At 72.8% G+C, this 57,671-nt stretch carries 47 protein-coding genes, 1 tRNA gene and 1 pseudogene (1 of these 49 running past the window's edge); 27 read left to right on the plus strand and 22 right to left on the minus strand.

The annotated features are described in order from the left end of the window. Positions 1-42 precede the first annotated feature (42 nt). Entirely contained in the window at positions 43-1,587 is a 1,545-nt protein-coding gene (locus Sru01_RS23860; protein ID WP_203989990.1) for a serine hydrolase domain-containing protein, read from the minus strand. A gap of 87 nt (positions 1,588-1,674) precedes the next feature. On the opposite strand from Sru01_RS23860, the gene Sru01_RS23865 reads away from it, so the two are divergent. Beyond that, positions 1,675-2,796, plus strand: coding sequence for a sensor histidine kinase (locus Sru01_RS23865; RefSeq protein ID WP_203989991.1), 1,122 nt, complete (start codon positions 1,675-1,677; stop codon positions 2,794-2,796). Next, complete coding sequence (locus Sru01_RS23870) at positions 2,793-3,503, plus strand: response regulator (RefSeq protein WP_203989992.1); 711 nt, start codon at positions 2,793-2,795, stop codon at positions 3,501-3,503. Before Sru01_RS23865 ends, Sru01_RS23870 begins: the two co-directional genes overlap by 4 nt. 471 nt (positions 3,504-3,974) lie before the next feature. On the opposite strand, the gene Sru01_RS23875 is transcribed toward Sru01_RS23870, so the two are convergent. Beyond that, positions 3,975-5,021, minus strand: coding sequence for a LacI family DNA-binding transcriptional regulator (locus Sru01_RS23875; protein WP_239137684.1), 1,047 nt, complete (start codon positions 5,019-5,021; stop codon positions 3,975-3,977). Positions 5,022-5,640: 619 nt separating this feature from the next. Between Sru01_RS23875 and Sru01_RS23880 the strand changes: the two genes are divergently transcribed. The 4 genes from Sru01_RS23880 to Sru01_RS23895 all read left to right on the plus strand — a co-directional run bounded on the left by Sru01_RS23880 (position 5,641) and on the right by Sru01_RS23895 (position 11,144). Further along, on the plus strand, positions 5,641-7,680 hold the full coding sequence (locus Sru01_RS23880) for a cellulose binding domain-containing protein (RefSeq protein WP_203989993.1): 2,040 nt from the start codon (positions 5,641-5,643) through the stop codon (positions 7,678-7,680). Between the two features lie 795 nt (positions 7,681-8,475). Next, on the plus strand, positions 8,476-9,681 hold the full coding sequence (locus Sru01_RS23885; protein WP_203990040.1) for an IS256 family transposase: 1,206 nt from the start codon (positions 8,476-8,478) through the stop codon (positions 9,679-9,681). A 105-nt stretch (positions 9,682-9,786) separates the two neighbouring features. Then, positions 9,787-10,020 (plus strand): hypothetical protein, encoded by a 234-nt coding sequence (locus Sru01_RS23890; RefSeq protein ID WP_203989994.1) that lies wholly within the window; start codon positions 9,787-9,789, stop codon positions 10,018-10,020. Continuing rightward, a complete protein-coding gene (locus tag Sru01_RS23895) occupies positions 10,020-11,144 on the plus strand; it encodes a tyrosine-type recombinase/integrase (protein WP_203989995.1) in 1,125 nt (374 codons plus the stop codon). Before Sru01_RS23890 ends, Sru01_RS23895 begins: the two co-directional genes overlap by 1 nt. An 88-nt stretch (positions 11,145-11,232) precedes the next feature. Here Sru01_RS23895 and Sru01_RS23900 read toward each other — a convergent pair. The 6 genes from Sru01_RS23900 to Sru01_RS23925 all read right to left on the minus strand — a co-directional run bounded on the left by Sru01_RS23900 (position 11,233) and on the right by Sru01_RS23925 (position 14,373). Continuing rightward, positions 11,233-11,307: transfer RNA gene (locus Sru01_RS23900), tRNA-Val, on the minus strand. Between the two features lie 15 nt (positions 11,308-11,322). Beyond that, positions 11,323-12,357 carry an ROK family protein gene (locus Sru01_RS23905; protein ID WP_239137685.1) on the minus strand — a complete coding sequence of 345 codons (1,035 nt, stop codon included), beginning with the start codon at positions 12,355-12,357 and terminating at the stop codon, positions 11,323-11,325. A 105-nt stretch (positions 12,358-12,462) separates the two neighbouring features. Beyond that, positions 12,463-12,729: a hypothetical protein gene (locus Sru01_RS23910; protein ID WP_239137686.1), complete on the minus strand. Its 267-nt coding sequence runs from the start codon at positions 12,727-12,729 to the stop codon at positions 12,463-12,465. A gap of 123 nt (positions 12,730-12,852) precedes the next feature. Then, entirely contained in the window at positions 12,853-13,314 is a 462-nt protein-coding gene (locus Sru01_RS23915) for a peroxiredoxin (RefSeq protein ID WP_203989997.1), read from the minus strand. An 88-nt stretch (positions 13,315-13,402) separates the two neighbouring features. Further along, entirely contained in the window at positions 13,403-13,831 is a 429-nt protein-coding gene (locus tag Sru01_RS23920) for a DUF3052 domain-containing protein (RefSeq protein ID WP_203989999.1), read from the minus strand. Between the two features lie 134 nt (positions 13,832-13,965). Next, positions 13,966-14,373, minus strand: coding sequence for a YjbQ family protein (locus tag Sru01_RS23925; RefSeq protein WP_203990000.1), 408 nt, complete (start codon positions 14,371-14,373; stop codon positions 13,966-13,968). A 530-nt stretch (positions 14,374-14,903) separates the two neighbouring features. Between Sru01_RS23925 and aceE the strand changes: the two genes are divergently transcribed. Continuing rightward, the gene (aceE, locus tag Sru01_RS23930) at positions 14,904-17,660 is read left to right on the plus strand and encodes a pyruvate dehydrogenase (acetyl-transferring), homodimeric type (RefSeq protein WP_373869541.1); all 2,757 of its coding nucleotides are present in this window, start codon (positions 14,904-14,906) and stop codon (positions 17,658-17,660) included. A 54-nt stretch (positions 17,661-17,714) separates the two neighbouring features. Here the strand turns inward: aceE and Sru01_RS23935 are convergent, their stop codons facing one another. Then, positions 17,715-18,440 carry a helix-turn-helix transcriptional regulator gene (locus tag Sru01_RS23935; RefSeq protein ID WP_203990002.1) on the minus strand — a complete coding sequence of 242 codons (726 nt, stop codon included), beginning with the start codon at positions 18,438-18,440 and terminating at the stop codon, positions 17,715-17,717. 430 nt (positions 18,441-18,870) lie between these two features. On the opposite strand from Sru01_RS23935, the gene Sru01_RS23940 reads away from it, so the two are divergent. The 9 genes from Sru01_RS23940 (at position 18,871) to Sru01_RS23980 (ending at position 27,146) form a co-directional block, all read left to right on the plus strand. Next, positions 18,871-19,209 (plus strand): hypothetical protein, encoded by a 339-nt coding sequence (locus tag Sru01_RS23940; RefSeq protein WP_239137687.1) that lies wholly within the window; start codon positions 18,871-18,873, stop codon positions 19,207-19,209. Position 19,210: 1 nt separating this feature from the next. Further along, positions 19,211-20,365 carry a glutathionylspermidine synthase family protein gene (locus Sru01_RS23945; protein WP_203990004.1) on the plus strand — a complete coding sequence of 385 codons (1,155 nt, stop codon included), beginning with the start codon at positions 19,211-19,213 and terminating at the stop codon, positions 20,363-20,365. Positions 20,366-20,403: 38 nt separating this feature from the next. After that, entirely contained in the window at positions 20,404-20,853 is a 450-nt protein-coding gene (locus tag Sru01_RS23950; RefSeq protein ID WP_203990006.1) for a DUF350 domain-containing protein, read from the plus strand. A gap of 104 nt (positions 20,854-20,957) precedes the next feature. Beyond that, the gene (locus Sru01_RS23955; RefSeq protein ID WP_203990046.1) at positions 20,958-22,067 is read left to right on the plus strand and encodes a PucR family transcriptional regulator; all 1,110 of its coding nucleotides are present in this window, start codon (positions 20,958-20,960) and stop codon (positions 22,065-22,067) included. Positions 22,068-22,192: 125 nt separating this feature from the next. Beyond that, positions 22,193-23,125 carry an ACP S-malonyltransferase gene (locus Sru01_RS23960; RefSeq protein ID WP_203990008.1) on the plus strand — a complete coding sequence of 311 codons (933 nt, stop codon included), beginning with the start codon at positions 22,193-22,195 and terminating at the stop codon, positions 23,123-23,125. Next, a complete protein-coding gene (locus Sru01_RS23965) occupies positions 23,122-24,078 on the plus strand; it encodes a beta-ketoacyl-ACP synthase III (RefSeq protein ID WP_203990010.1) in 957 nt (318 codons plus the stop codon). The genes Sru01_RS23960 and Sru01_RS23965 overlap by 4 nt, the downstream gene beginning before the upstream one ends. Before the next feature lie 71 nt (positions 24,079-24,149). Further along, entirely contained in the window at positions 24,150-24,389 is a 240-nt protein-coding gene (locus Sru01_RS23970) for an acyl carrier protein (protein ID WP_203990012.1), read from the plus strand. 86 nt (positions 24,390-24,475) lie between these two features. Continuing rightward, positions 24,476-25,708, plus strand: coding sequence for a beta-ketoacyl-ACP synthase II (gene fabF, locus Sru01_RS23975; protein WP_203990013.1), 1,233 nt, complete (start codon positions 24,476-24,478; stop codon positions 25,706-25,708). Positions 25,709-25,727: 19 nt separating this feature from the next. Further along, positions 25,728-27,146: an acyl-CoA carboxylase subunit beta gene (locus Sru01_RS23980; protein ID WP_275412208.1), complete on the plus strand. Its 1,419-nt coding sequence runs from the start codon at positions 25,728-25,730 to the stop codon at positions 27,144-27,146. 234 nt (positions 27,147-27,380) lie between these two features. Here Sru01_RS23980 and Sru01_RS23985 read toward each other — a convergent pair whose 3' ends face one another. Then, positions 27,381-27,875, minus strand: coding sequence for a DUF3145 domain-containing protein (locus tag Sru01_RS23985; RefSeq protein ID WP_203990014.1), 495 nt, complete (start codon positions 27,873-27,875; stop codon positions 27,381-27,383). A 364-nt stretch (positions 27,876-28,239) separates the two neighbouring features. Between Sru01_RS23985 and Sru01_RS23990 the strand changes: the two genes are divergently transcribed. The 3 genes from Sru01_RS23990 to Sru01_RS24000 are packed head-to-tail and all read left to right on the plus strand — an operon-like array spanning position 28,240 to position 31,984. After that, a complete protein-coding gene (locus Sru01_RS23990; protein WP_203990015.1) occupies positions 28,240-28,758 on the plus strand; it encodes an RNA polymerase sigma factor in 519 nt (172 codons plus the stop codon). Further along, a complete protein-coding gene (locus Sru01_RS23995; protein WP_203990016.1) occupies positions 28,755-29,294 on the plus strand; it encodes a hypothetical protein in 540 nt (179 codons plus the stop codon). Before Sru01_RS23990 ends, Sru01_RS23995 begins: the two co-directional genes overlap by 4 nt. Further along, positions 29,291-31,984 (plus strand): CHAT domain-containing protein, encoded by a 2,694-nt coding sequence (locus Sru01_RS24000; RefSeq protein ID WP_203990017.1) that lies wholly within the window; start codon positions 29,291-29,293, stop codon positions 31,982-31,984. Before Sru01_RS23995 ends, Sru01_RS24000 begins: the two co-directional genes overlap by 4 nt. 26 nt (positions 31,985-32,010) lie before the next feature. Here Sru01_RS24000 and Sru01_RS24005 read toward each other — a convergent pair whose 3' ends face one another. The 3 genes from Sru01_RS24005 to Sru01_RS24015 form a co-directional block, all read right to left on the minus strand. Then, positions 32,011-32,847 (minus strand): sulfurtransferase, encoded by an 837-nt coding sequence (locus tag Sru01_RS24005; RefSeq protein WP_203990018.1) that lies wholly within the window; start codon positions 32,845-32,847, stop codon positions 32,011-32,013. Positions 32,848-32,907: 60 nt separating this feature from the next. After that, positions 32,908-33,501: a DUF5998 family protein gene (locus tag Sru01_RS24010; protein ID WP_203990020.1), complete on the minus strand. Its 594-nt coding sequence runs from the start codon at positions 33,499-33,501 to the stop codon at positions 32,908-32,910. A 315-nt stretch (positions 33,502-33,816) separates the two neighbouring features. Then, on the minus strand, positions 33,817-36,669 hold the full coding sequence (locus tag Sru01_RS24015; RefSeq protein WP_203990021.1) for a bifunctional acetate--CoA ligase family protein/GNAT family N-acetyltransferase: 2,853 nt from the start codon (positions 36,667-36,669) through the stop codon (positions 33,817-33,819). Between the two features lie 153 nt (positions 36,670-36,822). Between Sru01_RS24015 and Sru01_RS24020 the strand changes: the two genes are divergently transcribed. Continuing rightward, on the plus strand, positions 36,823-37,716 hold the full coding sequence (locus Sru01_RS24020) for a carbohydrate kinase family protein (protein ID WP_203990022.1): 894 nt from the start codon (positions 36,823-36,825) through the stop codon (positions 37,714-37,716). Positions 37,717-37,920: 204 nt separating this feature from the next. Here Sru01_RS24020 and Sru01_RS24025 read toward each other — a convergent pair whose 3' ends face one another. After that, positions 37,921-40,062: a RecQ family ATP-dependent DNA helicase gene (locus Sru01_RS24025; RefSeq protein WP_203990023.1), complete on the minus strand. Its 2,142-nt coding sequence runs from the start codon at positions 40,060-40,062 to the stop codon at positions 37,921-37,923. 125 nt (positions 40,063-40,187) lie between these two features. On the opposite strand from Sru01_RS24025, the gene Sru01_RS24030 reads away from it, so the two are divergent. Beyond that, complete coding sequence (locus Sru01_RS24030) at positions 40,188-42,674, plus strand: DNA gyrase/topoisomerase IV subunit A (RefSeq protein WP_373869542.1); 2,487 nt, start codon at positions 40,188-40,190, stop codon at positions 42,672-42,674. 145 nt (positions 42,675-42,819) lie between these two features. On the opposite strand, the gene Sru01_RS24035 is transcribed toward Sru01_RS24030, so the two are convergent. Then, positions 42,820-43,197, minus strand: a complete 378-nt coding sequence (locus tag Sru01_RS24035; RefSeq protein WP_203990025.1) for a VOC family protein — start codon at positions 43,195-43,197, stop codon at positions 42,820-42,822. Between the two features lie 217 nt (positions 43,198-43,414). Here Sru01_RS24035 and Sru01_RS24040 point away from each other — a divergent pair, with 217 nt between their 5' ends. Beyond that, positions 43,415-43,984 carry a thioredoxin family protein gene (locus Sru01_RS24040; RefSeq protein ID WP_203990026.1) on the plus strand — a complete coding sequence of 190 codons (570 nt, stop codon included), beginning with the start codon at positions 43,415-43,417 and terminating at the stop codon, positions 43,982-43,984. Here Sru01_RS24040 and Sru01_RS24045 read toward each other — a convergent pair. Continuing rightward, complete coding sequence (locus tag Sru01_RS24045) at positions 43,981-44,319, minus strand: hypothetical protein (protein WP_203990027.1); 339 nt, start codon at positions 44,317-44,319, stop codon at positions 43,981-43,983. The two genes, Sru01_RS24040 and Sru01_RS24045, sit on opposite strands and share 4 nt — an antisense overlap. A gap of 139 nt (positions 44,320-44,458) precedes the next feature. Between Sru01_RS24045 and Sru01_RS24050 the strand changes: the two genes are divergently transcribed. Further along, positions 44,459-44,959 (plus strand): beta-class carbonic anhydrase, encoded by a 501-nt coding sequence (locus tag Sru01_RS24050; RefSeq protein ID WP_203990028.1) that lies wholly within the window; start codon positions 44,459-44,461, stop codon positions 44,957-44,959. 91 nt (positions 44,960-45,050) lie between these two features. Here the strand turns inward: Sru01_RS24050 and Sru01_RS24055 are convergent, their stop codons facing one another. Continuing rightward, positions 45,051-47,123: a DNA gyrase/topoisomerase IV subunit B gene (locus Sru01_RS24055; RefSeq protein ID WP_203990029.1), complete on the minus strand. Its 2,073-nt coding sequence runs from the start codon at positions 47,121-47,123 to the stop codon at positions 45,051-45,053. Between the two features lie 244 nt (positions 47,124-47,367). Between Sru01_RS24055 and Sru01_RS24060 the strand changes: the two genes are divergently transcribed. Further along, a complete protein-coding gene (locus Sru01_RS24060) occupies positions 47,368-47,595 on the plus strand; it encodes a DUF7455 domain-containing protein (protein WP_203990030.1) in 228 nt (75 codons plus the stop codon). Positions 47,596-47,724: 129 nt separating this feature from the next. On the opposite strand, the gene Sru01_RS24065 is transcribed toward Sru01_RS24060, so the two are convergent. Beyond that, positions 47,725-48,498: a GNAT family N-acetyltransferase gene (locus Sru01_RS24065; RefSeq protein WP_203990031.1), complete on the minus strand. Its 774-nt coding sequence runs from the start codon at positions 48,496-48,498 to the stop codon at positions 47,725-47,727. Positions 48,499-48,572: 74 nt separating this feature from the next. Here Sru01_RS24065 and yaaA point away from each other — a divergent pair, with 74 nt between their 5' ends. After that, positions 48,573-49,334, plus strand: coding sequence for a peroxide stress protein YaaA (yaaA, locus tag Sru01_RS24070; protein ID WP_203990032.1), 762 nt, complete (start codon positions 48,573-48,575; stop codon positions 49,332-49,334). Here yaaA and Sru01_RS24075 read toward each other — a convergent pair. From Sru01_RS24075 to Sru01_RS24085, 3 genes and pseudogenes are all read right to left on the minus strand, one after another. Then, positions 49,327-50,220 (minus strand): hypothetical protein, encoded by an 894-nt coding sequence (locus Sru01_RS24075; protein ID WP_239137688.1) that lies wholly within the window; start codon positions 50,218-50,220, stop codon positions 49,327-49,329. The genes yaaA and Sru01_RS24075 overlap by 8 nt on opposite strands. A gap of 311 nt (positions 50,221-50,531) precedes the next feature. Next, positions 50,532-52,265 (minus strand): RNA polymerase sigma factor, encoded by a 1,734-nt coding sequence (locus tag Sru01_RS24080; protein ID WP_239137689.1) that lies wholly within the window; start codon positions 52,263-52,265, stop codon positions 50,532-50,534. A 237-nt stretch (positions 52,266-52,502) separates the two neighbouring features. Beyond that, positions 52,503-54,603: pseudogene (locus tag Sru01_RS24085) on the minus strand (SpoIIE family protein phosphatase). Between the two features lie 504 nt (positions 54,604-55,107). On the opposite strand from Sru01_RS24085, the gene Sru01_RS24090 reads away from it, so the two are divergent. Both Sru01_RS24090 and Sru01_RS24095 read left to right on the plus strand, forming a co-directional pair. Beyond that, positions 55,108-55,434: a hypothetical protein gene (locus tag Sru01_RS24090; protein ID WP_239137690.1), complete on the plus strand. Its 327-nt coding sequence runs from the start codon at positions 55,108-55,110 to the stop codon at positions 55,432-55,434. Between the two features lie 191 nt (positions 55,435-55,625). Beyond that, positions 55,626-57,170, plus strand: a complete 1,545-nt coding sequence (locus Sru01_RS24095) for a hypothetical protein (protein ID WP_239137692.1) — start codon at positions 55,626-55,628, stop codon at positions 57,168-57,170. A gap of 15 nt (positions 57,171-57,185) precedes the next feature. On the opposite strand, the gene Sru01_RS24100 is transcribed toward Sru01_RS24095, so the two are convergent. Next, positions 57,186-57,671, minus strand: partial view of an ABC transporter family substrate-binding protein gene (locus Sru01_RS24100; protein WP_239137691.1) — the end only. 1,278 nt of this gene lie beyond the right edge of the window; only the last 486 of its 1,764 coding nucleotides appear in the window; its start codon lies off the right edge, out of view; the stop codon is at positions 57,186-57,188.

The raw sequence follows: 57,671 nt of genomic DNA on the forward strand, positions 1-57,671 counted from the left end.
CCCACCTCCCGGTGGTGCCGCCGCGGCGGCACCACCGGCCGATCAAGGACCGTCGGTGACGGCCGACGGCACGGTAGTGGCACGAGCCCCGCTCTCCGAGGCCGGAGACGGGGCTCCGTCGGCCGGCGGGTACGCCCGAGCGGGATCCACGCCAGGTCCGGGCCTACCGCGCCGGGCCCGCAGGAGAAACGTCACCCGGCACGCCACGACCGCGACACCGGCGCCGGACGTCACCGCGAGCAGCAGCGTGAACGCCGGATACAGGTAGGCCGTCTGCAGCCAGGAGATGTCCCGGCCGCGGTAGAGCAGGCTCACCAGGCGGTGAAGTTCGACGAGCAGGGCCGGCGGCAGCAGGTAGGGCAGGAGCCGGGCGACGCTCTGCCAGGCGGGGCGGCGGCGGGCGGCCCAGCGGCGGGCCCGGCCGATTCCGCGCGCACCCAGCGGTACGGCGGCGAGCACGAGCGCCAAGGTCGTCAGGTCCATCCAGACCAGAGGAGTGCCAGGGCGCGCCGGAGTGCGTCCTTCGATGAGGTCGATGAGGCCGGCGCCGATGGTCTGGGCGTCGCGGTGCAGGGTTCCCGTGTTGGCCATGACGGCGACGCCGTACCCGGTCCCTGGCAGAAGGGCCTGGTAGGCGGTGAACGTCATCATGTCGCCGTCGTGCTCGATGAGCGGCGTCCCGGACGCGCTGGTGTCGGCCTGCCAGCCCAGGCCGTGACCATCGGCGGCCGACCGGTGCACCTCGGCGATGGCGGCGGCGGACACCACCGGTGTGCCGTCGGGTCCGCGGCCCTCGTCGTTGTGGGCGATGAGCCAGGCCGCCATGTCGCGTGCGGTGCTGAGGACCGCGCCGGATCCGGCGCCGAAGGCCGGCGGTTCGGGCAGCGCGAGCGGCGTTCCGGCGACCATCAGGTGGCCGCGGCTGCTCGGTGGCAGTTCGTCGGCGGTGTCGATGCTCCGGCTGTCCGTCATACCGAGTGGCCTGAACAGACGCTCGCGCAGGTAGGCGTCGAACGGCCGGCCGCTGACGACCTCCACCAGGCGTGCGGCCAGCTGGAAGTTCGGATTGTGGTACTCGAACCTGCTGCCCGGCTCGGCGGCCAGGCGAGCGGTGCGCATGGCGGCGACCGCCTCGCGCAGGCTGCGCACCGCAGGAGCGCTGAACGACGGGTTCGTCCGATCCGACAGGCCCGAGGTGTGGTTGAGCAACTGTCGCACGGTGACCCGTCCCGCGCGCTCGTCCGCCGGCGTGAACTCCGGCAGATACCCGCGCACGGGTGCGTCCAAGGCCACCCGGCCGGCGTCGGCAAGCTGCAGCACGGCCAGCGCCGTCATGGACTTGCTGAGCGACGCCACGGCCATGACGGTGCGGTCGGTCACGGCCGCGCCGTGCCCGGTACGCCCGTAACCCGCGGTATGGAGCACGGTGCGGCCCCGCGTGACCGCGACCGCGACCCCCGGCACGCCGGTCGCCTCCCGGTAGGACCGGACCACGGCGTCGATGGCGGCCGGGGTGATATCCCGGACGGGGGCGGTGGGAGCGGCCGGGATGGCGAGGGCCAGCGCGGTCAGGATTCGGATCAGCACCGCGCCAGTCTGCGCGGCGGCCGGCCGCCGACGCATCGGACCACCGTCCGACGTCCCCGCGAGATGGCCGTCGCTACAGTGGCATCCGTGCTGATCTCCCGCCGGGTCCTGCTCACGGCCGACGTGCTGCTCGCGGTCGCCGTGACCGGCGCCGCGGTGCTGCGGACCCCGGCGTCCGGCGTGGCGATCTGCGCGCTGTCCGGGATCGTCGGCCTGCCGCTCGCGGCGCGTCGCAGGTGGCCGGTACCCGTCCTGGCGATCGTGGCGGCGGCCGCGGCCGTCTCGGCGCTCGCCGGAGTGGGGGCGGAGGTCACGCTGTGGGCCGTCGCCGCCGCGCTGTACCCGGTGGCGCTCATATCGGCGCAGGCCGCGGGCCGCGGCCTGGCGGCCGCACTGGCGGCGATCCTGGTTCCCGGGCTCGCCGCAGCCGCCGCGAGCCGGCTCCCCCTCATCCCCGCCGCGCCGGGAGAGGAGTCGTTCAGCACCGCTCCGGTGCTGGTGAGCGTGGCCAGCGTCGTCGTCCTCGCGGGCTCGTGGTCGCTGGCCTGGGTGGTACGGACCCGCCGCCGGCACGCCGCCGAACTCTCGCGGCTGCGCACCGCCCAGGCCGTCACCGAGGAACGGCTGCGCATCGCCCGGGACGTCCACGACGTCGTCGGGCACAACCTCAGCCTCATCGCCATGAACGCCGCCGTGGCTCGCCACCTGGGCACCGAGCAGGACGCCGCGCTGCGCACCATCGAACGGGTGAGCCGCGGCGCACTGGCCGACATCCGGACCGTCCTGGGCGGGCTGCGCGAGCCGTCCCCGCCCGGTGACCCCGAGGACGGCTCGCGCGACCTGGCCGCCGTGGACGCGCTGGTCGACGCGACCCGGGCCGCGGGCGTGGAGGTCACCGTGGACGGGCCGTATCCGCCGGCCGTCCCGGCCGCAGTGCAGGCATCCGCCTACCGCATCCTGCAGGAGGCCCTCACCAACGTGCGCCGGCACGCCGGCGCACGGCACTGCCACGTCACCGTGGCCGCGACGCACCAGGCCCTTACGCTGAGCGTGGTCGACGACGGCACCGCCCCCCGAGCCGACACCGCGGCCGGACACGGGCTGGTGGGCATGCGGGAACGCGTCGGCCTGCACGGCGGCACGCTGACCACCGGCCCGGAGCCGACCGGCGGCTTCGCCGTACGGGTCACCCTGCCCTTCCCGACATGACCGGCGCCCCCCTTCCCGGAACGGCCGGCGACGACGTCCGCGTCCTGCTGGCGGACGACGACCCGCTGTACCGGGCCACCGTACGCCGCCTGCTCGACGCCTGCCCCGGCATCACGGTCGTCGCCGAGGCGGGCACCGGACGCGAGGCCGTGGCGCTGGCCGCGGGCCACCGTCCCGACGTCGCTCTCATGGACGTCCGGATGCCCGACGTCGACGGCATCTCGGCGACCGCACAGCTCATCGCCGGCCCGCACCCGCCCCGGGTCCTCGTCCTCACCGCCTTCGACCTGGATGACCACGTCTACCGGGCGCTGCACGCCGGCGCCAGCGGTTTCCTCCTCAAGGACATCACCCCGCCCCGGCTGCTCGACGCGATCCACACCGTGGCCGCCGGTGAGGCACTGCTCGCTCCCACCGTCACCCGCCGCCTCATCGCCGCCTTCACCGGCCGGCCGGCCGCCATCCGATCCCTCGAGGGAGTGACACCCCGCGAACGGGAGATCCTGACGCTCATCACCCGCGGCCTGTCGAACAGCGAGATCCAGGCCGCCCTGCACATCAGCCGGTCCACCCTCAAGACGCACATCGGACGGCTGCTGGCCAAACTCGACGCCCGGGACCGCGCCCAGCTCGTCATCGCGGGCTACCAGTCCCGTCTGGCCGAAGAACCGCCGCCGAGCACCCGGTACGACCCGTTCTCCGGCTGACCTGCGAGATCCACCTCCCGAGGGGCGCGCACCCGTTCCAGATGTCCCGCGGGCAAGCTCCCATACCAGCATCGAATCGGCGCCGGTCGCGGCGTCGCCGGTGGCCGGAACGACCGACCATTCCGAGGGTCGCGCGTAGCCGTTCTCGTTGCCGACCCAGCGCACGTCCGGCCCGCCGTCGTTCTCCATGACCGCGTTGGGCCGCAGCGTGCAGAACATGGTGGCCCAGTTCCTCAAGTTGTAGGGCTGGTTGCGGCCGGTCGGGGCGCCGTCCCATCACAGCCGTGAACCGCCATGATGTCGAGGAGTCCCGGCGCGGTGAGGTCGTCGCCCTGTCCGACCGACGTGACGCGTCACAGCGGCATTCCACGGCTAAGGGACGATCGGAGCCCCTTGCTTCGACCAAAAGTTTCGTGATCAGTACTTGAAAATTTCGGGTGCATTCTGAAAACGGTGAGGGTGGCCCGCCGGTCACTGATCGGCAGGCGAGGAGGTGCTCTCTCGAACCGTCAGAGTCGTGGCCAGTTCGAGGCCGATCTGTGGCCTCTCACCACGCCCCAGGGCGAGCGCCATCTCGGTGGCGGCGGCGGCCATCTGGTTGAGCGGCTGGTGGACGGTGGTCAGCGGAGGGTCGACGAGCGCGGCAACGGGCAGGTCGTCGAAGCCCACCACGCTCACATCCGCCGGTATCCGCAACCCCAGCTCCCGGGCGGCCTGGTAGACGCCGAGCGCCTGCAGGTCATTGCAGGCGAAGATCGCAGTGGGTCGTTCAGGCCCGCTCAGCAGGTCGAGCGCAGCCACCCGTCCGCCCTGTGTGGTCAGCTCGGCGCGTACGACGAGGTCGGTGTCCACGGACAGGCCCGCGACCTCAAGGGCCGAGCGATAGCCGTCCAGCCGGGCCCGGCAACCCAGAATCCGGTCAGGTCCGGCGATCATCGCTATACGGCGGTGTCCCAGTTGTGCGAGATGGCGGGTCGCCGACCGGCCTCCCGCCCAGTTGGTCGCGCCGACGTACGGGACGCCGTCCGGCAGTTCGGTGGTGGGGTCGAAGACCACGAACGGGATGTCCTTGGCCTGCAACTCATCACGCTGCTCCTGCGACAGTTGGGCGACCGTGACGACGCAGGCCGGGCGACGGGCCAGCATGTCACCGATCGGATGTCCCACCGAATCCTGCGGCGGCCCGAACTCGGTCAGCACGACTCCGACGCGCTGTTCACGGGCCACCCGCTCGACGCCGCGGATGATCTCCATGCCCCACATGTCCTCAAGCTCACCGAAGACGAGCTCCATCACGTTCTTGCGGTTGGTCTTGCGGTAGCCATACTCGCTGATCAGCGCCTCGACGCGGGCGCGGGTGTCAGCGGCCACGCCGGGACGGCCGTTGACGACTTTGGACACGGTCGGGATCGACACTCCGGCCGTCTCCGCGATGTAGGAGATGGTGACGGGGCGGGTCGGGTCGCCTTTCGGGTGCTCCGGGTCACTGACGGTTCCGCCTGACTCGGCGTAGGACAACCTGGCCCCTTTCATCATCGCCCCCGCGGTCAGCACCGCGCGGAGGCCCGTTCACGGCGCAAGAATAACTCGTCGCCCGCGACGGCATCTTGCGCGTTCAGGTCGAGGATCGACCCGGTCGGCCGGCCCGGGGCGAGATGGGACGCGGAGCGACCATCATGCACGCAAGTGCTTTGAAACATTCATGGCCGTTTACTAGAAAACTTTCTATACATCCAACGGCCCTCAGCCCGGCAACGACCTTAAAGGCAATGGTCATCGAGTCGCGCCGACCGACCAACGGCCCGGTGCGGTGCAGGATTCAGGGTTCGGAGTCACTCTTGCAGGCTGACGGCGCCGCTGGCGAGTGGACGGAGACATGGTCAACTCTTACTTTATGTTTCAAGCTATTCGGCTAGGAACTTTCTACGCCCAAGCTGGTTCAGCGGCGGGAGCGCAGGCCATGCTCCACCAGGTGCGGTCCCGGGGCTACAAGAGCATCCGGATCCCGATCACCTGGAGCACCACTACGGCCCGGCGCCCGACTACACCATCGACTCCGCGTGGCTGAACCGCGTCCGCCAGGTCGTCGACTGGTCCCTGACCGAAGACCATGCCTTCCGCACGACAAGGAATCCCCGTGAAGATCAAACCTCTGGCGAAGCTATTGATCAGCACACTGCTCGCCGTCGGCGTCGGCGTCGGCGCGACCGCCTTCGTGGCGCCGGAATACGGCGCGAGTGCGGCGAGCGGCCCGGCCGGCAACGACTCGGCCGGCCTGGCAGCCGGCGGCTGCGTCGCCGATCCCTCGCTGCCGGGCGCCACGAAGAGTTCTCTCTACACCGTCACGGCGGACGGCTCCCCGCTGTTCGTCGAGAAGATGACCAAGTTCGCTCCCGAGATGCAGGTGCACTACGCGCACTGCTCGATGGCGGCGGCGGGCACCGCCAGGTTCTCCGTCACCGTCGCTCAGAACTTCAACTCCTACACCGTCAGCCCCAAGAGCCGGAAGCTGGCGGTCACCCGAAGCGGCAACTCCATCACCTTCGACAGCGGCCCGAACTACTTGATCGTCCAGTTCGACTCCGCAGAGCTGCTGTTCATCCTTATTGACGCACCCGAGTCCGATCCGCCGCACCTGGGAGACGCCGACGTCAAGAGCCTGGCCGACTACGGGGTCGACAACACCGGAGGGACACTCGTCACGACCAACATCCAAAGTGCCATCAACGCCGCGTCGGGAGCGACCCGCAACATCCTGTACGTGCCGGCGGGCAAGTACCTGGTCGGCGAGCTCTGGCTGAAAAGCAACATGACGTTGTATCTGGCCGCCGGTGCCGTCCTCTACGGCTCGAACAACAAGGCGGACTTCAACACCGGCGGCGGCGGGGTGAACATCGAGGGCATGCAGCACGCCTCCCTGCGGGTGTACCAGGTCAGCAACGCGAAAGTGCTGGGCCGCGGTGTCATCGACGGCAACGGGAAATCGCTGCGGGCGCAGGGCCTGAATCTGGCCTTGCTGAAGATCGAGCAGAGCTCGAACATCGAGGTCGACGGCCCGGTCGTCCGTGACTCCAGCTACTGGAACACGCTCATCTACCGCAGCGACAAGATCACCATCAAGAACTACAAGCTGATCAACTGTCGGCCCACGACGGGTTATAACAACACCGACGGTGTGGATTTCGACGAGTCGACCAACAGCCTGCTGTCCAACGCCTTCCTCTACACCGGGGACGACAACATGGCGACCAAGAACGAGGACACCACCGCCGGTGCGATCGACACCAAGAACGTCGTCCACGAGCATGTCGTCTGCTACAGCAATTCCGGCTGCGCGAAGATCGGCACCAAGACGGAAGGGCGGTCGATGGACGGGGTCGTGTTCCGCGACATCGACGTGGTGAAGGCGGGACGCTCAATGGTGATCGACGCGGTCGACACGGCCGTCGTCTCGAACACCCGGTGGGAGAACGTCAGGGTGGAGAACACCGACAGCCTGATCGACCTGCAGGAGGACCGGCCGCCTTCCTGGCGAACCGTGAAGAACACCGCGACGATCCGCGACGCCTACTTCACCAACGTCTCTTCCGACGTCAAGAAGGTCGTCAACCTGCACGGTCGTTCGTCGACCGTGAACATCAACGGCGTACATTTCACCAACTTCACCGTCCAGGGCAAGCCCGTCACCAGTTCGACCGACGCGGACGCGAGCTGGAACATCAATTCCTACGTCTCCAACATCACCTTCTCCACGGCCCCGACCCCCACACCGTCGCCGTCACCGTCGCCCACACCGTCACTCACACCGTCACCGACCCCTACACCGTCGCCGAGGCCCACACCTTCGCCGAGCCAGTCAGGTGCCTGCGAGGTGGGCTACACGATGAACTCCTGGAACGACGGGTTCACCGCCAGCATCCACATCACCAACCGTGGCACATCAACGATCAACAATTGGACTTTGGCGTTCACACTTCCTGGCGGGCAGACCATCACCAGCGGCTGGAACGCCACCTACACCGGGTCCAGCGGTCAGATCTCCGCACGCAACGTCTCGTACAACGGGACGCTCGCACCAGGCGGATCCACCGACATCGGCTTCCAGGCCATCCATACCGGCAATACCGGCAAGCCTAACCAGTTCGTCCTCAACGGCGTCAGCTGCGCCATTTCCTGACGGAATATCGGGTCACCGGTGGGACCTCGGCCTGCCCTGCGGCACGCCGAGGTCCCGCCGGCTGGCCACGCGAGCTCCGGCCTGCAGCCCTTGGTCGACGGCAGAATCAGCGCGAAGATGTCGGCGGCTCTGGCCGCGAGTGGGCGCCCAGGGAACTGCGGCACAGCTTCGTATCCCTGCCGTCCGACCACGACATCCCGCTCGAAGACATCTCACGGCTGGTCGGGCACTCCAACACGGTGGTCACCGAGACCGGCTACCGGCACCAGATCAGGCCGGTGATCCAGAGGGCGCGACCGCGATGGACGCCATCTTCCCGCCGACGAAACCGGAGGCTTAGTCAAGCAGTTTGACACTCAGGCCCCGTCCCCGATCTTGGGGGCGGGGCGTTTTCGAAGGTGGGCGCTACTGGGTTCGAACCAGTGACCCCTCGCTTGTAAGGAGCCATGATCCGCTGGACAGGTCCATGACCTGCGTCAGCGCCCGGCTCATGATCATGACCGAGCGGTGCGGGCGAGGGCTAATGGCACGCTAATGGCACGGTGATCATGGCGGTGAACTGCGATTCGATCACGTCTTCTGGCACGAAATGGCACGGCCCCTGGCACGCACATGGCACGTCCGCACCCAATCCGCATTAGCAGCTCGGATCTCGACCGTGGCGGGAGTGTCTAATTAACGGCGGATCTGATGATCAAGGAGATACCTCTGATGACGGAGACCGCCGTGGAGAACGAGCAGACCGGGCAGGTTCAGGCACCATCGAGTGCGGTGTCGGACGAGCAGCTCGTTGCGATGCTGGTGGACCGGGCCCGGAACGAGGGGCTGCAACTGACCGGCGAGGGCGGGCTGTTGCAGCAGCTGACCAAGCGGGTGCTGGAGTCCGCCCTGGAGGGCGAGATCACCGACCACGTCGGCTATGAAAAGCATGATCCGGCCGGGAAGAACAACGGCAACAGCCGCAACGGCACCCGGGCCAAGACCGTGCTGACCGATGTCGGCCCCGTTGAGGTGAGGGTGCCCCGCGACACCGCCGGCACCTTCGAGCCGCAGCTCGTCAAGAAGCGGCAACGCCGCCTGACCGGCGTCGATGAGATGGTGCTGTCGCTGTCGGCGAAGGGACTCACCCACGGGGAGATCTCCGCGCACCTGGCCGAGGTCTATGGGGCGCAGGTGTCCAGACAGACCATCTCCACCATCACCGACAAGGTCATGGACGGCATGGCCGAGTGGCAGAACCGGCCCTTGGACCCCGTCTACCCTGTCCTGTTCGTCGACGCCATCAACGTCAAGATCAGGGACGGGCAGGTCGCGAACCGTCCGATCTACGTCGTGATGGCAGTGACCGTGGAGGGCACCCGGGACATTCTCGGCATCTGGGCCGGCGACGGCGGCGAGGGCGCGAAGTACTGGCTGCAGGTGTTCACCGAGCTGAAGAACCGCGGCCTGGGCGACGTGCTCATGTTGGTCTGCGACGGACTCAAGGGCCTTCCCCAGGCCGTCGAGAACGTCTGGCCTCGCACAATCGTCCAGACATGCGTAGTTCACCTGCTGCGGAATTCGTTCCGCTACGCGGCCCGGCAGGACTGGGACAAGGTCGCCGGGGCCCTGAGGCCGGTCTACACCGCACCCAGCGAGGATGCGGCGACGGAGCGGTTCTTGGAGTTCCAGGAGTCTTGGGGCACGAAGTATCCGGCGATCGTGAAGCTGTGGTCGGACGCCTGGGCCGAGTTCGTGCCCTTCCTGTCGTTCGACGTCGAGATACGCAAGGTCATCTGCTCCACGAACGCGATCGAGAGCGTCAACGCCCGCATCCGCAAGGCCGTCCGGGCCCGCGGACATTTCCCGAACGAGGCCGCCGCCCTCAAGTGCATCTACATGGCGCTGATGAGCCTGGACCCGACGGGCAAGGGCCACAAAAGGTGGACGATGCGCTGGAAGGCACCCCTGAACGCGTTCCAGATCGCCTTCGAAGGCCGCCTGACCCCAGGCAACAACTGACCACTCGCCAACCAAGATCAGCCGTTAAATTGACACACCCGGTCTCCTCCGCGCAAGTGGTCCGGCAAGACCCTTTCAGAGCACAAGCAGGATCGCCGGGCCTGGGTGCTCGAACAGCTCGGCCTTTCGGCAACCGACGACGAGCCGGCCCCCGCCGACCCGCACCGGTATCTGTGGCGCGTCGTCACCCCCGTCGATGACGATGTGCCATCTCTGGCCGAACGGCTGCTCACCGAGATCGCCAACCGGCAGCGATGGCGCATCGCACTACAGCAAGCCCAAGCACGAGCGGACGGACGACCCATCCACGATCTTTCGGCAACGGGGGTGGCCGCCTGATGGCGAACAAGGAAGGACGCCGGCGCTTCGGCAGTATCCGCAAGCTGCCGTCCGGCCGTTTCCAGATCCGCTACCCGGGACCGGACGGGCGTCTACGTACCGGTGAGTCCACCTACGCCACCGAGCGCGACGCGGACAAGGCGCTTTCGCTGGTGGAGGCGAAGCTCGTCACGGGCGACTGGACCGACCCCCAGCGGTCCAAGGTCAAGACTGTCGACTACGCCGAGAAGTGGATCACCGAGCGGACGAACCTGCGGCCCCGTACGGTCGAGATCTACCGGGGACTGCTGCGGCGGTTCATCGTGCCGTATCTCGGCAATGTGCCGCTCGGCAAGATCGATACGGCTACGGTCCGCGAGTGGCGGGCGACCCTCGTCGGCAAGGGCGTGGGCGCGTCCGAGGTGGCGAAGTCGTACCGGTTCCTGCGGGCCGTGCTGATGACCGCGGCCGATGACCGGATCATCCCGCGTAACCCGTGTCGGATCCGAGGTGCCGGCGAAGAGAACCCGGACGAACGGCCGGTGCTCACGGTCCCCCAGGTGTTCCAGCTCGCCGACCTGATGCCCGAACGCCTCCGCGCCCTGGTCCTGCTGGCCACGTTCGCGAGCCTGCGATGGGGCGAGGTGGCGGCGCTCCGGCGGATGGACCTGGACCTGAAGGCGGGAACCGTCAGTGTTCGGCAACAGCACGTCGAACTGGACTCCGGCGAACTGCTCATCGGGCCGCCCAAGTCGCGGGCAGGCGTCCGTACCGTCGCGATCCCCTCGGTGATCATTCCGGCCCTGGAGCATCACCTCGCGAACCACACCGGTCCGGACGATGATTCGCTGATCTTCACCGGTGCTCGGGGCGGTGTCTTCCGGCGGAGCAACTTCCGCCGCGCGGCCGGCTGGGCGAACGCCACCCGCAAGATCGGTTTAGCGGGGCTCCACTTCCATGATCTGCGGCATACGGGGAACACGATCGCGGCGGCGTCCGGGGCGAGTCTTCGCGATCTCATGGAGCGGATGGGCCACGACAGCGTACGGGCCGCGATGATCTATCAGCACAGTACGGCCCAGGCTGACCGGAAGATCGCCAATGCGATGAACAGCATGATCGAGGAAGCCGGTGGCGGCGAGTGATCTCCGAGACACGTCGAGATCCCGAAGCTAATGGCACGCTAATGGCACGGAACCCCCGTCAGAAGATCTCTGGCGGGGGTGTTTTGGCTGGTGGGCGCTACTGGGTTCGAACCAGTGACCCCTCGCTTGTAAGGCGAGTGCTCTACCGCTGAGCTAAGCGCCCGGGTCGGCCTACACCCTACGGTACCGAAGGGGATCTGAGCACATCGACGGTCCAGGTGGACCCCGCGTCGGGGACGCCGGCGGCCTGCCAGCCGAGGAGCGCGGCGCCGAGCATGCCGGCGTGCACGCCGAGGGCGGCGCGGCGCAGCGGCGGGGCGGTGCGGAAGGCCAGCCGGGCGGTGAGGCGTTCGGCGAGCGGCTCGAACAGCGCCTCCCCGGCCTCGGCCAGGCCGCCGCCGATGACGATCGCGGCCGGGTCCAGCAGCAGGGTGTACGAGGCCAGGGCGATGGACAGCGCCTCCAGCGCGTCGTCCCAGACGGCGGCGGCGTCCGGGTCGCCGCGCATGGCCAGGTCGACCACCTGCTCCGCGGTCATCGTCTCGGGCGCCATGGGGCTCTGGGCGGCCGGGTAAGCGTCCCAGGTGGCGGCGGGCTGGTGGAGGGAGGTGGCGCGGCTGAGGCGCTCGGTGTAGCGGCGGGCGACCGAGGCGGCCGAGGCGTAGGTCTCCAGGCAGCCGGTCTGCCCGCAGGCGCATCGCTCGCCGGCGGGGAAGACCGGGACGTGGCCGATCTCGCCGCCGCGGCTGGACGAACCGCCGTACGGCTCGCCGGCGATCACGACGGCGCCGGCGATGCCGGTGCCGATGGGCAGGAAGAGGAAGTCGCGTTCGGCGCGGCCGGCGCCGAGCACGCTCTCGGCAAGCCCTCCGGTACGCACGTCGTGGCCGAGCCGGACCGGCAGGGGCAGGGCGGTGAGGTCGGCGGCGGGCACGTCCTTCCAGCCGATGTTGGCCGAGTAGACCGCGGTGTCCGCGGTGACCAGGCCGGGGACGGCGATGCCGACGCCGGCCGGGGTGCCCGGGCCGGCGGCGGCCAACTCGCCGGTGAAGGCCCGGATGGCCTCGATGACGCGCAGCGGGCCGTCGGCCCGCGGGGTGGGCCGCCGTTCGGCGATGAGCACCTGGCCGGTGGCCGACACCAGCCCACCCTTCATGGTGGTGCCGCCGACGTCCAGCGCGACCACGTGACCGTGGTGGGTGGAGTGCCGCACGGGGAGCCCCCTTCCCCTCTCACATCCTGCCGCTGTCCGCCGTAATTACGGGCGCCACGCGCATTCTGGCGCAGTTTTCCGGATATATCGGCAGGAGTCAAAAGATCAGCGGGCCGGGTGGCGGCCGAACAGCCGGCCGAGCGCCGCCTCGACCTCCTCCGAAAGGCCCGGCGCGCCGGCGCCCACCAGCGACGAGGGCCGGGCGTCGGCGACGCGCGCCGGCCGGACCGCGCCGCACGAGCGGCACTCCACCTCGCCCAGCCGGCAGATGAGCCTGCTGGAGCCGCAGGTCCGGCACCGGTCGAGGTCGAGATCGAGGTCGTGCTCGCGCTGGCAGGACGGGCAGATCAGCACCTGTGCCTCGTGCCGCACTCCGCGCCGCCAGGGGCTGGCGCCGCGTACCGGGTCCGTCTGCCGGACACCGCACCGATAGCAGGGCATCGTCGCCACCGCCTCCGTCGTCCGCCGGGCGGGCGCCCGGCGTACCTCAGTACGTCACTGGAAGATTTCGGCGAGCACCTGGCGGTACTCGGGGATGTCGCGCGCCGAGGGTATCGGGTGGACCGCCTTCCAGCGGACCACTCCCTCGCCGTCGATCACGAAGGTGCCGCGCACCGCGACGCCCCGGTCCTCGTCGAGGACACCGTAGGCCCGGGCCACCTCGCCGTGCGGCCAGAAGTCCGACAGCATCGGGAAGTCGAAGCCCTCCCGGTCGGCCCAGGCCCGCTGGGCGAACATCGAGTCGACCGAGACGGTCAGCACCCGGACGCCGCCCGGCAGCGGGGCGGCGAGCCCGTCGCGGACATCGCGCAGCTCGCCCTGGCAGACGCCGCTGAAGGCGAGCGGATAGAAGACGAGCAGGACCGGCCCGCCTCGCAGGTCCGACAGCCGTACCGGGGCGCCGTGCTGGTCGCGAAGTTCGAAGTCGGGGGCGCGGTCCCCCACCTCGACGGCCATGCCGATCCTTTCAGCCGAGCGAGCGCGCACCGTCCGGCCGTACGGCTGGATGCGGCCGTACGGCGGCGCGAAGGAGAAGGAGCGGCGCCTAACGGCGTCCCTTGGGCGTCACCAGGCGCGTGCCCGACCAGTCACGGGCCGCGCTGACGCTGCTGGTCTGCGAGAGGCCCGCCGTCGCGGCGTCCTCCCCGATGTCGCTGGGCTCGACGTGGCCGTCCCGGCCCACCTTGGGAGTCAGCAGCCAGATCTGGCCGCCGTCGGCCAGCCCGGTCATGGCGTCGCTCAAGGCGTCGAACAGGTCTCCGTCGCCGTCGCGCCACCACAGCAGCACGACGTCCACCACGTCCTCGGAGTCCTCGTCGACCATCTCGTTGCCGGTGAGCTCCTCGATCGACTGGCGGAGTTCCTCGTCGGAGTCCTCGTCCCAGCCGATCTCCTGCACCACCTGACCCGGCTTGAGACCGAGTCGCTCGGCCAGGCCGCGCTCGCCCTGCGCCTGACCCGCGGTCGCGCTCACGTTTGTCCCTCCTGCTTGGATGACCCGCCTAGGGCGGCTTGCCGGCCCCTCGCGGGACCGCTTCGGCACAGTCCACACGCTGTGACCCTTCGTCGTCAACGGTCGCCACGAGCGGTGCTCCGCACCGTTATCTGCTAGTTGGACAAAAAAGACAAACGTACATGGCGTTCCGGGTTGTCGACGTTGAGGTCGATGACAGCGATGGACTGCCACGTCCCCAGCGCCGGCCGTCCGTCCAGTACCGGGACGGTGGCGTAGGGCGGGATCAGCGCCGGCATCACGTGCGACCGGCCGTGGCCGCGCGACCCGTGCGCGTGCCGCCAACGGTCGTCGGCCGGCAGCAGGTCGCCCAGCGCCGCGAGCAGGTCCTCTTCGCTGCCGGAGCCCAGCTCCAGCAGGGCGATCCCCGCGGTGGCGTGCGGGACGAAGACATGCAGCAGGCCGTCTCCTCCGCACGACCGCGCGAACTCCGCGCACTGCCGGGTGATGTCGTGCACCCGTTCCTTTGCCCCGGTGGTCACCTCGAACGTCTGGGTTCTCATCCAACGGATCTTATGATCCCCGCTGAACTGGGAGGACAATCGCATCCGGCCAGGGAAACGGATCCTCCTTCGTCGCGTTCCCTCCAGACTCGTCCCGCGGGCCCGGCGGCGAGAAGAGCCGGCGGCGAACCTCGGCCGGAGGATGGGGAAAACAACACCGAAACGTTACCTGCGCCGGACGCGGCGGTGCCGGGCGTCCCCGGCGAGGGCGCCACCCCTTATCCTCGTGCGGGCACCGGCCCGGCGGAGCGGTTGGCATGCCGCCGGCCGGGGGAGGCCGAAGGGGGCGGGGACGACCCCGGAGGCACCCCGATTCGGCCCGGCCGGACCCCCGGATCACCGCGGATTGTTGCCATTCGCGAAAAACGTCCTACCATCGGTTGTCTAGGCCATGTGTACGCCCCTGCCAGCAGGGACATCTTGGTTACCGGACGGTAGAGATGCACTTTCCGGTGTAAGCAGCCAGGATGGGAGCTGACCTAGACAACGAAGAAGAGGCTTACCAGTCCATCCTCGGAAGGCGAGACCCAGTGGCTTCCGGACGCCAGCGTTTCTCGATCATCAGTGACGGGCTACCCAGCCAGTTGCCTGATGTCGATCCCAGCGAGACCCAGGAATGGCTCGAGTCGCTTGACACCGTCGTGAAGACGGAGGGCCGGACCCGGGCCCGCTACCTGATGCTGCGCCTGCTCGAACGGGCCCGCGAGCACCAGGTCGGGGTGCCCGGACTGCGGAGCACCGACTACATCAACACCATCCCGCCCGAGCGGGAGCCGTGGTTCCCCGGCGACGAGTACGTCGAGCGGCGCATCCGCGCCTACATCCGGTGGAACGCGGCGGTCATGGTCACCCGCGCCAACGCCCGCACCAACGTGGGCGGCCACATCGCCACCTACGCCTCGGCGGCCTCGCTGTACGAGGTGGGCTTCAACCACTTCTTCCGCGGCAAGGACCACGGCGAGTCCGGCGACCAGGTCTTCATCCAGGGTCACGCCGCGCCGGGCATCTACGCTCGGGCGTTCCTGGAGGGCCGGCTCGACGAGGCGCAGCTCGACGCCTTCCGCCAGGAGCTGTCGCACGGGTTCAAGGGCCTGCCGTCCTACCCGCACCCGCGGCTGATGCCCGACTTCTGGGAGTTCCCCACGGTCTCGATGGGCCTCGGGGCGATCGGCGCGATCTACCAGGCGCGGTTCAACCGCTACCTGCTCAGCCGGAAGATCAAGGATACCAGCCGCAGCCACGTGTGGTGCTTCCTGGGCGACGGCGAGATGGACGAGCCCGAGTCGCTCGGCGCCATCGGGGTGGCCGCCCGCGAGGAGCTGGACAACCTCACCTTCGTCATCAACTGCAACCTGCAGCGGCTGGACGGCCCGGTCCGCGGCAACGGGAAGATCATCCAGGAGCTGGAGTCGTACTTCCGCGGCGCCGGCTGGAACGTCATCAAGGTCGTCTGGGGCCGCGAGTGGGACCAGCTGCTCGCCGCCGACGTCGACGGGGTGCTCGTCAACAAGATGAACACCACCCCTGACGGGCAGTTCCAGACGTACTCGGTGGAGTCCGGCGAGTACATCCGGGAGAACTTCTTCGGCGGTGACCCGCGGCTGCGCAAGATGGTCGAGCACCTGTCCGACGACGACATCCGCAAGCTGTCGCGCGGCGGCCACGACTACCGCAAGGTGTACGCGGCGTTCAAGGCGGCCCGCGAGCACGTCGGCCAGCCCACGGTCATCCTCGCCCAGACCATCAAGGGATGGACGCTGGGCAAGGACTTCGAGGCGCGCAACGCCACACACCAGATGAAGAAGATGACCAAGGCCGAGCTCAAGGAGTTCCGCGACCGCCTCTACCTGCCGATCCCGGACAAGGAGCTGGAGGGCGACCTGCCCCCCTACTTCCACCCGGGCGAGAACGACGAGGAGATCGCCTACCTTCGGGAGCGCCGGGCGGCGCTCGGCGGTTACCTGCCCAAGCGCGTCAGCCGGGCCAAGCCGCTGGCCCTGCCGGGCGAGAAGGTGTACGCCGACCTGCGCAAGGGGTCGGGCAAGCAGAACGTCGCCACCACGATGGCGTTCGTCCGGCTGCTCAAGGACCTGATGCGGGACAAGGAGATCGGCGCCCGGTTCGTACCGATCATCCCGGACGAGGCGCGCACCTTCGGCCTGGACGCGATGTTCCCGACCGCCAAGATCTACTCGCCGCACGGGCAGACCTACGACGCCGTCGACCGCAACCTGCTGCTGTCGTACAAGGAGTCGACCGAGGGCCAGATCCTGCACGAGGGCATCAGCGAGGCCGGCTCGATGGGATCGATGATCGCCGCGGGCAGCTCGTACGCCACGCACGGCGAGCACATGATCCCGATCTACATCTTCTACTCGATGTTCGGGTTCCAGCGCACCGCCGACCAGATGTGGGCGCTGGGCGACCAGATGGGCCGCGGCTTCCTGCTCGGCGCCACCGCCGGGCGCACCACGCTGAACGGCGAGGGCCTGCAGCACGAGGACGGCCACACCCCGCTGATCGCCAGCACCAACCCGGCGGCGGTGTCCTACGACCCGGCGTGGGCGTTCGAGATCGCGCACATCGTCCGGGACGGCCTGCGCCGGATGTACGGCGAGCAGCCCGAGGACGTCTTCTACTACCTCACCGTCTACAACGAGCCCTACCAGCAGCCGGCCGAGCCGGAGGGCCTGGACGTGCAGGGCGTGCTCAAGGGCCTCTACCGCTTCGCCGAGGCGCCGGAGGTGTCCGGCCCGCGGGCGAACATCCTGTCGTCCGGCGTGGCCGGGCGCTGGGCCATCGAGGCGCAGCGGATGCTCGCCGAGGACTGGGGGGTGGCGGCCACGCTGTGGTCGGCGCCGTCGTGGTCGGAGCTGCGCCGCGACGCCCTCGCGTGCGACGAGCACAACCTGCTCAATCCCGAGGCCGAGCGGCGGGTGCCCTACGTCACCCGGCTGCTCACCGACGTGCCGGGGCCGTTCGTCGGGGTCAGCGACTACATGCGCGCGGTGCCCGACCAGATCTCCCGGTGGGTGCCCGGCGACTGGGCGTCGCTCGGCACCGACGGCTTCGGCCTGTCCGACACCCGCTCGGCGCTGCGCCGCCACTTCCACGTGGACGCCGCGTCGATCACGCTGGCCGTGCTCACCGAGCTGGTGCGGCGGGGCGAGCTGAAGCCCGAGGTGCTGCGCGAGGCCATCGCCCGTTACCACCTGAAGAACGGTGTGACCGAGGTCGTCGCCCAGCCGGCCCCGGAGAGCAACGAGACGCAGTCCATGGGGGTCTGACCCTCAAGGCGATCACCGGCCCCCGCGCGTCCGGCGCGGGGGCCGGCGGCGTGTTCAGGCCTGCCCGGTGTCGCGGGCGATCAGCTCGGGCACGTCGATCGCGGCCTCGGCCAGCTCGCGGCGCTCGGCGGCGGTCTCGGCGGTGAGGCCGGCGCTGGTGATCCGGTCCAGCCGGAAGACCCGGACGTCCCGCCGTAATCGGCACCAGCCCACCAGGTACCAGAAGCCGCCCCGGCCGCCGGCGAAGACGCCGGGTTCCACGTCGCGCTCGGTGGCCGCGCCGGACCGGTCGTTGTAGGTGAGCCGCAGCACCCGCCGGTGCCGCAGCGCCTCGGCGACCACCCGGGCGATGGCCGCGCGCGCCTCGGCGGCCGCCTCCGCCTCCGCCGCGTCGCCGAGCAGCCGTACCCGGCCGGCCAGGTCGCGGGCCCGCTGCCCGGCCGCCGCCGGCAGCACCTCCAGCAGGGCGGACAGCGCGGCGCGGGCGTCGCCGGCCAGCGGCGACCCGGCCGCCTGGCTGAGCGCGACCGCGACGGCCACCGCCTGGGCGGGGGTGAAGGCGACCGGTGGCACCGGGGCCGCGGGGTCGATGGCGTAGCCGCCGCGCGGGCCCGCCTCGGCGTAGATGGGGACGCCGGCCCGTTGCAGGCCGGCCACGTCCCGCTCGATGGTGCGGGCGCTCACCCCGAACCGCGCGCCGAGATCGCGGGCGGACCGGCACCGGGGGGAGATCGCGCGCAACTCCTCGACGAGGGCATTGAGCCGATCGGTACGGTTCACCCCCCGACGTTACGCCGCGCGGGCGGGGATCCGGCGCCGCGCGGCGCACCGATTCGCCGGCGGGCACGGCGTTTTCGTGCCGGGCGAGGGCCGGCGGGCGGTCCCGGCGGGCCGCCGGGCGAGCGGCCCGGCGAGATCGGCACCGGACGTCCCCCGGCGGCCGGGCCGGCGCGGGTGGTCGCCGCCGCCCGGCGGGCGACCGCCGGAAAACCTGTCACAATGCGATCAATTCCGGCATATGGAAACTTTGGCGATCATCTCCGCGTTGGCCCCCAGCGGAACCGGTACGCTGTGCTGACTTTGCGAGAGATGGAACTTGATGGCGAAACCCGACCCGGACCCCGGCCGATCCTCACACCAAAGGCCCCCGGGCCGTGCCGGCCACATCTCGCCGCCGCCCGCCCCGCCACGACGGCTGTCGTCCGGCGCGGTGACCCTCGGGACCATCGGCCTGCTCTCCACCCTCGTGGTCGGCGCCTGCGCCGTCCAGGACCCCTTCGCCGAGCGGGTCACCGCCGACTGCGTGGACCTGGACAGCCGGACCTCCGGCGGGGAGTACCTGGTGGTGGACGACGACCGCTGCGACGACCGCACCGGCCATTACTACGGCTCCCGGGGCGCGTACGCCTGGTACTACGGCGGGGCGCGCCGGGGCGGCCGGGTGACGGCCGGCACGACCGTGCGCCCCGGCGGCGCCCGGATCACCAGCCGGTCCGGCAAGGTCATCCAGCGCGGCGGCTTCGGCGGCCGCGGCCGCGGGGGCGGCTGAGATGCGCCGGAACGCCGGCCGGCCGCGGGACGGCTGGGAGAAGACCATCGAGTCGCAGGGGCTGGCCTACCACCGCACCGCGCACCCCGAAGGGCTGTCCCGGCCGTACTGGGACGAATCCGTGCACTACAGCTTCACCATGGCCGAAGTCCTGGACCTGGAACGCCAGGTCGAGGAGCTGCACGAGATGTGCCTGGCCGCGGTGGAGCACGTGATCGCCACCGGGCGGTACGCCGACTTCGCCATCCCCGGGTGGGCGGCGCCCGCGGTGGCCGCCTCCTGGCGGCGGCGCGACCCGCACGTGTACGGCCGGTTCGATCTGCGCTACGACGGCACCGGCCCGGCCAAGCTGCTGGAGTACAACGCCGACACCCCGACCAGCCTGGTGGAGAGCTCGCTGGTCCAGTGGTTCTGGCTGAAGGACGTCCACCCCGGCGACGACCAGTGGAACTCCCTGCACGAGCGGCTGGTCGGCCGCTGGGCGGAGTTGCGGCTGCCGACCGGGCCGGCGCACTTCGCCTGGACCAACATGGACGAGACCGGCGAGGAGGCGATGACGCTCGGCTACCTTCAGGAGACCGCCGAGCAGGCCGGCCTGGACACGGTCGCCATCGCGATGGAGGACCTCGGCTGGGACGAGGCGGGCGGCCGGTTCGTCGACCTGGAGCACCGGGTGGTCCGCACGCTGTGCAAGCTGTACCCGTGGGAGTGGGCGGTCGCCGACCCGTTCGGGCCGCGCGCCGTGGCCGGGCAGGTCTCCATGACCTGGATCGAGCCGCTGTGGAAGATGCTGCTGTCGAACAAGGCGCTGCTCGCCGTGCTCTGGGAGATGTACCCCGGCCATCCGAACCTGCTGCCCGCCCACCTCGACGGCCCGCGCGGCCTGGACTCCTACATCGTCAAGCCGCTGCTCGGCCGGGAGGGCGCCGGCATGAGCGTGGTCACCCCCGGCGGCTCGCTGCGCACTCCCGGCGAGTACGGCGCCGAAGGCCACGTCTACCAGGAGTTCCGCCCGCTGCCCGACTTCGGCGGCGGCCGCCCGGTGCTCGGCGCCTGGGTCGTGGGCGACGAGGCGGCCGGCCTGGGCATCCGGGAGACCGCCGGCCTGATCACCGATGACTCCTCCTCGTTCGTCCCGCACCGCGTCGCGTCCTGACCGGCCGCCGTCCCCGCCCCCCGCACAAGGAGATCCACATGACCGTCGCGCTCGCCGCCCCGCTCGCCGAGGCGCTCGGCCGGGGCGCCCTGGCCATCCTCGCCTACGCGCTCCTCGGCGTCGCGCTGCTGGTCGCCGGCTTCTACGTCGTCGACCTGACCGTGCCCGGACGGCTCAGCAAGGTCATCCAGCAGGACCGCAACCCCAACGCCGCGCTGCTGGCCGGCTCCGGGGCCGCCGCGGTCGGCCTCATCGTCGCCGCGTCGATCTGGTCGGCCGGCGGCGTGCTCCATGAGGGCCTGCTGTCGGCGCTGGTGTTCGGGCTGACCGGGATCGCGGTGCAGACGGCCGGCACGCTGCTGTTCGACCGGGTGGCGGGCATCTCGATGCGCCGGCTGGTCACCGAGCCGGAGCTGGAGCCGGGCACCGTCCTGCTGTCGGTCACGCACCTGACCATCGGCGTCATCACCGCGGTCGCGGTCATCTAGCCCCCGACCGGCCGCCCGCGGCGCTCGCACTCCCGCTGACCTGGCACCCTAGGGGGGTGAACGACCGGGTACGCGAGGACACGGCGCGGCGGCTGGAGCGCGCCATGGGCAGCCTGGGCACCGCCGCCATGGCGCGCATGGACGAGCGGCTGCCGTGGTACCGGGCGCTGTCGGCCGAGGACCGCTCGTGGGTGGGTCTGGTGGCCCAGGCGGGCATCGCGGCGTTCGTGGAGTGGTTCCAGCACGCCGACGAGGTCCGGCCGGTGCCGAGCATCGAGATATTCGGCACCGCCCCGCGCGAGCTCAAGCGCTCGGTGTCGCTGCAGCAGACCGTCGACCTGGTGCGCATCGTCGTGGAGGTCGTGGAGGCCAAGGTCTCCGAGCTGGCCGCCCCCGGCGGGGAGGAGGTGCTGCGCCAGGCCATGCTCCGCTACACCCGGGACGTGGCGTTCGCCGCCGCCCACGTGTACGCGCGGGAGGCGGAGGTGCGCGGCGCCTGGGACGCCCGGCTGGAGGCGCTCATCGTGGACGCCCTGGTGCGCGGCGAGGTGGACGACGGGCTGCACTCGTGGGCGGCGGCGCTCGGCTGGACGTCCTCCCCCGTCGTGGTGCTCGCCGGGTACGCCCCGGACGCCGACCCGCAGACGCTCATCGACGGCATGCGCGACAAGGGCCGCCGCCTCGGCCAGGACCTGCTGGCCGGCGTGCAGGGCGACCGGCTGATCGTCATCGTGGGCGGCGCCGACAGCATCAGGGACGCCGCCCGGCACGTGGTGCCCCGGTTCGGGCCCGGCCCGGTCGTCATCGGCCCGGAGGTGCCCGACCTGCACGCGGCGGCCCGCTCGGCGCGGGCGGCCACCGCCGGCCTGCGGGCCGCGGTGGGCTGGCCGGACGCGCCGCGGCCGGTCCTGGCCGAGGACCTGCTGGCCGAGCGGGCCATCGACGGCGACGAGGACGCCCGGCAGCAACTGGTGGAGACGGTCTACCGCCCGCTGGAGGGCACCCCGCTGCTCGACACGCTCGCCACCTACCTGGAACAGGGGACATCTTTGGAAGCCACGGCGCGTCTGTTGTTCGTCCATCCGAACACGGTGCGTTACCGTTTGAAGAAGATCACAGAGCTGACGGGCTACCTGCCCACCGAAGGCCGGTCCGCCTTCACGCTGCAGGTCGGGTTGATCCTCGGCCGGCTGGCGGAGACGGGCGTCAGCTGACCGCACGCCGGGGTTTCGGTAACCGTCCGGAAATCTCCCCTGGAGGTTTCCTACAAAGACCGACTGACAAAGTTCGTACGGATCATTAGCGGTGTGGTGAACTCCTACAGGGCATGGTGGATTTTGTGCTCGTCATCGTCGCTCCCGGCCAAGGCGCCCAGGCTCCCGGCTTCCTGTCCCCATGGCTCGAGATACCCGGCCTGCGGGACCGGCTGTCGGCGTGGTCGGAGATCGCCGGCCTCGATCTGATCTCGTACGGCACCACCGCGGGCGCGGAGGAGATCCGCGACACCGCGGTCGCGCAGCCACTGCTGGTAGCCGCCGGGCTCGCGGTGGCGGAGGCGCTCCTGGCCGCCGCGCCCGCCGATCCCCCGCCTTTCCGGCTCGCGGCCGGCCACAGCGTCGGTGAGTTCACCGCCGCCGCCGTCGCCGGAGTGCTCGCCCCCGAGGAGGCCGTCGCCCTGGTCCGCCAGCGCGGGCTCGCCATGGCCAAGGCCGCCGCGGTCACCGGCACCGGCATGACCGCCGTCCTCGGCGGCGACGAGGACGAGGTGCTGGCCGCCATCGAGCGGCACGGACTGACCCCGGCCAACATCAACGGCGCCGGCCAGATCGTCGCCGCGGGCACGCTGGAGCAGCTGGCGGCGTTCGCCGCCGAGCCGCCGGCCCGCGCCCGGCTGCGGCCGCTGTCGGTCGCCGGCGCCTTCCACACCCACCACATGGCCCCCGCGGTCGAGCACCTGCGCGCCGAGGCCGCCGCGGTCACCCCGGGCGACCCGCGGGTGACGCTGCTGTCCAACGCCGACGGCGCCGCCGTCTCCTCCGGGGCCGCGTTCGTCGAGCGGCTGGTCGACCAGGTCGCCCGGCCGGTCCGCTGGGATCGGTGCATGGCCACCATGACCGGGCTCGGCGCCACCACGATGATCGAGCTGCTGCCCGGCGGCACGCTGGCCGGGCTGGCCCGCCGCGCGATGCCCGGCGTGGCGACGGTCGCGCTGAAGACCCCCGACGACCTGGACGCCGCCCGCGCGGCGATCGGCAAGGAGACCGCCCAGTGAGGATCCAGCGCGGCGCCCCCGGCGCCAAGGTGCTCGCGTTCGGCGGCTACCAGCCGGCCGGCGTCGTCACCAACGACGACCTGGCCAAGACGATCGACACCAGCGACGAGTGGATCCAGAGCCGGGTCGGCATCAAGGAGCGCCGGATCGCCGGCCCCGAGGAGACCGACGTCGACATCGCGGTACAGGCGGGCGGCAAGGCGCTGGCCGCCAGCGGGCTGTCGGCCGGCGACATCGACCTGGTGGTGGTGGCCACCTGCACGCTCGAGGCGCAGATCCCGAACGCCGCCGCCCGGGTGGCGCACCGGCTCGGCATCGGCGCGCCCGGCGCCTTCGACGTCAACGCGGCTTGCGCCGGCTTCTGCTACGCGCTGGCCGCGGCCGGCGACGCGGTGCGGGCCGGCTCGGCGACCAACGTGCTGGTCGTGGGCACCGAGAAGCTGTCGCAGTGGGTCGACTGGACCGACCGCGCCACCTGCGTGATCTTCGCGGACGGCGCCGGCGCCGCCGTGGTCGGCCCGGCCGAGACGCCGGGCATCGGCCCGGTGGTGTGGGGCAGCTCCGGCGACCGGTCCGACGCCATCATCGTCCGCGACCGCGACTCCTTCCTGCAGCAGGAGGGCCAGACGGTGTTCCGCTGGGCCACAACCGCGCTGCACCCGGTCGCCAAGGAGGCCTGCGAGCGAGCCGGCGTGCATCCCTCCGAGCTCGCCGCCTTCGTCCCGCACCAGGCCAACCTGCGCATCATCGAGGCCATCGCCCGCCGGCTGGGCGCCGAGCAGGCGGTGATCGCCAAGGACATCGTGCTGGCCGGCAACACCTCCGCGGCGTCGATCCCGCTGGCGCTCAGCCGCATGATCGAGCGCGGTGAGGTGCGGTCGGGCGACCTCGCCCTGCTGCTCGGCTTCGGCGCCGGCCTCACCTACGCCGGCCAAGTGGTCGAGATCCCCTGATCCTGTACGGAAGGCCCGCACGGCTCGCCGTACACCCAAAGAGAAGAATCCGATAAAGGAGAAATCGCGACATGGCAGTGACCGAGCAGGAGATCCTCGCGGGCCTGGGCAAGATCATCAACGAGATCACCGGCATTCCGGCCGCCGAGGTCACCCCGGAGAAGAGCTTCGTGGACGACCTCGACATCGACTCGCTGTCCATGGTCGAGATCGCCGTCGCCGCCCAGGACGAGTTCGGTGTCGAGATCCCCGACGACCAGCTCAAGCACCTGAAGACCGTCAAGGACGTCGTCAACTTCATCCAGAACTGACCGCCCGGGGGCGTCCGGCCCCGCCGGGCGTCCCACGGGCCGGCACGCACGGGCGTGCCTCGCGTCGAACACAAGGAGCGCATCAAGTGAGTACGGATCGGGTACGCGTCGTTGTCACCGGGCTCGGCGCGACAACGCCACTCGGTGGAGACGTCGCATCGACCTGGTCGGCGCTCCTGGCCGGACGGACCGGCGTCGCCTCGCTCACCGAAGAGTGGGTCGACACCCTGCCGGTGAAGTTCGCGGCGCGGGCCGCCGTGGAGCCCACCGAGGTGCTGCCCAGGCCCGAGTCGCGGCGGCTGGACCGGGCCGAGCAGTTCGCCCTGATCGCGGCCCGCGAGGCCTGGCAGGACGCCGGTGCGCCGAAGGTCGCGCCGGACCGGCTGGGCGTCGTGGTCGGCAGCGGCATCGGCGGCATCACCACGATCCTGGCGGCCTACGACGTCTACAAGGAGAAGGGCTGGCAGCGGCTGTCGCCGTTCACCGTCCCGATGCTGATGCCGAACGGCTCGGCCGGCTGGATCGGCATCGAGATCGGCGCCACCGCGGGCGTGCACGCCACCGTCAGCGCCTGCGCCACCGGCGCCGAGTCCATCGGCTACGCGATGGACATGATCCGCAGCGGCCGGGCGGACGTCGTGGTCGCGGGCGGCACCGAGGCGGCCATCCACCCCCTCAACATCGGCTCGTTCGCGGCGATGCGCGCCATGTCCACCCGAAACGACGACCCCGCCCACGCGTCCCGGCCGTGGGACCGCGACCGGGACGGGTTCGTGCTCGGCGAGGGGGCGGGCATCATCGTCCTGGAGTCCGAGCAGCACGCCCTGGCGCGCGGCGCACGGGTGTACGCCACCGCGGCCGGCATCGGCTACTCCGGTGACGCCCACCACATCGCGCAGCCCGAGCCGACCGGTGCCGGGCTGCGGGCCGTCGCCCGCCGGGTGCTGGCCGACGCCGGCCTGACCGGCGCCGACATCCGGCACGTCAACGCGCACTCCACCTCCACCCCGGCCGGCGACGTCGTGGAGACCATCGCCATCCGCGACGTCATCGGCGACCACCCGCTCGTCACGTCCACCAAGTCGATGACCGGCCACCTGCTCGGCGGGGCGGGCGGCATCGAGTCGATCTTCACCATCAAGGCGCTGCAGGAGCGCGTGGTGCCGCCCACCGTCAACGTGGAGAACCTCGACGAGGGGGTCGAGGTGGACGTGGTCCTCGACCAGCCGCGCCCGCTCCCCCAGGGCCAGATCGCCGCGATCAACAACTCGTTCGGGTTCGGCGGCCACAACGTCGCCGTCGCCTTCACCAGCGTCTGATCCGAAGGCGACCGGTACCGTGCTCGACAACCGGGCGGTGATCGAGGCCTCCGGGGAGGAGCCCGCCGATCCCCGCGATCCGCGCACCCGCCTCGCCGCCTTCTTCGACGAGGGCTCGCTCCAGCTGATCTCCGTCGAGGACGGCAGCGGCGTGCTGGCCGCCACCGGGCGGGTGCAGGGCGTGCCGGTGGTCGCGTTCGGCAGCGACGCCCGCGTCCAGGGCGGCGCCATGGGCACCGAGGGCTGCGAGCACATCGTGCACGCCTACGACGTCGCCGTCCGCGAGCGGGTGCCGATCGTCGGCCTGTGGCACTCCGGCGGCGCCCGGCTGGCCGAGGGCGTGGAGTCCCTGCACGCGGTGGGCCGGGTGTTCGCCGCGATGACCCGGGCCTCCGGCGTCGTCCCGCAGATCTCGGTGGTCCTCGGCCCGGCGGCCGGCGGCGCCGCCTACGGCCCGGCCCTCACCGACCTGGTGATCCTGTCCGACCAGGGCCGGATCTTCGTCACCGGCCCGGACGTGGTGCGCAGCGTCACCGGCGAGCGGATCGACATGGCCGGGCTGGGCGGCCCCGAGCCGCACAGCAGGCGCAGCGGCGTCGTGCACGTGGTCGCCAAGGACGACACCGAGGCGCTGCGCGACGCCCGGCGCCTGGCCGTGCTGCTCGGTCACCAGGGCCGGGTCCGCCTCGCGTCGGTGCGGGACGCCGACTTCACCGGGCTGCTGCCGCAGCAGGCACGCCGCGCTTACTCGGTGCACCCGCTGGTCAACGGGCTGCTGGACGAGGCCGGGCTGGAACTGCACCCCAAGTGGGCGCCCAACATCGTCACCACGCTCGGCCGGCTCGGCGGGCGCACCGTCGGGGTGATCGCCAACAACCCGATCCGGCTGGCCGGCTGCCTGGACTCCGCCTCGGCGGAGAAGGCCGCGCGGTTCGTCCGGATGTGCGACTCCTTCGGGGTGCCGCTGGTGGTACTGGTGGACGTCCCCGGCTACCTGCCCGGCGTCGGCCAGGAGCACGACGGCGTGGTACGCCGCGGCGCCAAGCTGCTGCATGCCTTCGCCGAGGCGTCGGTGCCCCGGGTGACCCTGGTGACCCGCAAGGCCTACGGCGGCGCCTACGTGGCGATGAACTCACGGGCGCTCGGCGCCACCCGGGTGTTCGCCTGGCCGACCGCGGAGCTGGCCGTGATGGGCGCGCTCGCCGCCGTGCGGGTGCTCAAGCGGCGCGAGATCGCCGCCGCGCCCGAGGAGGAGCGCCCCGCGCTGGAGCAGCGGCTGGCCGAGGAGCATGAGAAGGTCGCCGGCGGCCTGGACCGGGCGATCCAGGCCGGCGTGGTGGACGAGGTGATCGAGCCGGCCGAGACGCGCACCGCCATCGCCAAGGTCATCGCGCAGGCCGCCCCCGCCCGCGGCGCGCACGGCAACATCCCGCTCTGACCACCCCGCGACCACCCGCGCCACCGCACCCGGCCCGCCATCCGATTCCCGGCCCGCGGCCGTTCTCCGGCGTCCCCGGCACCTTCAACCGGCCGGCCGGATCGGGCGGCCAGGATCCGGGAAAGCCGGCAGGGGCTCCCCAGGGCGGTTCCACCGCCACCACCGGCCCGGCGGGCGGGTCGGTGGCGTCAGCACCGGCGGCCGGGACGCGCCGGGGCACGCCGCGGCCGGCCGTCAGACGGCGGCGTGCAGCCAGCGGACGGGGGCGCCGTCCCCGGCGTACCGGAAAGGTTCCAGTTCCTCGTCCCACTGCTTGCCGAGCAGCCGGTCCAGTTCCTCGGCGAGGACGGCCCGGCCCTGCTCGGCCATGAGCATGACGTTCCGCAGCCGATCCTCAGGGATCATGATGTCACCGGACACCCCGATCACCGCGGTGAAGGCGCCGAGCGTCGGGGTGTAGGCGTGCCGCGACCCGTCCACGCCCGGCGAGGCGTCCTCGGTGATCTCGAATCGGATGCGCTGCCATCCCATCAGCGACGAGGTGATCGCCGCCGCCGTGCCGGGACGGCCTTCCCATTCCGCCTGGGTCCGCACGGTGCCAGGCTGGGCTGGCTGGGGCGTCCACGACAGATCTACGGGTATGCCAAGGACACCCGCGACCGCCCATTCGATATGCGGGCACAGCGCGGGCTGAGCCGAGTGGACGTACAGCACGCCACGAGCAGACACCGGACCTCCCGTTTCGTACGAGGTGCGCCTTCCCCAACGTCCTCGTACTGGGATGATCACAAGTGACTGAGGGAGAGACTACCGTCCGTCGTGGCGGGGCACCAGAGCCGGGTCATACCTAATCATGCTTGGTGACCTTCCGTATACCGCAAAACGCGGTCCGCGGCGGCCGGTGACCGGGTCCACGCGCGAGCGCGCGGACGCCGCGAGGCCGATCGCACCGGCGGCGGCGCCGATGGCGGACCGGATCCGGACCGCCCGCCGCGGCCGGCCCCCGGGTGTTCGGCGGTTCCACGGCCGGTGACCGGCCCACCCCGATAGGGTGCTCACCCAAAGCAATGTAACCGACACGCAAAGTCATGGCATGCCATACGAGCTCGACCTTCTCGACGAGACCGCCTGGCGCGACCTGGTCGACCGGTTCGGCCACCGCATGTGGGCGGTGGCCCGCGCCTGCGGCCTGGACACCGCCGACGCCGCGGACGCCGTCCAGGCGGCCTGGCTCCGGCTCGTCGAGAGCCTGCCCTCGATCCGCGACCCCGACCGCGTCGGCGCCTGGCTGGCCACCACCACCCGGCACGAGGCGGTACGCATCGGCCGCCGCCGCTCGGGCGACCGGCACGCCGAGCTGCCGGCCGAGATCCCGGCACCGGACACCGACCCGGCGGCGGCGATGCTCACCGTCGAGGACGGGCGCCGGCTGTGGGCCGCGGTCGACGCGCTGCCCGAACCCTGCCGCACGCTGCTGCGGCTCGTCGTCACCGTGCCGGAGGCCGGATATGCCCAGATCGCCCGGCGGATGGCGATGCCGATCGGCAGCGTCGGCCCGACCCGCATGCGCTGCCTGCGCCGGCTGCGCGCGCTGATGGGGGACGACCGATGAACCCTCCTTCCGATGAGGCCTACCTGCTCGCGGCGCTGCGGATGGCCGCGGGCACCGATCCGGTGCCCCCCGGGGTCGCGGCGGACGCGCGGGCCGCCTACGCGCTCCGCCTGCCCGGCGGCGTCACCGCCGTCCCGCTTCCCCGCGCCACCGGCCGGCCCGGCGCCCGCTCCGGCGCCCGCCGGGAGCCGCCGGCCCGGCCGCCCGGCGGGGCCGGCGAGCGCGGTGCCCCGCCCGGGCGGCCGCGGGCCGGCGAGAACGAGCCGCGGCTGGTCTCGTTCGCCGGCGGCGGGCTGGCCATCGACGTCGAGATCACCGTCTGTGACGGCCACCTCGACGTCGCGGGCCAGGTGCGACCGGCGCTCCCGGCGGGTTCGCGGATCGAGATCCGCACGCCGCGGCTCAGCGAGGTGCGCTTCCCGGCCGGATCCGGCGAGTTCGCCGCGACCGGGCTGCCGCACGGCTGGCTCAGCGTGGCCTGCCACCGCCCGGGCCAGGCCACGGTGGCGACCCGCTGGCTGTGCGTCCGCCCATGACCGCCCGCGTGCCCCGGACGCCGGCGGAGCTGGTGGCGGCGGCCGAGGAGGCCGTCCGCATGTCCGGCTCCGACCCGGGCCGGGCGGCCGCCGCGGCCCGGGACGTGCTGGACCGCGCGCGGGCGGCCGACTGCGGCGAGGCGGTCTCGATCGCCCACCGGGCCCTGGCGCTGACCGAGCGGGAGTTCGGCCACCTGCACCGGGCCGCCGACCATCTGGACCGCGCCGTCGCCGCCGCCGGCCGGCACCCGGAGCGGGCGGCGCAGGCCCGGCTGTCGCTGGTCTCCGTCCGCGCCGAGCTGGGCGACCCGCTGGACGCGTTGCGGATCGCCCGGCTCGCCGAAGGGCACCTGACCGGCCTGGACACGGCCCGGCTCGGCGTGCAGCGCGCCGTCGCGCTGGTCCAGCTCGGCCGGGCGGCCGAGGCCGTCGCGCACTGCGACGCCGCGGTGGCCCTGCTCACCGGCGGCGGCGACGTCCGGTTCCTGGCCGGGGCGCTGCTCAACCGCGGCATCGCCCACACCTACCTGGAGCGGTACGACGCCGCCCGGGCCGACCTGGCGGCGTGCGCGGCGATCGCGCGGGACGCCGGGCTGGACCACATCGCGGTCCTGGCGACCGGCAACCTGCCGTTCGTGGCGGCCCGATGCGGCGACATCCCGGCCGCCTTCGCCGGGTACGAGGCGGCGGAACGGGCGCTGGCCGGCTACCCGGAGCGGCTGGCCACCATGCGCGCCGACTTCGCGGGCGCGCTGCTCGCCGCCCACCTGCCGGGCGAGGCCCGCGCCCTGCTCGCTCAGGCCGTTCCCGAGCTGGCCGCCGCGGGCGCGCGGGTGGCGCTGGCCGAGTCCCGGCTGTCGCTCGCCCAGGCCGAACTGCTCGTCGGCGACCCGCGGCGGGCCCGGGCCGGCGCGGAGCTGGCCGCCGGCGAACTGGCCGCCCAGGGCCGCGCCGCCTGGGTGCCGCTGGCGGAGGAGGTCGTGCTGCGCACCCGGCTGGCCGCCGGGCCGCCGTCGGCGGCGCTGCTGGCCGAGGCACGGGCGCTGGCCGGGCGGCTGGCGGGCCAGGGGTGGGCGACGGCCGCCGCCGGGCTGCGGCTGGCGGCGGCCGAGCTCGCGCTGGCCCTCGGGCTGCGCGGCGCCGCCCTCGCCGAACTGTGGCCGCTGACCGCCGCCGGGGCACCCGGCCGGACCAACCGGGTGCTCCGGCACCACGCGGTCGCGCTGACCCGCAGCCTGCGCGGCGACCGCTCGGGCGCCTTCACGGCGCTACGGGCCGGTCTGCGGGCCGCCGCCACCGGTGGCGAACCGTTCGACGACCCGGGGGTGCGCGCGCACGCGGTCCGGGCCGGGGAACGGCTCGCCGCGTTCGGTCTCGCCCTCGCGCTGTCCGACGGCCGCCCGGAGGCCGTCCTGGCCTGGGCCGAGCACTGCCGGGCCGTCGCCCGCGGCCACCTCGACCCGCCCGCCGGCCCGAACCGCGACGGCCCCCCGCCCTGGCCGGCCGGCACGGCCCACGCGGGATCGGACGCCGAACCGCGCGGGCTGGAGCAGGCGGCCCGGCTGGGTGGCGAGCTGGCCGGAGCCGCACTGGTCGAGTTCGTGCGCCACGGCGACCGGTTGTCGGCCGTGGTCGTCACGGCCGGCCGGTGCGTGCTGCGACCGCTCGGCTCCGGCGCCGCCGCGGCCGAGGCGACCATCCGGCTGCGGTACGCCATGCGGCGGGCGGGCCTGCGCGACACCGGCGGTCCGAGCGACGTGCGCGGGGCCGCCGAGGCGCTGGCGAGCCGGCTGCTGCGTCCGCTGGCCGCCGACATCGCCGACCGGCCGCTCGTGATCGTGCCGACCGGCGCCCTGCACACCGTGCCCTGGCCGGCGCTGCCACCGCTGCACGGCCGGCCGGTGTGCGTGGCGTCCAGCGCCCAGGCCTGGGCGGCCACGGCTCGCGCGATCTGGCCCGGGGATTCCGCCGGGGAGGTCACCGGCGCCCAGGCCGACGCCGGCCGCGGCGGTGCCGGCGGGGACGGCGACCGGCGAGACGACGACGGCCGGGACGACGGCCCCGGGCCCGGTGATCTCCGCGATCGGGGCGGAGGGCCGGCCGCCGGGCGGGCCCGGGGTGCCGGGCCGCGGGTGGTCGCGGTGGCCGGGCCGGGCCTGCGGCACGCCGAGGCCGAGGCCGCGATGGTCGTCCGCACCCACCGGGCCCGGCACGGCGCCGCCCGCGCCCCGGCACGCACCGCCGACGTCCTCGGCGCGCTGGGCCGGGCCGAGATCGTGCACGTCGCGGCGCACGGCGTCTTCTGCGCCGGCAGCCCGCTACTGTCCGGCATCACCCTGGACGACGGACCGCTCATGGCCTACGACCTGCTGCGACCGGCCCGGGTGCCCCGCCTGGTGGTGCTGTCGGCCTGCGACGCGGGAATGGCGCACGCACCGGTCGACGGGGCGCCGCTCGGCCTGGCCGGCACCCTGGTGGACCGGGGGGCGGCCTGCGTCGTCGCCGGGCTGGTCCCGATCCGCGACGAGGACGCCCTCGCCCTGATGACCGCCTTCCACGAGCTGCTGGCGCGCGGCCGCACCCCGGCGGAGGCCCTGGCCGCCGCCGGCGAGCGGACCGGTGTCCGCGGCCTCGCCTGCTTCGGCTCGCTCGGCCGCCCCCTGTTCCCACCACCGCGGCCCGCGGTCTGACGCGGGCGACGGCCGGGATGCGCCCGTCAGCCGGTGGCGGTGGGGCGGTCGGGATCGGTGATCCAGTGCGACCAGGAGCCCGCGTACAGGGCGGCGGGCACCCCGGCCAGCTCCAGGGCCAGCACCTGGTGGGCGGCGGTGACGCCGGAGCCGCAGTAGGCGCCGACCGGCACCCCCGGCACCGCGCCGAGCGAGATGAACCGCTCGCGCAGGAACTCCGGCCGGTGGAACCGGCCGGCGGGATCGACGTTCTCCGACGTCGGGGCACTGACCGCACCGGGGATGTGCCCGGCGACCGGGTCCACGGGCTCGGTCTCGCCGCGGTAGCGCTCGGCGGCCCGGGCGTCCAGCAGCACGCCGTCGCGCGCCAGCGCGCCGGCCTGGTCGGCGTCCAGCACCGGCATGCCGCCGGGCCGTGCGGTGAAGTCGCCCGGCGTGACCCGCGGTTCGTCCGCGGTGACCGGCAGGCCGGCCTCGGTCCAGGCGCGCAGGCCGCCGTCCAGCACCCGGACGTCGCGGTGCCCGAAGTAGCGCAGCGTCCACCAGGCGCGCGCGGCGGCCGTGGCGTCCCCGTCGTCGTGAACGACGACCGGCCGGCCGCCCGAGACGCCGAGCCGCCGCATCGCCCGCTGGAAGTCCGCCGGCTCCGGCAGGGGATGCCGCCCGCCGGCCCCGGGCGGGCCGGCCAGGTCGTGATCCAGGTCGCAGAACACCGCGCCCGGCAGATGGCCGGCCCGGTAGAGATCCATGCCCGGCGGGCCGGCGAGCCGCCAGCGCACGTCCAGGATCGTGACCTGCGGCGCCATCGCGCTCAGCTCGTCGGCACCGATCAGCGGCCCGGTCGTCGTGGTGCGTTCAGCCATGGGCGAAGCCTTCCCCATGCCGGGGCGCGATGTCCACGCGCCCCGGCGCGGGCGGGCGGATCAGCCGGCGGCCGTGCGGGCGGTCGCCTCGGACAGGGCCTTGGCGAAGGCCAGGACGTTGCCGACCGCCTCGGGGCCGTCGGCGGCCTCGCTGACCCGCAGCGAGAGGTCATCGGCGGTGATGGCGCCGGTGTAGCCGTGGTCGGCGTCGCAGTTCTCGTCCCCGCAGGTGGCAGGCTCCAGGTCGACGTGGGAGATCGCGCCCCAGCCGATCGTCAGCGTCACCTCGGTCGGCGGGACGCCCGGAACGTAGGAGGCGGGGTCGGGGACGACCCTGGTGACCGCCACGGACTGGACGCGGCTGAGGCGGACCGCCTCGGTGGTCGTGGAGGCGTGCGATGTGGGCATGCCGTCGGCGGGAGGGTGCTCGTCGGTGTGGCAGACGAGCAGGCGGGTGGGGGACAGGACGACCACCGTGACGTGCCTGCGCACCTCCATCGCCGGGTCGAACGTGGCCTCGTGGTGGACGACGAACGCCGTCACCGGCTCCTTGCCCAGCGCGGACTCCGCCGCGTCGGCGACGAGGTCGGGGTAGTAGCCGCTGCGTTCGATGGCCTCGCGCAGACCAGCGGCCGAGACTCGGGTTTCCCTCATGGTTCCATCCTGCCCTGTCCCGGCGGGCTGTTTCACCCCGCCGGACATCTGGGACGGATGTGCCCGCCGAGACCATCGAGGTCAGCGAGGTCAGCGGGGTCCCGCTGCCGCGGCCCGGCGGGCCGCGGCGGCCCGACCCGCGCCGAGCAGTGGGTCTACGCGCCGGACGGGCGAGCCGGACGGGCGTCCGCCACCGCTCACCGGTGCCCGCGCCCCGGCCGGCGGCGTCCTGGAGGCGGGAAACTTTCATCCACCGGTCCACCGCATCGGGTGCCCGGCTCTCGGGTACGCCCCGGCGGCCGGTGGACCGGTGCGTCAGCGGAGCCGGCGCGGGCCGCGGTCCGGCCGGGGACCGACGGCGTCCCGGACGATCACGCGGGCGCCGAGGACGTGGACGCCCTTCTCGCCGGCCAGCACCGGATCCAGGTCCAGCCGGACGATCTCCGGCAGCTCGTCGGCCAGCCGGCCCACCCGGACCAGCAGGTCGGCCAGCGCGCCGACCGCCACCGGCGGATAGCCGTGCCCGCCGAACAGCAGCGGTGCGGCCCGGATCGAGCGCACCAGGGCGGCGGCGTCCTCGCCGGTCAGCGGGGCCAGGCGGAACGCCTCGTCGCCGAGCAGCCGGGCGGTGGCCTCGCCCAGCGCGAACGACACCACCGCTCCGAAATCGGGATCGTCCACCAGCCGGATGACCGTCGGCACCGCGGGCTGCGGCGACATCCGCTGCACCGCCAGCGGCACCGCCGGGCCGAGCAGGGCCGCCAGGTCCTGGTAGGCCTGGCGCACCCCGGCCGGGTCGGACAGGCCCAGGCGGACGGTGCCGGCCCGGTGGGCCACCTCGGGATCGGCCGACCGCACCACGACCGGCCCGCCCAGCCGCTCGGCGGCGGCCACCGCCTCCGCCGCCGAGGCCACCGGCTCGGCCGGCCAGACCTCGATGCCGTAGCAGGCGAGCAGCGCGGCGGCGTCGGCCCGCCCGGCCGCGATCTCGCCACCCGGCATGGAACCGGGTGCCGGAACCGCGCCCGAGTCCACGCCCGGAACCACGCCCGGCTCCGAGCCCGACACAGCCCCCGAGCCCGAGGTCTGGGCCGGGGCCGAGGTCTGGGTGGGCGACGTGGTCGTAGACGGGGTGGCGGTCGCAGAGGAGGGCGAGATCGAGGGGGGACCGGGCGGTGGCGAGGCGGAGGTGGAACCGCCGGATCGGGCCGTGGCGACCATCCGGGCGACGACGGTCCGGGCGGCCGCGGTGTCCACGCCGGCCGGCTCCGGGACGGTGCCGGGCGGGCGCTCGCGGTACCGCGCGTACCGCTCGGCGTGGGCCAGGGCGCGCACCGCCTCCTCCGGCGCCGGATAGGACGGGACCGACCCCTTGCCCGGACCGCCGCACTCCCCGGGGACCCGCAGTTCGGCCGGCAGGCCGAGGCGTCCCTCGAAGGTGGCCAGCACCGGCTTGCCGGTCTCCCGGGCCGCCCGGACGATCTCCGCCGCGACGCCGGCCGCGTCGCCGGGGATCGGCGGCATGTAGATCGCGACGATCGCGTCGGCGTCCTGTCCGGCGGCGGCCAGCGCGGCGCGGTAGCCGGCCGGGCCGGCCGCCGCGCCGAGGTTGGCGGGCGGCCGCGGCTCCAGCCCGGCGGCGACGCAGGCGTCGGCGGCCAGCAGGGCGAGCGCGTCGGAGTTGCTCACCACGCCCACTCGCGGGCCGGCCGGCAGCGGCTGGCAGGCGAGCAGCTGGCCGACGTCGAAGAGCTGGCTGAGGTCGTCCACCCGGATCACTCCGGCCTGCTCGAACAGCGCGCTCAGCGCGGTGTCCGGCAGCCCGAGCACCGGCGCGTTGTGGCCGGTGGGCACGCCCTGGGTGGCGGCGCCGCTCTTGACCACGACGATCGGCTTGCGCCGGGAGGTCCGCCGGGCCAACCGGGCGAACTTGCGCGGGTTGCCGAGGGACTCCAGGTAGAGAAGGACCACGTCGGTGGCCGGATCCTCCTCCCAGTACTGCAGGAGGTCGTTGCCGGAGACGTCGGCGCGGTTGCCGGCCGAGACGAAGGTCGAGATGCCCATGCCGCGCTGGTCGACCCGCTGCAGCAGCGCGGTGCCGAGCGCGCCGGACTGGCTGAAGAAGCCGACCCGGCCGCGGCAGGGCAGCCGGGCGGCCAGGGTGGCGTTGAGCCGGACGGCCGGGTCGGTGTTCGCGATGCCGAGGCAGTTCGGCCCGACCACGCGCAGGCCGTGCGCGCGGGCGATGCGCACCAGGTCCCGCTGGCGCGCCTGGCCCTGGGGGCCCGTCTCCCCGAAGCCCGAGGAGACGACGACCAGCCCCTTGACCCCCTTGCGCGCGCACTCCTCGACCACGTCGAGCACGGCCTCGGCCGGCACGGCGACCACGGCGAGATCCACGTCGCCGTCGATCGCCGAGACGCTCCGGTACGCCCGGACGCCGGCCACCGCGCGGACCTCCCGGTGCACCGGGTACACCGGGCCGTTGAAGTCGGCGCCGAGCAGGTTGCGCAGGACGGTCTGGCCGACACCGCCCGCCTCGCGCCCCGCCCCGACGACCACCACCGAGGACGGCGTGAGCAGCCGCTGGATCGACCGGCTCTCGGCGCGGTGCTCGCGCGCGGCGGTCACCTCGTGCGAGGTCACCGTGCCGGACAGGTCCAACGTCATCTGCACGACGCCGTCCTCGAACCGGCTCTGCGCGGTGTAACCGGCCTGGCGGAAGAACGCGATCATCCGGGCGTTGGACGGCAGCACGTCGGCGACGAACCGGCGGATGCCGCGCTCGCGGGCGGCGGCCCTGAGGTGCTCCATGAGCACCGAGGCCACTCCCCTGCCCTGGTGGGCGTCCTCGACCAGGAAGGCCACCTCCGCGGCGTCCCGCGCGGCCGTCCGGTCATAGCGGACGACCGCCACCATGTCGCTGCCGATGGTGGCGATCAGTGCCACCCGGTCCACGTAGTCGACGGTGGTGAACCAGGCGACCTCGCGATCCGACAATCGTGGACGTGGGCCGAAAAATCGGAAATAGATCGACTGGTCGGACAGCCGGGAATAGAACTCCCGGAGGATGGCGGCGTCCTGCGGCCGGATGGGGCGCAGGTGGGCGGTGCCCCCGTCGGCCAGGACGACGTCGGCCTCCCAGTGGGCCGGGTAGTGAGGTTCCACATAAATGAGAGTAAGCGGGCAAATGTCCGTTATGTTGAGCAACGCTTGTGCATCGACTGTGCGGGCGTGTCCGGTGTATGCCCCACGTCCCGGCCGGAAGCTGTTAGGTTTTCTGTCAGCAGCCTCCTGCAGTGCCAACAAGGTGGTGACATCATGACGCGGGTTGTCGTGGTGGGCGATCTGATGACCGACGCGGTCGCACGCGCCCGCTACCCCCTAGCCAGGGCGAGCGACACCCCGGCCGTCGTCACCATGCATGGTGGCGGTTCCGGGGCCAACATCGCCTCCTGGCTCGCCGTCGAGGGCGCCGAGGTCGCCTTCGTGGGCCGCCGAGGGGCCGACATCACCGGCCGTAACCGTGACATGGAGCTCATGGGTTACGGCGTGGACGCCCGCCTGGTCATGGATCCGGAGCGGCCGACCGGCACCTGCGTCGTGCTGGTCACCCACAAGGGCGAGCGCACCCTGCTGTCCGATCCCGGGGCCAACGCCGCGCTGTCCCCCGACGACCTGCCGCGCGACCTGTTCATACAGGGCGGCCACCTGCACGTCTCGGGCTACACCCTGCTCAACGACGGCTCGCGGGACGCCGGCCTCACCGCGCTGGAGCACGCCCGCCGGGCCGGCATGTCGATCTCGGTCGACTGCGCCTCCGCCGCGCCGCTGGAGCGCACCGGTGCCGAGCCGTTCCTGGAGTGGACCGGCAGCGCCAAGCTGCTGCTGGCCAACGAGGCGCAGGCCAAGGTGCTCACCGGGCGGGACGACCCGGCCGCCGCGGCCAAGGTGCTGACGGCCTGGTTCCCGCAGGTCGTGATCAAGATGTCCGCGGAGGGCTCGCTCTGGTACTCCGGCAACCGCGCCGAGCCGGTCCGGGCACCCGCCGACCACATCGAGCGGATCATCGACGGCACCGGCGCGGGCGACGCCTTCGCCGCGGGCTTCCTGCAGCCGTGGCTGGAGGGCAAGCAGCCGGCCGACGCGCTGGCGGCGGGCAACGCCCTGGCCGCAAAGGCGATCAGCAACCTCGGCGCCCGCCCCCGCCTCTGACCGCGGCCTGCCGGCCGATCCCGGCCGGCACCCTCGTCCCCCTCCGCCAGGCCGGCCCAGCGGACGCCCTCGTCCCGCCGGGACACTCTTACCCGGGAAGCACCCTCGTCCCGGTGCCACCTTCACACCGCGTGCCCCGTGCCGGCGGGACACGCCGCCGGGCATGGTGGGGCCACCCTCCCCGGGCCGCCCGGCCGGGCCGGGTCAGCTGGTCGTCGCCAGGGCCAGGGGCAGCACCGCCGGCGCGCCGGCCTCGCGCAGCAGCATCGCGCCCATCGCCATCGTCCAGCCGGTGTCGACCCGGTCGTCGACGAGCAGCACCGGGCCCGCGGCCAGCTCGGCCGGCAGCCCGCCCGGCGGTGGGGCCAGCGTGGCGCGCAGGGCACGCACCCGCTGGGCGCTGTTGTGCTGGCGGCCGGGCGGGCCGTGCCGGTAGGCCAGCGCCCCCAGGTGCCGCAGCCGCCCGATCGAGGCCAGCCGCTCCCCCAGCCCGCCCACCAGCACCGGCCGGGTGGCCGACGGCAGGGTGACCACCGACACCGGCCGCTCGGCCCACTGCCAGGAGGCCAGCACCGCCACCACCGCCTCGAACAGCTCGTCGCCGACCGGCGCGTCCGGGGCGCCGTCGGCCAGCAGCCGGCGCAGGGTGGTGCCCCACCCGATGTCGGTGAGCCGGCCGAGGGCCCGGCCCGGCTCGGCGGTGCGCGCCGGGCCGATCCGGCCGGACAGGCCGAGCTCCTTCAGGCCGGTGGGCCACTGGCGGCGCGGGTCGATCTCGACCCCGGGCCGCCGCAGCCGGGCCCGCGCCCGGGCCACCGCGCCGTCGGCGGTCAGCGGCGTGCGGTGCGACCCGGTGCAGTTGTCGCATCGGCCGCACGGCCCGGCCGTCTCGTCGTCCAGGTGCCGGCGCAGGAACCGCTCGCGGCACTCGCCGGTGGCGATGTAGTCGAGCATGGCCCGCTGCTCGGCGGCCCGCTCGGCCGACACCCGGGCGTATCTCTCGGCGTCGTACGCCCACGGCACGCCGGTCGCCTGCCAGCCGCCGCGGACCCGGCGCACCGCGCCGTCCACGTCGAGCACCTTGAGCATCATCTCCAGCCGGGAACGGCTCAGGTCGACCCGGGTCTCCAGCGCCGCGGTGGACATGGTGCCCTCCTCGGCCAGCACGCCGAGCGTGGCGCGGACGACGGACTCCGCCGGGAAGGCCAGCGAGGCGAAATACGCCCAGATGTCGCGGTCCTCCGGGCCGGGGAGCAGGATGACCTCCGCCCGTTCCACCCCGCGGCCGGCCCGGCCGACCTGCTGGTAGTAGGCCACCGGCGAGGCGGGCGCGCCAACGTGCACCACGAAGCCGAGATCGGGTTTGTCGAAGCCCATGCCGAGGGCCGAGGTGGCGACCAGGGCCTTGACCTGGTTGCCGAGCAGCGCCTGCTCGGCGGCCAGCCGCTCGGCCGGGTCGGTCTGCCCGGTGTAGGCGGCCACCTGGTGCCCCTGGTCGCGCAGGTGGCCGGCGATCTCGTGGGCGGCGGCGACGGTGAGCGTGTAGATGATGCCGGAGCCGGGCAGTTCGCGCAGCGTCTCGGCCAGCCAGGCCAGCCGCTGTTCGGCGGTGGGCAGCCGCACCACGCCCAGGTGCAGGCTCTCGCGTTCCAGCGAGCCGCGCAGCACCAGCGTCTCCGCGCCCGTCTCCGCGCCCGTCTCTGGGCTCGTCTCTGGGCTCGTCTCTGGGCCGCCGCCGAGCTGCTCGGCCACGTCGCGGGTGACCCGGGCATTGGCGGTGGCGGTGGTGGCCAGCACCGGCACGCCGGGCGGCAGCCCGGCCAGCAGCGTGCGCAGCCTGCGGTAGTCGGGCCGGAAGTCGTGACCCCAGTCGGAGACGCAGTGCGCCTCGTCCACCACCACCAGGCCCGCGGTGGCGGCCAGCTTGGGCAGCACCAGGTCCCGGAAGTCGGGGTTGTTCAGCCGCTCCGGGCTGACCAGCAGCACGTCGATCTCGCCCCGCTCGACCGCGGCGTGCACGTCGTCCCACTCGTCGGCGTTGGCGGAGTTGATCGTGGCGGCGCGCACCCCGGCCCGCTCGGCGGCGGAGATCTGGTTGCGCATCAGCGCGAGCAGCGGGGAGACGATGACGGTGGGCCCGGTGCCCCGGGCGCGCAGCAGCGCGGTGGCGACGAAGTAGACCGCCGACTTGCCCCAGCCGGTGCGCTGCACGACCAGGGCGCGCCGCCGCTCGACCACCAGCGCCCGGATCGCGGTCCACTGGTCATCCCGCAGCCGGGCGTGCTCGCCGGCCAGGGCGCGCAGCCGGCCCTCCGCCTCGGCCCGCAGACCGCTCTCGTCAACCATGCCTCCCTTCGTACCAGCTTCCGGTGACGTTTCCGTCCGCCGGTCACCCGCGGGCGGGTGATCCAGGCGCAACGGCCCCGGCCGCGCGGGGCGTCCGGTCGCGGCAACGGTGCGGCTTCGGCACAATGTTCGATATGGCCCGACGGACTACCACGCCCCCGCCCGACGAGGATTTCGAGGAGCGGATCATCGACGTCGACGTGTCGACGGAGATGCGCACCAGCTTCCTGGAGTACGCCTACTCCGTGATCTACCAGCGCGCGCTGCCCGACGCGCGCGACGGTCTCAAGCCGGTGCAGCGCCGCATCCTGTACTCGATGAGCGAGATGGGGCTGCGCCCCGACCGGGGGCACGTCAAGTCGTCCCGGGTCGTCGGCGACGTCATGGGCAAGCTGCACCCGCACGGCGACACCGCCATCTACGACGCGCTGGTCCGGATGGCCCAGCCGTTCTCCATGCGGCTCCCGGTGGTCGACGGGCACGGCAACTTCGGCTCGCCGGACGACCTGCCCGCCGCGATGCGGTACACCGAGGCGCGCCTGGCAGCCGCGGCCATGCTCATGGTGCAGTCGATCGACGAGGAGACCGTCGACTTCAAGCCCAACTACGACGGCCAGGAGACCGAGCCCACCGTCCTGCCGAGCGCCTTCCCGAACCTGCTGGTGAACGGCGCCACCGGCATCGCGGTCGGCATGGCCACCAACATGGCCCCGCACAACCTGGCCGAGGTCATCGCCGCCGCCCGCCACCTGATCAAGCACCCGGACGCCACGCTGGACGAGCTGATGCGGTTCGTCCCGGGCCCCGACCTGCCGACCGGCGGCATCATCACCGGGCTCGGCGGGGTGCGCGACGCCTACCAGACCGGCCGCGGCACCTTCCGGATGCGCGCCCGCACGACGATCGAGCAGGTCACCCCGCGCCGCAAGGGCATCGTGGTCACCGAGCTGCCGTTCAACGTGGGGCCCGAGCGGGTGATCACCAAGATCAAGGAGCTGGTGACCAGCAAGAAGCTGGCCGGCATCTCCGACCTGAAAGACCTCACCGACCGGCACAAGGGCCTGCGCCTGGTCATCGAGGTCAAGAACGGCTTCAACCCCGAGGCGGTCCTCGCCGAGCTCTACCGCCTCACTCCGATGGAGGAGAGCTTCGGCATCAACAACGTGGCGCTGGTCGACGGCCAGCCCCGCACCCTCGGGCTGAAGGAGTTGCTCCAGGTCTACGTCGACCACCGCATCGAGGTGGTCCGGCGCCGCTCGTCCTACCGCCGCCGGCGGCGGGAGGAGCGCCTGCACCTGGTGGACGGCCTGATCGTCGCGCTGCTCAACATCGACGAGGTCATCCAGGTCATCAGGTCCTCGGAGAACTCCGCCGAGGCCCGCACCCGGCTGACCCAGGTCTTCGAGTTGTCGCAGGTCCAGGCCGACTACATCCTGGACACGCCGCTGCGCCGGCTCACCAGGTACGACCGGCTGGAGCTGGAGCGCGAGCGGGAGACCCTGCGGGAGGAGATCGCCGAGCTGACCGCGATCCTCGGCTCGGAGGACCGGCTGCGCCGGGTGGTGTCCGGCGAGCTGGCCGACGTCGTCAAGCAGTACGGCACGCCGCGGCGCACCGTGCTGCTGGAGGGCGGCGCGGCGGTCGCCGCCGAGCCCATCCCGCTGCAGGTGGCCGACGACCCGTGCCTGGTGCTGCTGTCGTCCACCGGCCTGCTGGCCCGCACGGCGGACGCCCGGCCGCTCGGCGCCGGCGAGGAACGCGCGGCGCACGACGTCCTGGTGTCGGTGGTGCGCTCCACGGTGCGCGGCGAGGTCGGCGTGGTCACCTCGGCCGGCCGGCTGATCCGGGTGTCGGTGGTCGACCTGCCGGCGCTGCCGCCCACGGCGAGCCCGCCGTCGCTGTCCGGCGGCCATCCGGTCAGCGAATACGTCTCGCTCGGCGCCGGGGAGCGGGTGGTCGGGCTCGGGTCGCTCGACCCGGAGGGGCCCGGCCTGGCGCTCGGCACCGCCCAGGGCGCGGTGAAACGCGTGGTGCCCGACTATCCGGCCAACCGCGCCGAGTTCGAGGTGATCGGCCTGAAACCGGGCGACACCGTGGTCGGCGCGGTGGAGCTGACCTCCGAGGACCATGACCTGGTGTTCATCACCTCCAACGCCCAGCTGCTGCGCTACCCGGCCGCCGTGGTGCGCCCGCAGGGCCGCCCGGCCGGCGGCATGACCGGCATCCGGCTGGATTCCGACGCGGTGGTCATCTGGTTCGGCGCGGTCGACCCGGCGCGGGAGGCCCGGGTGGTCACCATCGCCGGGTCGGCGGGCGCGCTGCCCGGCACGGAGATCGGCGGCGGCAAGATGTCGGACTACGCGGAGTTCCCCGCCAAGGGACGGGCCACCGGCGGGGTCCGCGCGCAGCGCTTCCTCAAGGGCGAGGACGTCCTGACGCTGGGCTGGGCCGGACCGGCACCGGTCAAGGCGGTCTCCTCCACCGGCAAGCCGGTCCCGCTGCCGGCCGAGCTCGGCCGCCGGGACGGCTCCGGGGTCCGGCTGAGCGCGCCGGTCGCCGCCATCGGCGGCGCCCTCGGTGCCGGCGACGCCGGGCCCGCTCCGACCGGGTGACGTTCCTGGGCGCGGCCGCCGGCGGCGGATCGGCCCGCCCGGTGAGCTCACGGCCGACGGCCCCCGAGGCGGTCGGCCCACAGGCGAGCGGGCCCGGGGGTGATCGAACCACCGGCGGCGGGCCACGGCCTGGGCGCGCGGGTGGTCAGCCGGCGAACAGGCAGAACGGGTGGCCGGCCGGGTCGAGGTAGACGCGGAAGTCCTCGTCCGGGTCCTCCTCGCCCGGCTGGTGGTCGTGCTTGACCGCGCCCAGCGCGAGCACCCGCGCCTCGGCCGCCGCCATGTCGTCCACCCGGAAGTCCAGGTGGAGCTGCTGGGGGCGCTCGGAGCCGGGCCAGTCCGGCGGGCGGTGGTCCTCGGCCCGCTGGAAGCACAGCCGCACCGCGCCCCCGTCGTGCAGGCTCACCCACTCGTCGTCCGCGTTGGTGATCTCCCAGCCGGTGACCCCGGCGTAGAAGTCGGCCAGCGCCTTGGGGTCGGGGCAGTCCACCACGATGTTGCGCAGCCGGGCGATCGGTTCCATCTCACTCCTCGTATCGCGATTCACGACACCGGCCATCCTGCTACGGCGGTGCCGGCGCACCCCCGGAGCCGTCCGGCGGCACGCCGTCCGGGGCGCCTACCCGGGACGGCGCCCGCCGAACGGCCGGGCCGCTTCCCCCGGCGGGGCTCCGGGCGGCCGGGCCGCATCCCCCGCGGGGCGGCGGGCGAAGGCGGGCGGCCCCTGGGAGAATGACGGCATGGCCGTCTCTTCCTCCTCATCCCCGTTCCTGGTGCCGCTCGGTACCCCCGCCCCCGAGTTCGACCTGCCGTCCATCGACGGCGGCCGGGTGTCGCTCGCCGCGCTCGACCCCGCTCCGGCGACCCTGGTGATCTTCCTGTCCAACCACTGCCCGTACGTACGCCGCATCGAGGAGGGCATCGGCGCGCTGGCCGCCGACTACCGCGGGCGGCTGACCACCGTCGCGATCTGCAGCAACGACGTGGAGAACTATCCCGACGACGGGGCCGACCACCTCGCCGAGCAGGCCAAGCGGGCCGGCCTGGACTTCCCGTACCTGATCGACGAGACGCAGCAGGTGGCCCGGGCCTACCACGCGGCGTGCACGCCGGACTTCTTCCTCTACGACGCCGGCCGGCGGCTGGCCTACCGCGGCGAGTTCGACGACGCCCGGCCGGCCAACCAGGTGCCGGTGACCGGAGCGTCGCTGCGCCGGGCCGTCGACGCGGTGCTCGCCGGCCTGCCGGTGCCCGGGCCGCAGCACCCCAGCCTGGGCTGCGGCATCAAGTGGAAGCCCGGCAACGACTAATCCGGCACCGACTGATCCGGCTCGGGCGCGCCGGCCGAGGCGGCGGGAATGGCGGTCAGCAGCTCCCGGGGCTCGCCCCGGTGCCAGAAATCGATGATCGTGGCCGCCGCCCGGTCCGGCGTGAAGTCGTCGCGCCCCTCCGGCCCGAAACAGCCCGCCGCCACCAGCGCGGCGACCAGCGGGTCGTCGCCCGGCAGGGTCTCGGCGAAGCAGGCCGCGTCCAGCAGCGCCACCGCGCAGCGCGCGTTGAACTCGCCGTCTCCGCTCTGCACCCGGTCCAGCCGCCAGCGGGCGCGGGCGCGCAGATGGCCGGCCAGCGAGTCGATCGTCCCCACGATGAGATCCTTCCACGGTCGTCACGCTGTGTCAGGACATGATCCCTGTTCGCGACCGCATGCCGCCGCGGGCTTTGCGAATCCCATTCCAACCGCCCCGGCGGGTGTGGCGAAAACCGCATCAGGCAACATCGTTGGTATGACCAGTGCCTTTCACGACCTGATCGCCGCCAACGAGGACTACGCCCGCTCGTTCCAGGACTCCGGCCTCAGCGGACGCGCCGCGCGCTCGCTGGCGGTGGTGACGTGCATGGACTCTCGTATCGACCCGTTGAAGCTGCTCGGCCTCCAGCCGGGTGACGCCAAGATCATGCGAAACGCGGGCGCCCGCGTCACCGACGACGTGCTGCGCACCCTGGTACTCGCGGTGTACCTGCTCGGCGTGGACCGGGTCCTGGTGATGCCGCACACCGACTGCCGGATGGCCAAGTCGACCGACGAACAGGTCCACGATCTCATCAGCGAGGAGTACGGCGTGGACACCCGCAGCCTGGAGTTCCACACGGTGGGCGACCAGGACGCGGCGCTGCGCCGCGATCTGACACGTATCCGCACCTATCCGTACCTGCCGGAGCGGCTGGCCGTCGGCGGTGCGATCTACGACGTGCACTCCGGCAAGTTGATGCCCGTCGACATGTGACCCGTCCCCGGCGCCGGCCACGGCCGGCGCCCCGTCACCCCCGGTCCGGCCCCGGCGCTCCGGAGCCCGGGCCCGGCGCCGGCGGCGACGATCAGGCGTCGATGTGGTCGCGGTCGACCTCGGCGGCGCTGCCGACGATGAACTCGCGGCGCGGCGCCACGTCGCTGCCCATCAGCAGCGCGAAGATCTGCTCGGCCGCCTCGACGTCCTCGATGCGGACCCGGCGCAGCGTGCGGTGCCTGGGCTCCATCGTGGTCTCGGCGAGCTGGTCGGCGTCCATCTCACCCAGGCCCTTGTACCGCTGGATCGGGTCCTTCCAGCGCTTGCCGCGGCGCTCCAGGTCACGCAGCGTGCGGTGCAACTCGGCGTCGGAGTAGGTGTAGACGAACCTCTCCTTGCCACGGCCCGGATTGGTGATCTCTATGCGGTGCAGCGGCGGCACCGCGGCGAACACCCGCCCGGCCTCCACCATCGGCCGCATGTAGCGGTGGAAGAGGGTCAGCAGCAGGCAGCGGATGTGCGCCCCGTCCACGTCGGCGTCGGCCATCAGGATGACCTTGCCGTAACGCGCCGCGTCCAGGTCGAAGCCGCGGCCCGACCCGGCGCCGATCACCTGGATGATCGCCGCGCACTCGGCGTTCTTCAGCATGTCGGCCACCGAGGCCTTCTGCACGTTGAGGATCTTGCCGCGGATGGGCAGCAACGCCTGGAACTCCGAGTCGCGGGCCGCCCGCGCGGTGCCGAGCGCCGAGTCGCCCTCGACGATGAACAGCTCGCTGCGGTCGACGTCGTCGCTGCGGCAGTCGACCAGCTTGGCGGGCAGCGCGGAGTTCTCCAGGGCGCTCTTGCGGCGCTGATTGTCCCGGTGCTCGCGGGCCGCGATGCGCGCCTTGGCCGCCGCGACGATCTTCTCCAGCACGGCGCGCAGCTGGAGCCGGTGCGCCTTCCTGGTGGTGCCGAACAGCTCCTTGAGCTCGCGGGAGACCACGTGCGCGACGATGCGGGCCGCGGCGGAGGTGCCGAGGATCTCCTTGGTCTGGCCTTCGAACTGCGGCTCGGGCACCCGGACCGCGACGACGGCGGTCAGGCCCTCGGCGATGTCGTCCTTGGTCACCGGGTCGTCGCCGTTCTTCAGCAGCCGGGTCTCGCGCAGCTGCTCGTTGATCGTGCGGACCAGGGCCCGCTCGAACCCGGTGACGTGCGTGCCGCCCTTGGCGGTGGAGACGACGTTCACGAACGAGCGGACGGTGCTCTCGTAGCCCTTGCCCCAGCGGACCGCGACGTCCACGGTGAGCTCGCGCTCCACCTCGGTGGAGGTCATGTGCCCCTGCTCGTCCAGGACCGGCACGGTCTCGTGGAAGTGGCCGGCGCCCTGCAGGCGGAAGACGTCGCACACCGGCTCGTCGCGCGCCAGGAACTCGGTGAACTCCGAGATGCCGCCGTCGAAGCGGAACTCATCCGACACCGGCTCGGCGCCGCGGCCGTCGAGCACCACGATGGTCAGTCCCGGCACCAGGAAGGCGGTCTGCCGGGCGCGCACGTGGATCTCGTCCAGCGAGACCTCGGCGTCGGCCAGGAAGATCTGCTTGTCGGCCCACCAGCGCACGCGCGTGCCGGTGACCGGGGCGGGCAGCGGGCCGCCGTCGCGCAGGCCGGACTTCTTCTTGAACCGGGCGGTCGGGCCGTCGCCGTCGAACACCCCGGGCACGCCCCGCCGGAAGCTGATCTCGTGCACCCGGCCGGCCCGGTCGACGTGCACGTCCAGCCGGGAGGACAGCGCGTTGACCACCGAGGCGCCGACCCCGTGCAGGCCGCCGGAGGCGGCGTAGGAGCCGCCGCCGAACTTCCCGCCCGCGTGGAGCTTGGTGTAGACGAGCTCCACGCCGGCCAGACCGCTCTTGGGCTCGACGTCGACCGGGATGCCGCGGCCGTCGTCGCGCACCTCGATGGAGCCGTCGGCGAACAGCTCGACCTCGATGCGCGTGCAGAACCCGGCCAGCGCCTCGTCGACGGCGTTGTCCACGATCTCCCAGAGGCAGTGCATGAGCCCGCGGCTGTCAGTGGACCCGATGTACATCCCGGGGCGCTTACGGACGGCCTCCAGGCCCTCCAGCACCGACAGGTGACGGGCCGTGTAGCCCGTCTCCGCGCTGACTGCGGTCACTCCCACTCCCACCGAGTATCGAACAAGTGTGCGTAGTCTACCGTTTGCGATGTTCCGCCGAGCTTAAGGGTGCCATCACCGGCGCCGTCCGCGTCATGTGTGAGCCGTCTCAGGTCACTTAACGACACATTCCGCTCTGGGCGTATCCGTTCGGCGATTGGGAACGTCCGCGTCGGGTTAGATGTTGAGCCAAGTGACTGACGCCAAACTCCCCACGTCAGTGGGGTGACCCGAAAGGCGATACGTGACTGGAGCTCTCGCCCCCACCAAGCCGCTCACGGCTCGGGACCGCTGCGACCGCTGCGGTGCCCAGGCCTACATCCGCGCGTCCCTCCCCATGGGCGGGGAGCTGCTGTTCTGTGCCCACCACGGGCGTCGGCACATCGCGGCGCTGCGCGACAAGGGTGCCGACATCCAGGACGAGTCGGCGCGTCTGAGCGAAACCCCCAACTCGAACACGAGCGAGCGGTGAGCTGAGCCTCACCCTCCTGATCCCATAACCGAGCGTCAACCTCATAGCGATCGCGGCGATCTCGGCCGGCGCCCGTCCCGGTGCCGTCCCGAAGGTCGCCGTGTCGCGTTACGGCCGGCTGCGGGGTCCTCATCGGCCGTCCTGGCGGTCCGCGGGCCCGCCGACCCGGTAGTGGTACCCCCCGGAGCGTACGAAGCCCTCCGTGGCGTACAGGGCGCCGGCGGCGGCATTGGCCTCGGTGACCAGCAGGTAGGCCCGGGCGGCGCCGTGCTGCCGGCCGCGGGCCAGCAGCGCGCGCAGCACGGCACGGCCGAGCCCCTGCCGGCGGTAGGCGGGCAGCGTGGCCATGCAGTAGACGCCGAGGGCGTCACCCTGCGGCACGCCCCGGCCCACCGCCACCGGTCGCCCGTCCCGCCACACGGCCGCGTACCAGGCGGGCACGCCCGACACGATCCGGGCGGCCATCGGCAGGCCGGGCGCGTCGTACCGGCCGTCCACCGACCACCAGGCCGCCAGCCACGCATCGTCCGGCCGGTCGGTGATGGTCACCGCCGGGTCCGGGTCCGGGGCCGGGGCTGCCGCCGCCAGGACCGCGGGCGGCGCCACCAGGCAGCCGGTCGGATCGACCGGCCGGTAGCCGCGCCGGGCCAGCAGCGCGTCCAGCGCCGGCGGCGCGGACGGGCCGATGGAGAACACGCAGGGCAGCCCGCGTGCCGCGTAGAACTCCTCCGCGGCCCGCACCGCGCCCGCGAGATCGGCGGGTTCGGCCAGCGGCAGCACCGAGTTGGCCCGCTTGGTCACCCCGCCGGCGTGGCGCAGCACCCAGCCGTCCCGCACCTCCTGGCCCGGAGCCGGCCACGCCTGGTGGACCAGCCGGTCGAAGTCGAGATCGGTCCCGATCATGCCTGCCAGCCTAAAGCCCGCCAGGGGATCCGCGCACGCGGCGCTGACCTGGGTAAGGGCTAGTATCGGGGTCCGTGCTCATCCTGCTGCCCCCGTCCGAGGGCAAGGCCGCCCGCGGGGACGGCCCGCCGCTTCGCCCGCGCTCCCTCGGCTTCCCCGAGCTCGCCGCCACCCGGGAGAAGGTGCTCGACGCGCTGGTCGCGGTGGCGACCGGCCCCGAACCGGCGGCGCTGGCCGTGCTCGGCCTGTCCCCCGGCCAGTCCGGCGAGCTCGCCGCCGACCGCGAGCTGCGCACCGCGCCCACCCTGCCCGCCGGTCGGCTCTACACCGGCGTCCTGTACGACAACCTCGGCCTGGACACCCTGGACGCGGACGCCCGCCGCCGGGCCGAGCGGTCGGTGGTGGTGTTCTCCGCGCTGTGGGGCGCGCTGCGGCTCACCGACCGGGTGCCGCCCTACCGGCTGTCCATGGGCGTCCGGCTGCCGCCGCTCGGGCCGCTGGCGGCCTGCTGGCGGCCGGCGCTGGGCGAGGCGCTCGCCGCCCGGCGGGGCTTGGTCGTCGACCTGAGGTCCGCGACGTACGCCCAGGCGTGGCGGCCGGGACCGCCCGCCGTGACGGTGCGCGTGCTGCGGGAGGCCGCCGGCGGGCGCACCGTTGTCAGCCACCAGGCCAAGGCCACCCGGGGCGCGGTGGCCCGCGCGTTGCTGGAGTCCGGCGCGAATCCGCGCACGCCGCGGGCGCTGGCCGGGCTGCTGGCCGATCTCGGCCACGCCGCCGAGCTCGGTCCGCCGCCGCGCGGCCCGGCCCCCTGGACCCTGGACGTGATCGTCAGCTGACGATCTTCAGCCGGGAGCAGGCCTTGGTGTACTCCTTGCGCGCATCCCCCAGATGCGACCACGGCATGGCGCTGAACCGGCCTCCGGTCCGTGCCAGGTGCCCGCGGGCCGGGCGGCGCATGTCGGCCAGGTAGAAGGCGGCGCCGAACGCGTTGTGCAACTCCACCGTCCTTGGATGCGGGCCCTGGCCGCGCCCGTCGTGCCACCGGCCGGACGCCGCGGCGATCTCCCGCTGCACCTCGAACGAGTCCCACAGCCGCGAGCGGCTCACCTGCTCCCCGGACATGTGCTCGAAGTAGGCGATCGGCAGCAACCCCGACATCGGGTCCCCCGCGGCGGCGTGGGCCGCCGCCGTGCGGGCGAACGCCAGCATCTCCTGGCTCGTGCCGCCCCGGCCGGGGGACAGGCTGACCAGCCGGGCGACGGCGGTGGCGAACAGCCGCGGCGCGCGGACCACCGCCTCCTGGTAGATCGCCTCCCGCTCGGCCATCGGCCGTTCCAGCCCGGTGGCCAGCCATAACAGGCAGACCCACGGCACCGGATCGTCCGGCGTGAGCCGGGCCGCGGTGTGCAGGGGCGCCCGGGCGGACTCCATCGTGCCGCGGAACATGCCCAGCCGGTCCGCCTGCACGGCACGCGCCCGGGCGTCCGGCCTGATCTGCCAGGCCTCCTCGATCCGGGTCCTGGCCAGCCACAGCCACAGGTCGGGATCGGCGCGATCTCGGGCGACCAGGGTCTCGATGTGCCCGCTGAGACCGGCGGCCGCCTTTCCCAGCGCCTCGGCGCGCAGCGCGCGCACCTCGGGGTCCCCCCGGGAGCCGAGGAGAGCATGAACGGCCGGCTCGAGGTATCCCTGCCCCAGGGCCTGGACCGCCTCGTCGAGCACCGCATCCGTCCACGGACGATTCGCGATCGGTCGTGACCCCCGAGCACGAGCCTGATCCGCAGCGATCACACTCATGCCGCGCGAGTCTAGGAGGCCACCGCGCCTCCGGCGCTACCGGCGGGTTACAGCCGTGTTAAGCGCTCTCGACGCCGGCCCGGCGGCGCACAGGGCCGGCGCCGCGCCCCCGGCCGCGGAAGGTGTCCCCGGAACGCGGCGAAGCGACCCCCGGTGCCGCCCGGCGGGGCGGCCCGGATGGTCGCTTCGAGGATGGCCGGGCTCCCGCCACGGGGCGGGAGCCGGCGCCGGCGCGGTCAGTCCAGGTAGTCGCGCAGCACCTGGGAACGCGAGGGGTGCCGCAGCTTGGACATGGTCTTCGACTCGATCTGGCGGATGCGCTCGCGGGTCACCCCGTAGACCTTGCCGATCTCGTCCAGGGTCTTCGGCTGGCCGTCGGTCAGGCCGAAGCGCATGGAGACCACCCCCGCCTCGCGCTCCGACAGCGTGTCGAGCACCGAGTGCAGCTGCTCCTGGAGCAGGGTGAAGCTGACCGCGTCCGCCGGGACGATGGCCTCGGAGTCCTCGATCAGGTCGCCGAACTCGCTGTCGCCCTCCTCGCCGAGGGGGGTGTGCAGGGAGATCGGCTCGCGGCCGTACTTCTGCACCTCGACGACCTTCTCCGGGGTCATGTCGAGCTCGCGGGCCAGCTCCTCCGGGGTGGGCTCGCGCCCGAGGTCCTGCAGCATCTGCCGCTGCACCCGGGCCAGCTTGTTGATCACCTCGACCATGTGCACCGGGATGCGGATGGTGCGGGCCTGGTCGGCCATGGCCCGGGTGATCGCCTGCCGGATCCACCAGGTGGCGTAGGTGGAGAACTTGTAACCCTTGGTGTAGTCGAACTTCTCCACCGCGCGGATCAGGCCGAGGTTGCCCTCCTGGATCAGGTCCAGGAACAGCATGCCGCGGCCGGTGTAGCGCTTGGCCAGCGAGACCACCAGGCGGAGGTTGGCCTCCAGCAGGTGGTTCTTGGCGCGGCGGCCGTCCTCGGCGATCCACTCCAGCTCGGCGCGCACGTCGACGGGCAGCCGCTCGCCGTCGCCGGCCAGCTGCTCCTCGGCGAACAGGCCGGCCTCGATGCGCTTGGCGAGCTCGACCTCCTGCTCGGCGTTGAGCAGCGGGACCTTGCCGATCTGCTTGAGGTAGTCCTTCACCGGGTCGGCGGTGGCCCCGGCGGCGGCGACCTGCGCGACCGGCGCGTCATCGTCGTCGTCGGAGAGGATCAGCACCTCGTCGTCGCTCTGGACCTCGACGCCCGGCTTGGGCCCCTCGACCTCCGGCTCGGCCTCGGCCTCGATGTCGGGCTCCGCCTCACCGTCGGTCTCGGTGTCGGTGTCGGTCTCGGCGTCGGTCTCGGAGTCGCCTTCGGCCTCCACGTCGACGTCGATGTCGAAGTCCTCCAGCTCGAGGTCGCCCTCGATGTCGAGGTCCTCGTCGTCCTCGCTGGAGGCCTTCGGCTTGGTTTCGATCTTGGGCGATGGCGACGCTGGCACGGCGACCTCCGGCTTGGCCTTCTTGGCGAGGGCGGCAGGGGTGGCGACCTTGGCGGGAGCGTCCGGGGCGGGCTGGGCCTTCTTCGGCGGCGCGGCCTTCTTGGCCGCGGGCTTCTTGACGGCCGGCCGGTCGGCCTCGGCCGTGGCCTCTCCCCCGGCACCGCTCACCACGGCCGTGACGGTATCGGGCTGCTCCTTGGCCGCCGCGGTGGCGGTCTTGGTCTTCTTGACGGGGGCGGCGGTGCGACGCTTGGCCGGGCCACGAGACTTCTTGGGCGCCGCCGAGTCCGCAGCGGTCACCACGACGGTCACACCCTCCTTGCTCAGGTTCCGCAGGAACCCGGCGGCGTGCGACATCGGGATGTCCGCCTCTTCGAAGGCCTTGCGGACATCCTCAGACTCGAGGAAACCCTGCGAGCGCCCACGCTCGATGAGCCGCTGAATGACGGGCTCGTTCAGCTCAGACGGCTTCGAGCGAGTCGAACTTGCAGGCGACACGAACACCTCTCGAACGAACGCATGGTGAGAATGGACCCAGGTACCCGCTAGGGGCGCTTGCTTCTTCTCGGTGGCGGCCCGTGCGAACCGCGACGCACCTGCCCAGCATTCTGGCATGACCCCGCAGTCCATACGGCCGCCTCACAACGGTTGCCCTCCACCCTAGGCCGACCGGAACAGTAGTGCGTACGGAAGCGGGTCACCGATACCCGAAAGCAACCCTTATGACTGTTTCATTCAGTCACTCTTTGTGGCGGCCGGCACATGGACGGCGAGCACTGTGACGTCATCATCCTGCTCATACCCCGCCAGCATTCGATCTACCAGGAAGTCGAGCAACATGTGCGGATTTCCCAGCACCTCCTCCGGCGCCTCCCCGACGACCGAGCAAAGTTCTGCGAGTCCGGCGTCCAGTCCGCGCCGCCGGTTCTCCACCAGTCCGTCGGAGTAGAGCACCGCGGTGTGCCCCGGCGGCACGCAGAACCGGAACTGCTTGCGGGTGGTCGGCCAGCCGAGCGGCGTGCCCGGCTCACCCTCCGACAGCACGGCGGTGCCGCTCGGCGAGACCAGCAGGGGCGGCGGGTGCCCGGCCAGCGCCAGGGTGCCCTCGCCGGTGCCCGGCTCGACCACCATGTACGCCAGCGTCGTCACCTGCTCCTCTTCCTCGGTGGCGTCGAACACGCGGTCCAGGCCGGTCAGCACCGCGGCGGGCGGCGGGTTGGTCAGGGCCAGGGCGCGCATGGCGTTGCGGATGCGGCCCATGCCCGCCGCAGCCTTGACGCCCTTGCCCATGACGTCGCCCACCACCGCCGCGACCCGCGCGTCCTGCAGCACGAACGCGTCGTACCAGTCGCCGCCGACCTGGACGTGCCGGCTGCCGGAGCGGAAGCGCTGGGCCAGCGTCACGCCCGGGATCACCGGCAGCCGCTCGGGCAGCAGGCTGCGCTGCAGCGTCTCGGCGGTGCGGTGCTCGCGCTCGAACAGCGTGGCGCGCTCGACGGCCAGCGCGCACTGGCCGGCCAGGGCCTCCAGGAAGACGCCGTCCTCCTGCGAGATCTTCTGCGGGCGGGTGAACGCGAACCGCAGCGCGCCGAGGGCCCGGCCCGCGGCCAGCAGCGGCAGGCCGACCCAGGCACGCTCGTCGGTGTGGCCGAGGAAGCCGGAGATGACCGACTCGTCACCGCCGGCCTCCACCAGCTGGTCGCGCAGGCTGTCCGGCGACTCGGCGAACACCGGCCGGCGGCTGTTCACCGCCATGGTCATCACGCTGGGCTGGGAGAGCGGAAGCTCCTCGCTGACCACGCCGGGAACATCCGGCATGCCACCGCTGTTGATCAGTTTGAGCGCGGCACGGTCGGTGTCCAGCAAGGCCACCGCCGACCGGTCGGCGGCCAGCGCGGTGCGGCCGACGTCGATGATGACCTGGACGACCTGCTCGACGGTGAGCGCCTCGGCCAGGATGGCGGTGGCGCCCTGCAGGCGCGCGGTGCGCAGCGCGGCGGCGCCGAGCTGGTCGGTCAGCCGGCCGCGCATCTCCTCGGCCTCACGCTGCGGGGTGACGTCGCTGTTGGCGCCCACCCACTCGACCACCCGGCCGTGCCGGATGATCGGCACCGCCCGCACCTCGAAGTGCCGGTACCCGCTGGCCCGGGTGCGGACCCGGTAGCTCCACTCGAACATCGTGCGGCCGCGCAGCGCGTCGCGCCAGGCCTCCTCGGTGGCCGGCCGGTCGTCGGGATGCACGGCCTCCAGCCACCCGTAGGCCAGGTACTCCTCCAGGCTCTGACCGGTGATCGCCCGCCACTGCGGCGCGTCCTCCAGCACCGCCCCGGAGGGCGAGGTGATCCACACCAGCTGCTGCTGGGACTCCACCAGCGAGCGGTAGCGCTCCTCGCTGCGGCGCAGCTCCTCCTCGGTGAGCTGGCGCTCGGTGACGTCCACGCCGAACAGCGCGACCCCGGCGACCTCCTGCTCGCCGCCGTGGATCGGGTAGAACGACAGGCTCCAGTGCCGCAGCTCGCCGGTCTGGGACATGCTGCGGAAGCGCTGGTCGCGGCCGGCGAGCGCGTGGTGCTCCTGGACGACCCGGCGCAACGCGGCGTCGATCAGCGCGGAGAGGTCGGCCGGAAGGATCTCGGCCGGGGTGTGGCCCACATGGTCGTCGGCGGACACCCCGCTGACGTCGGCGAAGCCCTTGGTTGACCCGGCGGAACCGGCCGGAGGTGTCGAAGAACGCGAACGCGAACGGCGCCTCGGCGAGCAGGCCCTGGAACAGGGCGGGGTCTGAGATGTCCACACCCGACTCCCGGGGACGGGGCACGGAGGTTTCGGCGCTCATGGTCGGCACCTCCGTCGCGTGCCAGGGTCTCCCACGAGGCACATCTCCATAACTGTGATCGGTAGGCCCAGAATCTGCACTACATCATGGGCGATGGGCACGCGCGGACGGAAGCCCCGGCCGCGATGCGGTCAACGCATCCTGTCAAAAAGGCACGGCGACACGCAGCGAGATCGGCCGACTTTCTCGCCCGGCACCGCCCCGGCCGTTGGATCTGTGCCACTTCCGGCAAGCCCTCACCTTCCGCCTCCGCCTGGTCGGTCCCGCACGCCACCGCCGCGCGCCGCACGGCACGGCGCGCCCGAAAGCGCCCGGGGAGCCGGACCGCACGGTAACAGCTTCCCACAGGAGCGGCCCCAGGGTGCCGGATGCGCGACCCCGGACTCGCCGGGGCGGGGCTTGACACGGCCGCGATTCGGGATGGAATGGGGTACGCACGCTCCGCTCGCGGCACCGCCCGCGGGCCCTGCCGGTTCCTGGCTCATGGAGGATGCGAAACCGCCCATGCCTGCACTCGCCATGCGTTTCACCGGTGGATCCGCCGAATCGCGGCCGACCGGACAGCACCCGCCCGGCCAGCGAGCGACCGGGCCGGGCGATCTCGTCGGTGAGCGACTGTCCGGCGAATTCGCCACCGTTCCCGCCGAGACCGTACGGCGCTGCGTCGCCGACGTGCGCGCCTGCGCGGTCCACCTCGGCGTCGAGCCGACCGCCGCCACCGTCGAGCGCATCGCCCGCGAGCATCTGCGCGCCCTCGCCTCCTCGGTGCCGCTGGCCGGCGCCGGCGGCGCCCGGGAGCGATCATGGGCGGGCGAAGGTGACCGCCGGTGACATGGATGTCGCCCGCGGGTGAGCCGGGCGCCTCCCGGCAGGTGAGCGGCGAGGATTTCGGGTAACAGCGGGGTCACCGCCCGGCGTTCCGTGCATCGTTCGGCCCGGGAATGCGAGAGGGTAAGGGCGTGAGCCGCCGACGACGACGAGACCCCCGGGGCACCCAGCCACCGGACGACGTGTTCGCCGAAATGCTGCTGGCGGCCCGCGAGCTCCTCGCCGTGCGCTCGCCGCTGGACGCGGAGCTCATGGTGTCCGACATGCTCGGCGCCTGGTGGGGTCGCCGGCTGCGCCGGGGCGACGTGGAGGAGGTCCTCGGCGAGGGCCTGGTCGACTACGCCGCCAAGGCCGGCACCCCGGCCGCGCTGACGCTGCTGATCGCGGTGGCCTACCTCGGCACCTCCCGCCAGGCGGCCAAGGCCGAGGGCGCCGCGCTGGCGCTGATGGAGTCGGACGTGGCCCGGCCGCGCTGGGCCGACCGGGTGGGCGCGGTGAAGCCCCAGGGCTGCTACGTCTCCCGCGACGCCTACGGCGACGAGGACACCGTGGTGTGCACCTTCGCCTACCGGGGCACGCCGGGCCCGCGGCCGGCCGATCCGGCACCGCTCGCCGGCGGGGACGACCCGCACGCCCTGGTGGTGGTGGTCGACTACAACATGGGCGGGATGGCGCGAGACGCCTGGGTCTCCTCCGAGGTCGACCGGCTGCTGGAGAAGGCCGGGGTGGAGGCGGCCGGCGACCCGATGCTGGCCTTCCAGGAGCTGGAGCCGCAGCAGGCCAGGGCGCTGCTGGAGTTCGCGATGAAGGTCACCACCGAGTCCCTGGTGCGCAAGGGCCCGGAGCTGGTCAGCGACGGCTACAGCGCCTTCCACGCCTTCGCCCGGGCCCGGATCAAGGCCCTGCCCCCCGGCCGCAAGCGCCCGGCCCCGCTGCTCAGCGAGGCGCCCTACAGCCGCGACCGGCGGGCGATGCTGGCCGCTGAGTTCCTGGCCTCCGACGCGGCCGAGCACCTGTCGGACCCCTCGGCCGCCTCCCGGTGCGCCGACCACATCATCGACTACGGCTGCGACCGCGACTTCAACCGCCCGCTGCGGGTCAGCCCCACCAAGTGCCGCACGTTCCTGCTCGACTGGCTGCCGCGCAAGGTGCTGCTCGACCCGGCCGAGCAGGAGGCCATGCCGCACGTGCTGTCGTCGTGGGTGCGCTTCGCCGCGCGGCGCACCGGCCTGCCGGAGGAAGGGCTGAAGGCGACGCTGGACGCCGTCTGGGAGGCCACCGGCCGGTTCACCGAGGCCTACCGCGATCCGACGACCTTCGGCCTGGACCGCTCCCTGGTGCGGCGGCTGCTCCCGGACGGCGACCTGTCCGCGCTGCCCCGGCGGGCCTTCGCCTTCCCGTTCCTGGAGGGACTGCACGACGGGGTGGACCTGTCGGCGCTGCACCCGGCCGAGGACGCCGACCGGCGGGTGCTGCTGGAGATCGACCACGCCGCCGAGCGCGACCGGCCCGACTTCGCCGAGCACCTGGCCTGGCACGAGGAGATCGCCACCCGGTTGTGGGACGGCGACCCCGACCAGATGTGGGAGGCGGCGCAGCGGCTGCTGGACCTCGGCCACGACCGGCACGAGGTGCTGCACGTGCTGATGGAGATCGCCGAGCGCATCGGCGACCACCCCGACGAGCTGGCCGCCGCGCTGGACGACATCGCCGACATCCCCGACGAGCCGCCCCGATAGGGGCGGCGGCCGGGTTCAGCGCAGGAAGCCGATGTCGGCGTAGCGCAGCGTGTGGAAGCCGGGCGCGCCCAGGTTCGCCACGCTCGCCTTGACCGCCCAGTTCTGCGGCCGCTGGTAGAGCGGCAGCACGTTGACCTGGCGCCAGATGAGTGCGTCGGCCTCGTTGGCGTCGGCGCGCGCCCGCTCGGGGTTGAGGTCGGAGGAGGCTTTGCGCATCGCCGCGTCGATCTCCGGGCTGCCGGACCGCCCGAAGTTGGCGTTCCACTGTGGCCGGCCGTCCGCGCCGACCACCTTGTCGGCGTAGGTGCCGTAGCTGCTGGACACCGGGAACGGCGTGCCGATGTAGGAGAACGGCGCGATGTCGAAGTTGCCGGGGATGATGTACTTGGTGAAGAAGTCATCGCTGGGCACCTGCTGGACGGTCACCCGCACGCCGATCTTCCGCAGCATCGCCTGGACGAGCTCGCCCTCCGACCTGCCGAGCGGCAGCCCGGCCGGGAT

This window comes from Sphaerisporangium rufum (assembly GCF_016863395.1).
Classification (GTDB): domain Bacteria; phylum Actinomycetota; class Actinomycetes; order Streptosporangiales; family Streptosporangiaceae; genus Sphaerisporangium; species Sphaerisporangium rufum.

Excerpts from the sequence above, each read along its gene's own strand:
- Sru01_RS23990 (WP_203990015.1), top strand. The coding sequence starts at position 28,240 with ATGCCATACGAGCTCGACCTTCTCGACGAGACCGCCTGGCGCGACCTG.
- Sru01_RS24000 (WP_203990017.1), top strand. The coding sequence starts at position 29,291 with ATGACCGCCCGCGTGCCCCGGACGCCGGCGGAGCTGGTGGCGGCGGCC.
- Sru01_RS23945 (WP_203990004.1), top strand. The coding sequence starts at position 19,211 with ATGCGCCGGAACGCCGGCCGGCCGCGGGACGGCTGGGAGAAGACCATC.
- Sru01_RS24010 (WP_203990020.1), bottom strand. The coding sequence starts at position 33,501 with ATGAGGGAAACCCGAGTCTCGGCCGCTGGTCTGCGCGAGGCCATCGAA.
- Sru01_RS23995 (WP_203990016.1), top strand. The coding sequence starts at position 28,755 with ATGAACCCTCCTTCCGATGAGGCCTACCTGCTCGCGGCGCTGCGGATG.
- Sru01_RS23870 (WP_203989992.1), top strand. The coding sequence starts at position 2,793 with ATGACCGGCGCCCCCCTTCCCGGAACGGCCGGCGACGACGTCCGCGTC.
- Sru01_RS24005 (WP_203990018.1), bottom strand. The coding sequence starts at position 32,847 with ATGGCTGAACGCACCACGACGACCGGGCCGCTGATCGGTGCCGACGAG.
- Sru01_RS24090 (WP_239137690.1), top strand. The coding sequence starts at position 55,108 with ATGCCTGCACTCGCCATGCGTTTCACCGGTGGATCCGCCGAATCGCGG.
- Sru01_RS23915 (WP_203989997.1), bottom strand. The coding sequence starts at position 13,314 with ATGGCCGTCGAGGTGGGGGACCGCGCCCCCGACTTCGAACTTCGCGAC.
- Sru01_RS24050 (WP_203990028.1), top strand. The coding sequence starts at position 44,459 with ATGACCAGTGCCTTTCACGACCTGATCGCCGCCAACGAGGACTACGCC.
- Sru01_RS23955 (WP_203990046.1), top strand. The coding sequence starts at position 20,958 with ATGGGCAGCCTGGGCACCGCCGCCATGGCGCGCATGGACGAGCGGCTG.
- Sru01_RS23925 (WP_203990000.1), bottom strand. The coding sequence starts at position 14,373 with ATGAGAACCCAGACGTTCGAGGTGACCACCGGGGCAAAGGAACGGGTG.
- Sru01_RS24020 (WP_203990022.1), top strand. The coding sequence starts at position 36,823 with ATGACGCGGGTTGTCGTGGTGGGCGATCTGATGACCGACGCGGTCGCA.
- Sru01_RS23895 (WP_203989995.1), top strand. The coding sequence starts at position 10,020 with ATGGCGAACAAGGAAGGACGCCGGCGCTTCGGCAGTATCCGCAAGCTG.
- Sru01_RS24025 (WP_203990023.1), bottom strand. The coding sequence starts at position 40,062 with ATGGTTGACGAGAGCGGTCTGCGGGCCGAGGCGGAGGGCCGGCTGCGC.
- Sru01_RS24065 (WP_203990031.1), bottom strand. The coding sequence starts at position 48,498 with ATGATCGGGACCGATCTCGACTTCGACCGGCTGGTCCACCAGGCGTGG.
- Sru01_RS23950 (WP_203990006.1), top strand. The coding sequence starts at position 20,404 with ATGACCGTCGCGCTCGCCGCCCCGCTCGCCGAGGCGCTCGGCCGGGGC.
- Sru01_RS23970 (WP_203990012.1), top strand. The coding sequence starts at position 24,150 with ATGGCAGTGACCGAGCAGGAGATCCTCGCGGGCCTGGGCAAGATCATC.
- Sru01_RS24030 (WP_373869542.1), top strand. The coding sequence starts at position 40,188 with ATGTTCGATATGGCCCGACGGACTACCACGCCCCCGCCCGACGAGGAT.
- Sru01_RS24095 (WP_239137692.1), top strand. The coding sequence starts at position 55,626 with ATGCTGCTGGCGGCCCGCGAGCTCCTCGCCGTGCGCTCGCCGCTGGAC.
- Sru01_RS23885 (WP_203990040.1), top strand. The coding sequence starts at position 8,476 with ATGCTGGTGGACCGGGCCCGGAACGAGGGGCTGCAACTGACCGGCGAG.
- Sru01_RS24035 (WP_203990025.1), bottom strand. The coding sequence starts at position 43,197 with ATGGAACCGATCGCCCGGCTGCGCAACATCGTGGTGGACTGCCCCGAC.
- Sru01_RS24040 (WP_203990026.1), top strand. The coding sequence starts at position 43,415 with ATGGCCGTCTCTTCCTCCTCATCCCCGTTCCTGGTGCCGCTCGGTACC.